This window comes from Pseudoalteromonas sp. GABNS16E, assembly GCF_028598715.1.
Taxonomy (GTDB): Bacteria; Pseudomonadota; Gammaproteobacteria; order Enterobacterales; family Alteromonadaceae; genus Pseudoalteromonas; species Pseudoalteromonas atlantica.
Window position 1 is genome coordinate 1 of sequence record NZ_JAQREZ010000015.1, and the last position, 57671, is coordinate 57671.

Sequence of the window (57671 nt, forward strand, 5' to 3'; positions counted from 1 at the left end):
CGAAACTCGGCCAAGATGAACAGGTTGCGCACCTCTATGTTCTTCAATATAGGCGACTTCATTGAATTCTTTATGTGTATCAAGACCGATAAAAAGTATGCTATGTTTATTCATGTTAGCCTCTGCTGTTTAGTTAATTGACAAACTAATTATGGCTCTGGCTTTGAATTAAGCTAACCCACGAAAAGCGGAGGCTAACACCGTGTGGGAGTCATTATGTCTATATTTCTTAAGAGAGAACTATTTGAATCAATATTTATCCACACTACTTAGTTCCATCGGTATCGATCTCGAACACTTAAAATATAAATATCTTAGTCCCCAGGAACTTACATATATCGATAAGCTGTTGGCATCTAAGAAAGATTTCGAAGGAACTTTTTATACTGATGAACATGGCGATAAATTGGAGGTGTTGCTAATGTTTCTGAATGCCCATAAGGAGGGCATAATCAATATTATGGAAGGCAAAGGGAAAAAAGAGACACTAAACGAGCTATTTACCTCAAGTGTAATATCAGGAAGTTATGATTGTTTTCGCTTTGATTTGTCAAAGTTTCCTCAAAGCTACACGCCTTTGAATCAAGCTTTAACATTATATCGAATAGGTAGGGATGGTGAGTCTAAACAGGATTTAGGTTGCTCGTGGGCAAGCGAAATTGAAGGGCTTAATGCTTTTTACCATGCATCTGGAATGTCCGAATCCATGCTTAAAGCTAGGCCAGTATTCCTTATGGAAATAGATGATTCACAGGTGCTATTCGAAGGTAATGCAAGAGAGCATGAATTAGTATTAAAGCCTAATTTTACACTCAATACATTAAAAAAGCTTGATGAAGAAAGACGAAACCGAATTAGCAGCTAAATGATCCAACGAAATATAACAAGGCATTATGTGCCAGTGCAATATGGAGTAAGCATTGAGTTTTAGTGTTCAATCAAAATTATTAATTAGTGCAGGTGTTATAGCTTCCGCTTCTGCGATCTGGCACCTACTCTGTATTTTTGGCGGTCCTAGTTGGTTTGCATTTGCTCGGGCACCTCAACAAATAATCGACTCTTCGATTCAAGGAACTTTACTTGCTCCAATTGGCACAATAATCGTTGCAAGCTTAATGTTTGCTTGTACTATTTTTGCTTTTTCAGCAGTTGGTTTAATTCGCAAAGTTCCTCTGCTCAAATCAGCTTTAATTACCATTGCAATGATCTGCTTATTGCGGGGATTAATTGCTGTTCCTACATTTGTAACGTCCTCAGGTTTAGATACTTGGCAAATTGTAGCGAGTACTGTTTGGCTTTATGTTGGTATTTGTTTTTCCGCTGGTAGTATAGAACAATATAGTCTTGGTAAATTAGGCACATAGAAAACTTCTTAAACTCTTCGCCCCATTTATTAGGTCTCACTATTATTTCCCTCATACACATTTGCAGGATTTATTTGCATTAGCAGTGCTGGGTTATCTATCGGCTTAAACCCGTATTGCGCATACAGGCCATGCGCATCAGAAGTGGCTAATAAAAAGCGCCTGAGCCCTTGCAGCTCAGGGTGTTCTACAATCGTTTTTATGAGTAACTTGCTCAGACCATTACCTTGTAAATCTGGGGTAATAAATACATCAGCCAAATAGGCAAAGGTGGCGTTGTCGGTTACTACGCGGGCAAAACCAACTTGCTCGTTATCAGCGCTGTAAACACCAAAGCACATTGAGTTATCAATCGCTTTTTGCATCACGCTTTTAGGTATTCCTTTAGCCCAATAGCTATTAACAATAAAGTTATAAATAACGTTAAAGTTAAGCTTGCTTTTATCTGTGCTTATCGTGAAATTGTGGGTATTTACAGTCATAATTTATTGTCTTTTAATCATAAAATTTGAATCAATAATCTTTAACATTTTTTAACTGTTTATCGTGTACTTTTGAAAGCAGCAATATCGAGCAAATAGCCCCAAGTAAGGCAATTCCCATATCAGATTGAGTATCCCATACGTACCCTTGCGTACCTAAAAATGCTTCTGCGTTTTCACCGCTTAACACTGCAACCCACCACTCTATTAGTTCGTAAAAAGCACTAAACGCTAAACATATCGATACAACAAACACATTTAGCCAGCCTTTACCATTGACTACATTTTTACGTAGTAATATTTCACGCGCTAATAATGCAGGCACGAACCCTTGAAAAAAGTGCCCTACTTTGTCGTAGTTGTTACGCTCACTGCCAAATAAATTATCAAACCAAGGGACTTCGGCGTAGGTGTAATGCCCGCCAACCATTAGCACAATACAATGCGCTAATATAAAGCCATATAAAATGGGGGTGAGTTTAAAATGCTTATAGCTGCTTGCCAGAAGCACTAAACCAATGATTGCGGGGATAACTTCAAGCAGCCAAGTAAACTGATCTTTTGGGTTAATTCCGGACCAAATTAATACAATAAAAAACAGGCCAAGCCATAAATACTTCATTTAGAATCCTTGTCTAAATTGATTGAATTTACAGCATTTTATATCTCTAAATCGCCCGATGCTACCGATAGTTTGTTTTAGCGGTTAATCGATTAAATAAGCTAGGAAAAAACCGTTTAATGGTCGGTGCCCAGCCGCTTAAGCCTTTGCCAACAATCACTTCGTCTTTTTTATTATAAATTGCGAGGATCATTTTTTTAGCAGCTAGGCTTACATCCATGCCATTTTCTATTGAGTGCTCTGGCTTGTTTTGCGCTATGCCTTGCTCGTTTAACGAATTATGTGCAATGGCGGTTTTAATAGAGCCGGGGCAAATAGTTAAGCAATGAATGTTATGCTTTGAAAGCTCAGCACGCAGGCAATCCATAAAGCCCACTACTGCATATTTAGAGCCTGAATAGCCCGTTCTAAATTTAGAGCCTACTTTACCCGCAACGCTACTAATTGAGACTATTGAGCCTCTGCGCCTAGCAACCATAGTAGGCGCTACCGCTTTGGTAAGTGCAATGAGGCCAAAATAGTTAACTTCCATCAACTGGCGGTAAACATTAAATTCGTTTTCTAAAAATAAGCTGCGCTGCGATACCCCACCGTTATTAATTAAAATATCGATAGCAGGTAATGTACTCATTAAATCAGTAACTTGAGCTAAAACAGCTTCAGGCGCTGACAAATCAAGAGGCACAATAATGTGGCCATCGCCATGTAAGCTTTGTTTTAGTTCGTTAAGTTTATCAACGCTTCTGGCTGATAAAATAACCTTGGCACCCAGTGCTGCAAACTGTATTGCGAGCTCTTTGCCAATACCTGATGATGCGCCGGTGATCCACACGGTTTTATTGTTGTATTGCATGGGTTATTTGCCTTTATTATTTTATCCGCTGCTAATAGCAATCGTGTTAAGTTTTAAACGTTTATAACAACAGATATATGATTTATAACGTGGTTAACGCTTTATTTAGCACGCTAAAATAACTAAATATTTAAGCCGCTTAGCATTATGCCTTGGTGGGGCCTGCTATGGCGTTAACTTCATGCTCTAGCGATTTATAAAGCCCCATTAAAAATAAAAGCTCAACGGTTACATACAACGGGCCAATAATTAGGCCAATTAAATCATCTACAAACGCAGGCTTTTTACCCTCATAATAATGGCCAATAAACTGCAGTACCCAGCCAAATACAAACACGCCCACACCAATACTTAACCAAGGCCAAAAAGCCATAGCAGCGATTGGCTGCGCTGCTAAAAGCAATAAGGTAAACAGTACACCCATTATTAAACCAAGCGACACGCTCAGCATTAAGTAATACACCACGCTTGCAAAAACAAAAAGCTGCGCGCCATCAATAAGAAGGCTGCCAATGGGTATTTGAATACGCGCTAACAAGCAAAGCACCGCAAATACAATAAGCGGAATACCAAAAAAATGAGTTAAAACATTGCGTTTAGAGCGATGGTACAAACCGTATGTACCAAGCTGTTGCTGTAGAGTTTTCATGTGTGTGCCTTTTATTGTGTTTTTTTACACTATATCAGGCTTTTAAAATATCACTCTGTCGGGGAGCCGACATTTACTGATTACAAAGTAGCTCTAAAGCAGATTGGTTTAAAATGGTCACTTTGTTATAGCCGACCTCAATGAGTTGCTGCTTTGCTAATTTTTTTAGAATTTGATTGGCAGTTTGCCGTGTGAGGTAAGTCATATCAGCCAATTGTTGCTGTGACAAAGTAAACGTATGGCCATTACTATGCGCTAAATGCGCGCACAATATAAGTAAGCGTTTTGCAACGCGCTGCTCGGCACTTAATAGTGCGTGATCTTCCATGCTAGTAAACATAACCCGCAATTTTTGGGCAAGGAGTAACCCAAAGTCTTGCCAATAATGCGGGTATTGTTTTAACAGTTGCTCAAGTGCGCGTTGCCCAATAAAACACAGTGTTACATCGGTTTGCGCATAAACATCGTGCGTGCGCATTCCGCGGTCAAATAAAGTGACTTCGCCAAACCACAGCGAGGCATCAACAAAGCTTAAAACAGCTTCTTTACCATTATTACTTACCCCACTAATACGCACCACACCACTTAATACAGCATAAATACCGTCGTGTTTATCACCTCGTAAAAAAAGAGATTGGTGCGCGCTAAGGCTTAAAGTTTTTGCGTGGCTTAGTAAAAACTGTTTTAAGTGTGCATCACGCTTAGAAAACCACTGCCCTTGTTCAATAATGTTACAATGTGCTTTACTTAATCCATTCATTGCATTGTGTTTATATGTGGTTGAAGCTCTATTGCCAACGACTTAGGCAAGTCTAAATTACTGGCAATAACAAAGTCGTTATACGCCTCATTACCAGAGAAAAACTCCGCAATAAGCGTTTTATTTTTATATACGTTCACTGAAACACCACTGCCCATACCACCAGCATTAATAATGTAGTAATAGTAATTGCCTTTGTTAAAAAACAAAATACTTTCGCCTACTTTCCCTATTTGACGATAGTAGCTACCAAATGGCTGCGCCGCAGTGGCCGTATACTCAAGGCCAATTTTTTGCTCAGTGCCATAACGATAAGTAATAGCTGAGTTATCATTGGCCACACACACAGACAAAATATTATCAGTGGGCTTTAGTGTATAAGTCACTTTTGCAGTTGGGTTGCGTATAACCTTTTGCATTTTTGCATTTATATATGCTGTTTCACCACGTTTACAGTGACTTGGTACAATTCCCTCTATTAGGCCTTCTACAACAAGGTGCTTTTGCTTAATAGCAGTAGCCGGTAAATTAGCGTTTTCGTTTTTAGCCACTGACGGCGTTTTACTGCTACTAAATAAACTCACTTCCTCATCGCAACCATTTAAAAAGAGTACGGGAATACAATAGCAAAAAGAGATCAATTTGAAACTCATACTAATTCCATCTAATACAACTTAACCTTAAAATAGCGGCAAAATTAAGCACTAGCAACCATTAAAAATGGTAAGTTTTATAAATCTTTTTTTTAACCATGTTATGCAAATATTGCTTTACTATTTAGTGACTTATTTAATGTTTATTTACACATTAATTGGTTTATTTACGAACAATTCATAAACCAATTATTACCCGTATGTCTATTTTCAATATAGGGACAATAAGCCCTCTTTTTAAAATACTTAAACACAATAATTGCGAATAAATGTTGGCTTTATTAATACAAATTCGCTTGGTTAGGTAATCTATTTTAGGTAGGAGGCGTGTTGAATTTTAGGCAAAAATTTAATTGTTGAGCTTTCTTAAGCAGAACACTTTAACGTAGCAAGGTTTGCTTTGGGCTCTTTAGTATTAGCTAGAAAAGTTAGCGCATGCCTTTTAAAGGCATGCGCGGTAAATAATAAAGCGTTGTGACGCCTGAGCTAAGGCTAACCTAATCAGATGAAGAATCGTTTTCTTCACGCTTATATATGTAGGTTTGCTGCGTTTTAAAGCCAAAGCCTAATGTATCACTGTCATTTACAAGTTTAACTTTACCATCAACAACAGTTAGCCCTGGTCCGCTAATTTCAGGCGGTTTGATTGGGTTTACTGCGCCTTCACCAGTAAGGCTCGGGCCGATTAAATAAAACTGGCTTACTTGGCTAACAGGTATTGTTTCTTCGTACTCGTAACCACCACCTGGGGTACCGTCATCTGGGTCACCATCATCAGGTGTTGGCACATCACATAATCCATTATTATTAGCATCTATACATGAGTCGCCTTCACCAAAATACAACTGAGCGGTGTCGGGTACATCGTAGCTGGTAGTAAATTTAAGTTGGTCGTACACTTTTGTGCCATAGTGCAAATGAAAAGCGTACATTGCACCACCGCCTCCAGTTAAAGAACACTGATTTTTATCAGACTCTAGTGCAGGTGTAAACGATGTATAATAAGCTACGCCTCCTACTACGGTGGCTGCAGCCAATGATTTTTCACCATTACTTAGCTCATATCGCCACCCTTTAAAGCCTGCTAAATCAGCTTCAAGTTCTACAAACTCATCTACATTATCTAGTGCATTGCCAAATGGGTCGTCATTCATAAGCATTAAATCACTTGGCACTATGGGCTCTGGCGTATTTTGTGAATCGAAGGTTTTAGTTACGGTTTGTTCATCGCGAATCATGTAAAGGTGATCTTGCTCATTGGTTGCAAGCGGATTTGAGCGATTACCACTGCCTATCACGATGGCATCGTAAGGCGTATCTAATCGTGTGGTTATTTCTTCACCGCCATAGCTCGTTTTGCTCACTTTACTAAACATAGTACGTGCCACTAGTGGCTTGTAAAAAAAGCGTCGGTCTTGGGTTGCTAATGAACTGCCAAGCTCTGCTAATTTGTAATGAGAAAAACTATTTTTGTCTGAGCCAGGCATATCCACACGCCAAATATTACCCCCCGTATCGGTGGCATATAAACGGTCAATGTAACCATCATAATCTGAGTCAAGCGTTGCTATATCAGCAGCTATACTGTGCTTACCTTGGAAATTATTATCATCGGGCGTTAACGCCCATACTCTTTCGCCAGTTTTAGCCTTAACAATGTAAATTCCCGTGCCTGATTCATCCTCGCTACGAATCGCGTTGTCTTTGTTTGTATCGTATCCGCCACCAAATACCAGTAAAGGCTCATCTCCAAACGCTTTAATATAGGCTATTTGTGGTTTTGACCAGGTTTGAGCTAGGTATTCAAACCCATCTGAGCCGCCTACAATAGGCTTACTCCAAAGCTGTTTTGGCTTATCTGGTGAGCTAATATCAAGTGCTTAATAGTTTTTACCCCCGCGGCGCATGCCAGCAAATGCCCATACTTCATCACCTTTAGTGGCATCTATTACTCCGTCATTTAAGCCGTCACTGTTTAAACTTTTATTGTTAAAAAACACACTAATAGGCCCATCCATACCATACACTTTAGTATTGGCTTGATTTGTACGAAGCGCAGGTATGTTTTTTAACAGCTCAGCAGGCATAAACGCCCACTCCTCTTCAATGCTGTTACCTTTATCGTTAAACATGTGTAAAAAGCCAGCATTAGTGCCCACTAAAATACGTATGTTGCCATCACCATAATCAATAGATACCGGCTTAGAATGCAAAGGATCACCAAAAATATTGGCACGCTGATCTACTGATGAGCTATCGCTATCTTCGTTATCTACATCCATGCCTCTTGCCCAATTAATATCATTGCGCGAGATAGCAATATCAGTACCCGGTATGATGCCACCTATGGCGTCTGACACTATATTTAAAATTTCTTTAACTCTATCAAAGGTAAAATCAACAATACTACCGTCCGAATCTATATACAGTTTGCGGCTTTGTGAGTCTAAGCTTGAAAGTAAGTAGTTTACGCCGCCTTGTGCGACTAAATTACCATCAGCCGGTTTATTTGAAGGTAGCCAAAACGTGCGAGCGTCTTCTTTAATTAAGCCGTCGTCACCTATTGCCTCACGGCCTGTGGAGTCAACTAAGTTAGAGCCCGACATAACTAATTTTTTTAAATTGCCGCCCCAACGAGCCCCGGTCTCAGGATAGAACATAGCAAAATAGATTGCTTCTCGGCTGCGGGTTTGGTCAACGTTATTACTGGCAACCGTAGGCGATGAAAAGCTATCGTTTACTTCGCGTATTCTAGAAATAGTATTATTTAATGCTTCAGAGAGCTCTGCTGAGGTATCTGCGTGAAGGTACTCGCCACCACCTAGTTCAGCGGTTTTTTCAAGAAGCGTTTTACCTTTGCTACTCATGCCACTACCAAAACCAATAGTAAATACGCGGCCTGTGTCTGCTACTTCCGGTGTGTCTTCGTAAAGATCTATTTCAACGTCTTGTGTACCATGAATTATTTGCGCTAATACCGCTAAATAACTGTTACTTGTTTTACTTGGGTTATAACCAAATTTTTGCTTGTATAAATCTTTAATATCGTCATTACGGTTATTATCCTGAGTAGGGTCGCCGTCGGTCATTAATATTAAATTTATAGAATTATCACAGCGCTCTTGCGAACCATATGCCTGTCTAAACGGCGATATATAATCAGGGGGTGTTAAAAGGTTGTCATTGGTCTCTACACTAAAGTCACGTTGATTGGTATTTTGTCCATACCAAACGGTTTGGCCTGTCATATAAAGGTAGGCTTCCCATAAGGTTTCTGTAACGGGGGTGTTACCGCTAGCAGGTAGCTTTTCAATTTGGCCTAAAATAGTGTCATGTGATGAGCCTAAGCCAGCCATAATATAACCACCGTTGTTACCATTAAAACGCATTAAACCAAAGTCAATGGCGCTATTATCATTAACCAGTTGGGTCATGGCATCTTTAGCTGCATCTATTTTTTTAGGTCCGTTGTAAGGAAGCTTACTTCCCATACTTCCGGAGGTATCAAAAATAATCACAACACGGGGGTTTTCATCGGTTTCTACGTTATGGTTTACGTATAGCTCTATATCTTCGGCGGTTACAGAGAGGCTAACAGTTGCTGCAAAAAAAGATGCAACAATGCGATTGAAGGTAAGTTTCATTTTAAATCCTTTTATCTGCGCTAAAATCACGCAGTTCCATTAAAAGTGCAGTTACTTATTTATTTTTAGTTTTAATTAGAAAAATGCACAAAACAGCTAAATGCCATTAAACATAAACTTATTTACAAAGATTAATATTAACTGAATTTGCTATATTTTAAGTACTTTAATGAAAATAGGCGCAAATATAAAGAAATTTAATACCCTTAGAGCATTTTATATACGCATCGTCATTAGTAAAATATCCCGCTTTTAAAAACAATTGAACCTGTGATACTCGGTTAACCTTACACGCAATGATGTAATTACCATATTTTAAGTTTAAAACCCCCTATTAAAATAGGTATTTAAGTGAGGATACACCTTAAACCCGCTTAAAAAAATTAACAACTCACATTGGTTAATTTAAAAAATAAAAACTAAAAAGCCCCGCGAGTTATAAACTTGCAGGGGCTTTTTAAGTGCTAAGTAATAAATTTATAACGATAAATCTTCTTTAGCACGCGTTAAATTATGAGATACCAGTGAGTTTTTAGAGATTTGATACGCTTCGTATAAATCTGAAAGGCCTGCGGTGTCTTTTTTGGCCATCATGCGGGCTACACCACGGTTACTTAATGCAAACGATGTAAGTTCGCGTACTTTTAAACGTGGGCCACGGCTTTCTTTTAATAAGGCAATTGCTTGTGTACAAATGGCTTCAGCTTCTGTGTAGTTTTTAGATTCTACATTAAGTGCACAGCTATTGAATGGCTGTTCAAACTCTGGTGCGGCTGTTACAGAATCTTCAATAACCATTAATTTGTAGTCACTTTGATCAGCCATTGCAGCAGCTGAGCAAGTTAATAATGAGCCAAGAGCGATGGTTTTTAAAAGTGTACGTTTCATGATTATCTTCCTGTTTGGTTAGTCGTGCTTGTTGCCGACAACTTAACTTTAGATAAATCCTCTTGCCCCGACAAACGATAAAAACAAACCTAATAAGTGAGAAAATCTAACCTATAGACTTTAGTCTAACACCTGCTTTAAATAGCGTTTCTTTCGTTCTCAAAAAATACAGCAAAAACAGGCGAGTTAACTACGTTGGCAGTTAATTTGTAACGGCCCACTTATAAGTAAAACTGAGTTAGTTAGCAGTCAACTTTTTATGTGGGTTTAAAAAAAACATTTTTTTCCACCCTTGGCTTTGTGTTGTAAAAAGCCACGGCATAGGCATAAGCGATAATATAGAATAATGCACATGGGGTTGCTTTCCTGCAGCATTACCGGTATCACCCAGTAAACCAATTTGGCTGTTTATGCTAACTACATCCCCTGCACTTACATTGTAGTCATTTAAATGTGCAAAATAATGCACTCGCCATTTTGCACCTAATACCGCAACCACTTTGCCACCTCGCTTTAGTTCACCTGAAAAAATAACAATACCGCTTGTTGCAGCAACCACAGGCGTGTTTTTAGCGCCAAAAATATCAATTCCTTTATGTACACCCGAGTGCCCCCACGGCTCATACCAAAACGTATTGTGATTCCAATCTTTACTTGTAGCGCCTTGCACAGGAATTACTAGCTTCTCAGGAATGAGTAAACCCACTATTAATAAAATTATAACTGCGCCCAAAGTCCACTTTAGTAGTTTCAATGCATTACCTTTGCTGTGAATAGTCATTAAATTATTAATTACAATACCTGAACGCCTAGTGAGTATTGTTAGAACGAAACACTTTTTTAACGTGAACTAAACTCATTAATTTTAATACAGGTTTTATTATTAATTGCGCACTGCCAGCTATAAAAAGCCAGGTACCGCTTTCAACTAATGACTCATTTAAAAAGAAAAAGCTACCAATTAAAAACCACACCGCAATTAAAAAATCGTTAACTGCGCCTAATGCTTCATAACGGCGTTGGATAGTAATATGCTCTTGTCCTAAGTCTAAATTAAGCTGATTTTTGCTGGAGCCCATTAATACTACTCACTCTTTTTACTGTGTAATTAAAAAAAACTGTTTTCACTAGCATCTAATACCAATTCGCTTAATTAAGTATTATTACGCATTGGTATAGGCTTATCTGCATAATACAATAGCAAAAAACACATAATAAAAAACGCTGGCTGATATATCAGCCAGCGTTTTTATTGGTGTAGAGTCTTTATAGCCAAAAACTCACTATTGCTTGTATATTTAATTGTTTATTTTTGGTCTTTTTCTAAACGTTTTTAAGACCTAAAGCCGCATCTGCCGCTAATAACATTTCCAAAAATAAAGCTTTCTAATACGGGCTTTCTCGCTTTTAAATTTACATGTGAGTTTTATAAAAAATTTTATTACACGCACAAAAAAGCCCCTACCAAATATAAATCGGTAGGGGCTTTTTTGTGACTCTCGCTAATTAAATTGCTTTATAAGGCAAGCTCTTCTTTAGCGCGAGTTAAGTTATGAGACACTAATGTGTTTTCAGAGATTTGTACTGCTTCGTATAAATCAGCTAATGCTGCTGTATCGTTATGCGCTTTTAAACGTGCAACGCCACGGTTGCTTAAAGCGTACGATGTAAGCTGGCGTACTTTAAATTTAGGGCCTTGTGCATCTTTTAATAGTGCAATGGCTTTAGTACAAATTTCTTCAGCTTGAGCGTAATTTTTAGATTTAACGTTAAGTGCACAGCTATTGAATGACTCTTCAAGTGGCAATGGAGCAGTAGCGGTTTTGATAACCATTAGTTTGTAGTCACTTGAATCAGCCATTACAGCTGCTGAGCAAGTTAGTAATGAGCCAAGAGCGATGGTTTTTAAAAGTGTACGTTTCATGGTTTGTCTTTCCTAATTAAGTTAGTCGCGCTTGTTGCCGACAACTGAACTTTAGAGTAATAGCTCAGCGCCGACAAACGAGAAAAACAAACTCAATAAGTGAAGAAAATTAACCTATAGACTTTAGTCTAATATACGTACAAATTTAAATGTTTAACAGCGTGTAAACCAGCGTAATTACTGCTTGTTTTGAAAAAAGGTTTTAAAACGAATCTTATGCAGTAGTTACGCATACAAGCCAGCAAGCTGTACAAAAATCAATCTTTAAAATTTATTTTGTTTTTATGCTTTTGGCGACTTTTCCTACGCTCAAGCCTTGTACTAAAATTGAAAAAACCACCACTGCATAAGTTAAAGCCAATAAAATATTACGCTGCGATCCATCAGGTAGCTGCAACACCAGTGCCACCGAAATACCGCCACGTAGTCCTCCCCAGGTTAACACTTTCCATGCACCGTTGGGCAGCTCGAGCTGTTTATTAAAAATAGTTGTTGTTAGGCCAACCACAATAAGACGTGCGCATAGCGCAATTAAAATGGTTAAAACACCCGCCACCAGCAAATTAGCTGAGTACACAATCATTACCACTTCAAGGCCAATTAGCACAAATAAAATGGCATTTAAAATTTCATCAATTAGCTCCCAAAACAAATCAACATAGTGGCGTGTTTTATCACTCATGGCTAAATTACGGCCATCATTACCCACCATTAATCCCACCATAACCATCGCAAGTGGCCCCGATAAGTGCCAGTGACTCGCCAATGCATAACCGCCTATAACACCCGCTAGCGTAAGTAATACTTCTTCTTGGTAGCTATCTATTGCTTTTAATAAATAATTTAAAGCAGCGCCTAATATTAAACCAAATATTATACCGCCCCCCGCTTCAACAGCGAGTGTATGAGCCACTGAGTATGTAGTTGGCATATCACCACTGGTTAAAATTCCTAATAAAAGCGCAAATACCACCACGCCTATACCATCATTAAATAGCGACTCCCCCGCTATTACGGTTTCAATACTTTTAGGCGCACCAGCAGAGCGTAAAATACCCATCACCGCTATCGGATCGGTTGGCGAAATCAACGCACCAAATAATAAACACCATATAAACGATAAATTAAATCCCAATAAAGGCACTACTACATATAACGCTGCAGCAATAATCACTGTTGAAACTAGCGTACCCACACACGCTAAAATACCTATGGGTAATTTATAACGTCTTAAGTCACTTACATTAACGTGCAGCGCCCCAGCAAAAAGCAGCATTGAGAGCATGCCATCGAGCAATACATGAGTAAAATTGAGTTGATCAAGTAGGCTGACTTCGTAATCAATAAGTTCATCAAACCCTAAAAAGCCCAAAAATATGGCCGCAATAGACACTAAAAGCGAAATAACCATCACCCCAATGGTGGTTGGCAGGCCAATAAACCGATGATTTATATAAGCAAGTAATGCGGTTATAGATAAAAAAATCGCGCTAATTTCAAATATACTCAACGTACTCGTGACATCCATAATCTAGCTCTCTTAAATTTAAAGCCTAATAAGTAGTTTCCACTTTTATGATTTGCACTTTTTAACCGTGCAACGCAAAAAGCCCATGTTAAGAATAAACCTAACATGGGCTTTTTATACACTGGCTTAATTAAAGCATGTTTAGTGCTTTTTTATAGCGCAAGCTCTTCTTTAGCAAGTGTTAAATTATGCGATACCATTTTACTGTTAGACATTTGGTTAGCCTCGTACAAATCAGCAATGGCTGCTGTGTCATTATTTGATTTTAAGCGCGCAACACCACGGTTGCTTAACGCGAATGACGTAAGTTGGCGTACTTTAAATTTAGGGCCGTCTGCATCTTTTAAAAGTGCAATTGCTTTTGTACAAATTGCTTCAGCCTCTGCATAGTTTTTTGACTTAACATTAAGTGCGCAACTATTAAATGACTACTCAATTGGCTGCGGCGCAGTCGCTTGTTCGATAACCATTAATTTGTAGTCACTTGTATCAGCCATTACAGCAGCTGAGCAAGTTAATAAAGAGCCAAGAGCGATGGTTTTGATAAGTGAGCTTTTCATGATTATATTCCTGTTGAGTTAGTCGTGCTTGTTGCCGACAATTTAACTTTAGAGAATTAACACAAAACCGACAAACGATTAAAACAAAACCAATAAGTGAAGAAAATTAACTTATAGACTTTAGTCTAATGCATTGCATAAAGCTGATGCTCGCTTTACGCAACACAATTCAAATATCTATGGTTTAACACCAAAGTTAATTACAATATGAACTATTCTTCGACCTTCCGTACTTTCATCCATCTCAATATAGCTGTACCCTACTTTAAGTACTGACTTATCTGTGTGCATACTACTGTAATCTCGGATATTCTTGAAATTTTGCTGATATTTATCCCAAAAACTATTGGTATTCTTAACCTTTGCATAGGTGATTAAAAAGTCAAATGAATTACCTTGTGTATTATAGTTATTAATAAGCTTGTCATAGTGAGTGTTAATTGTCTCTTTTACTACACTGTTCAAGCACATAGCTTCTATAAGTGTAGCTTGTTGGCCAAATTGATTCATCATGACTAAATCGCGTTCACCTACGCCCACAGCACTACCACTAAAACCACCCCTTGACTGATCTTTTACAGAGTAACCACTAGAAATAAGAGATTCTCTTAGCCTGTCATTTATATCATCTTCTTTTTCATTGATTATTTTAGAGCGAAAGTCAGTAAGTCTTAGAAGAATGTTTACAATGACATCTGTTAAGCCCTTAATATTATATGAAAGCTCAGGTGCCTTATATAATCCGAGAAGTGGAGCTACCTCAATATCAATATCATCGACTTTCCCAGTTTCAGAATACTGAACTTCAACCTCAATTGTCTTTTTGCCCTTTTTTTGAGCACGTTCAACTTTTTCATAATTTACATAACCGATGGGAGTAATATAATTTTCATCATAAATCGTAATTTCTTCTTTATAAGGAAGTACCTCACTCTCATTTGCTTGTATTTGTGAATGTTCTATCTTTTGTAAATTTGATCGCAGCCATTGCAATAATGCTCTAGCATCTTCATCTCTTGTTGATAAATAAACATCGATACATTGATTAGGCTCATCCGAAATAATTACACCTTGACAACCACCGTGGGCCAAAAATAGCCCATGCCTCCAATACTTAGTTGTGTTTTCGTCAACATATGGATGCATGCGAACTATAAGTTGAGGTAGTACGTTTGATTTTAATAAACCAACTCTATGATAATTAAATCTTATATTTAATCCTTGCTGATAACGACTTTTGTCAAATTCAGGCATTACAGAGGGGAGCCTCATAGGTATTAATAAATCAAAATTTGAGACACGAAATCCCAATTCAAACTTAATTAATAAATCAATAAGCCATTGCTGTTGAGGGTGTGAATAATCATCTTTTAAAATTTCACTTATAGCTTCCTCGGTATATAACCCGGGATTTTTAGCGGGGCTTCGGACTATTTTATAAACTGCGTTTGTCACCCATTCAGGCTTCAATATCTGCGTAAGTTTTAACCTAAAATCATTTGGGTAAGCAATAACAGTTCCTATACTGTTTAAAATTTTAAGTAACGCTGTTTACAGAGGTGAACCCAATACACCAGCTTTTTGACACTCATTCTCATAAATATTTTTTTCAATAACGTTATGTGTTTCTTTAAATGTTTCCATTGCACTTTTTACAATGTGCCAACTTTCAGGTATCTGCCTCTCAATACCTGGAAGTTTTGGTAGCTGTCTTGAAATAGACTGATTTAACTTATCTATTGAATCGCCTATTTTATGCTTAACGTCCTCGGATAGAGAGTTTAAATTACAAGCACTTGTATAAATTACATCTACCACTTGAAAAGTATTTTGATACCTTTGAAGATCAAACTGGTAGTTTGAATTTTGGTCAAAATGATTCACAACTACAATTATCGGGGAATTTTCACTATAGCTTTTTATTGTATTAAACCAATGCAAATCTCTGGCTTGGTTATCTTCTTTTTGGGCATCTATTACATAAAGGTATAGACTTCGTTCGGTCAAAAAAAACTGATGAGTTTGGTGAGTAAGTTCTTGACCTGCAAAATCCCAGATATGAGCTTTGTATTCGTTGAAGTCTAAACTCGATATATCGATTCCCTGTGTAGACGTTTGGTTCTCATTATGTGGATTACCAAGCAGCCTATTTATAATTGATGTTTTGCCAACTCTTTCATCACCAACAACTAAAACCTTTGCCTGTTTCAATGGGGAGGATTTACTGTTTTGAATTGCTAATAATGTCAGTATCTTCTCTTTAGGATTAAGCTCATGAAAAGAAAGATCTGGTATAGGTAATAAATTATCCTGAATATCAAAGATAAACAGCTTCTCCAATTTTAATAAACTATCTGGTAACTTTTTAATTCTATTACTTGAAAGTTTTAAAAACTCTAACTCCTCAGAATATCCGATTGCCTCAGGTATAGCATTTATACTGTTATCATTAGCCGCTAAAATAGCTAAGCTTTTTAGTTCGAGAATTTCAGTGGGTAATGCTGATATGCGATTAAAGCTTATATCCAGTATGTAAAGCTTTTTTAGACAACCGATATCAGAAGGAATTAATTCAATACTATTATTACCTAAACTTAAACTCTCCAAGTTAAAAAATTTAAAAATTACTTCAGGAAAAAAAGTAAATTTATTATTTTGTAAAAATAAGCTTTTTAAATTTATTAGATCTGATGTGTTATTTGGCAGTTCACATATTTGGTTATGTGAAATATCTAAATTTTCTAATAAGCCTAAATTGCAAATATTTCCTGAAATCTCTTTGAGTTGGAGATTAATAAGCTTTAAATTGGTTAGTCCTGTTATTGCAAAAACTTCATCTGGAACATGCTCAAGTTTAAAACCCTCTAAATGTAAAACCTCTAAAAATTTACATTTTAATATTAAATCCCAGTCTAAATTAGGTTTTTCAGTAGTCTTTAATATTAAACCTGTAAGGTCACCTTTATTATTAACCGAAAAAGCACCGCCCTTATCGTCAATTGGAAAATTTGTAAACTCATAATTATAATTATAGGCTTTTTCAGAATCACTTAATTGAAGTAAATTTTGCACCAAAGGTAAAAAGTCTTCTTTAATTTTTGGTAAATTTTCCTTAGTACTTGATTTAGCGTTCATATCTTAGCTGTCCCTAGTTTTCGTATTTTAAATATATCAGAATCAGCAAAAATAAACTAATGAGTTCACTTCTTGCCTACGACTTAGCTATATACTGATTTATCCCCCAAACCTATAAACTCTCTCGCCCATATGCCATAATCTAAATAATTCATTATTTTAGTAACTTGGCGCGTATTTAGGCGTTTATAAGTTAACTACTCAGGGTTTTCAGCATGGCATATCAAGAGCAAAATCAAGCAACAATCTACTGGCACGACTACGAGACGTGGGGAGCAAGCCCACAAAAGGATAAGCCGAGCCAGTTTGCGGGAATTCGTACCGATCTTGATTTAAATATAATTGGCGAGCCGCTTATTGAATATTGTAAGCCGCAAGCGGATTACTTGCCTCACCCTGAGGCATGTTTAATTACCGGTATTACGCCACAAGTGGCGATGCAAAAAGGTTTGGTTGAGGCTGAGTTTATAGCCAAAATTCACGCTGAATTTAGTGCGCCAAACACCTGTGTGGCTGGTTATAACAGTATTCGCTTTGATGACGAAGTAAGCCGTTATAGCTTTTATCGTAACTTTTACGACCCGTACGAGCGCGAATATAAAAACAATAACAGCCGCTGGGATATTATTGATTTAGTACGTGCGTGTTATGCGCTGCGCCCTGAGGGGATTGAATGGCCGTTAAAAGAAGACGGCAGCCCGAGCTTTAAGCTTGAACATTTAACGGTAGCTAATGGCATTGAACACGCCGCTGCTCACGATGCGCTAAGCGATGTAACTGCCACTATTGCACTGGCTAAACTTATAAAAGAAAAACAACCAAAGCTTTATAATTTCTTTTTTGGGCTGCGTAATAAAAAAGCGCTTGGTGAGTTAGTTGATGTATTTAACATGACGCCGCTGGTACACACATCATCGCGTATTCCTGCAACGCAGGGCTGTACTACGTGGGTAGCGCCTATGAGCTTTCATCCGGTAAATAAAAACGCCGTTATATGTTTTGATTTAACCCAAAACCCGCAAGTATTGCTTGATTTAAACGTAGAAGAGTTACGTAAACGTTTATACACCAAACGCGTTGATTTAGCCGAGGGCGATTTACCTGTTGGTTTAAAACTGGTGCATTTAAACAAGTGCCCTATTTTAGCGCCTGCTAAAACGTTATTACCTGAAAATGCAGCCCGTTTAGGCATTGACCGCGAGCAATGCCTCGCTAATTTAGCTATTTTAAAAGCCAATACCGAGCTTCGCGATAAAGTAACCGAAGTGTTTAATGAAAAAGGAGATTACAGCGCAACCACTAACGTTGATTACTTACTTTACGATGGCTTTACAAGCCATGCCGACAAAGCTAAATTTGCGATTATTCGCGATGCTAAACCAGACGAGCTAGCGGGCTTAAATTTAGATTTTGAAGATAAAAAGTTCAATACATTACTGTTTAGATACCGCGCGCGAAACTGGCCTGAAACGCTCAACCAGCAAGAGCTTGACCAATGGCGTCAGTATTGCCAAAACAAGTTAATGCACGGAGAAGATCAACCCTCAATTAGCGCACAAGATTTTATGATCACCCTTGAAAACTTGGCCCATGAGCACGACGACAGCGAAAAAAATCTGACCATTTTAAAGGCTTTGTATAACTACGCGCAAAGCATGTAATTTTCTTTCAGTTTATTTGTATAGCGCATATAAAAACGCGACGCTTTAATTACTAAAGCGTCGCGTTTTTGTTTAAATTATTATAGGCTTTGCCCATCACGCAAGTTTGGCGTTTACATTGATATACTCAAAACGTTATTTTTTATGCAGTGCTTCAATGCGTGCTAGTAAGCTTGATGTATCGTATCGGCCGCCACCAAGCGCTTGTACGTCGGCGTAATATTGATCAACCGTTGCAGTCATAGGTAACGTAGCGCCGTTGTTTTTAGCTTCATCAAGCGCGATGCCTAAATCTTTGCGCATCCAATCTACGGCAAAACCAAACTCGTACTCACCTGCCCACATTGTTTTGTAGCGGTTTTCCATTTGCCACGAACCCGCAGCCCCTTTTGAAATGGTTTCAATTACTTTTTCACCGTCAAGCCCTGCTTGTTTGGCAAAGTGTAAGCCTTCGGCTAAGCCTTGCACTACGCCGGCAATACAAATTTGATTAACCATTTTACATAACTGCCCTGCGCCCACATCGCCTAATAACTGGCTAAAACGGCTATATGCTGCCATTACGGGTTGCACTTTAGTGAAAACAGCTTCGTTTCCGCCAGCCATGACTGTAAGCACGCCGTTTTCAGCACCTGCTTGTCCGCCAGATACGGGCGCGTCTATAAAATCTATATTTTGCAGGGCTGCTTTTTCTGCTACTTCACGGGCTACTTCGGCCGATGTCGTTGTATGGTCAACCAAAATGCTATTAACGGCCATCCCCGCTAAAACACCATTTTCGCCGTAAACAACCGCACGTAAGTCATCGTCATTACCTACACACATAAATACAATATCAGCATTATTAGCAGCTTCTCGCGGCGTGGTAGCAAAGCTTCCTGCATACTCATCTACCCAGCTTTGCGCCTTTGCTTGAGTGCGGTTATATACACACATATTAAAGCCCGCTTTTGCTAAATGCCCTGCCATTGGGTAACCCATTACCCCTAAACCTATAAATGCAACATTGATTGACATAAAAGTGCCTTATTTTCCTGCTAACTTAGAAACTATGCCCGATTATGTCAATCGGCTGCTTAAAAAGCGAATTAAGCCTTTATAAATTTCCAACGTAAGGAAATAAGTAGGTAACCATGGATAGTATTTATCAATTTAGTGCCCCTTTGTACAACAGCGAAAGCTTTGCGCTTAGCCAGCTAAAAGGCAAAACAGTACTTATTGTTAATACAGCAAGTAAATGTAATTTTTCGGTGCAATTAAGTTCGCTAGAAAAGCTCTATCAGGAATATAAAAATAGCGGTTTCACTATTTTAGCGTTTCCGTGTCATCAATTTGGCCAAAACGAGCCGCTTGATAACCTCGCGATTAAAGACTTTTATCAAGGGCAATTTGACGTGTCGTTCAAAGTGTTTGGTAAGGTCATGGTAAATGGGCCCGAGGCGCACCCGCTGTTTAATTATTTAAAGTCGCATACCCGTGGTATTTCGCAAAACCGCGCAGTAAAGTGGAACTTCACCAAGTTTTTAATTAACCCCCAAGGTCAGCTCGTTGCACGTTATGCGCCGCGCACCAAGCCCGAAACGCTTAAACAGGTCATTGAGGCAAACTTACCTAGCGCACTAAACGCTAATAATTTAAATAACGCAAAAATAATACCCAACTTTAATGCATTAAAAGGCGCTTAATTATTCTAAATCAATAAACGGGTGGTTACTCAAGCATGCTTTATTAAACTAGGTTAAGGTTACGTATAATACCAATCAGCAATAATACTTAATCATTTTTAGGGGCTAAACGTGTCGCTATCTGCGTTAAAAAACTCTCATTTACGACTGCATGGATGCAGAAGGTAGAGCAATGCAGGAGCAATTGCCGAGAACAACTAAATAGCGAATTTTTTGCCTTACTATCAACGCGTTTTTATATCCTCAAAATAGATCACTTGATTATGCGCATTGGTATAACAGCTAGGCTTTGGAGTAAATAATATGAACATTGCTTTTTTTAGTACGCAAAAATACGAGCAGCCTTTTTTTAAGCGCAGTATTAAAAAACACCTGCAAATAGAGATTTGTTACTTTGAGCAAGCACTGAATGAGCAAACAGCACTGCTTGCTAAAGGGTTTGATGCTGTGTGTGTATTTGTAAACGACACGGTTAACGCCCTCGTTATTGAGCACCTTGCTGAGCAAGGAATTAATACTATTTTACTTCGCTGCGCAGGGTTTAATAATGTTGATTTAGTGGCCGCCAAAGCACACAACATTAAGGTATTACGAGTGCCCGCATACAGCCCAGAAGCCGTAGCTGAGCACTGTGTTGCACTTATGCTTACCCTTAGCCGTAAAACACATAAAGCCTATAACCGCGTACGCGAAGACAACTTTGATTTAAACGGTTTATTAGGCTTTAACTTACACGACAAAACAGTTGGCATTATAGGTTGTGGTAAAATTGGCCTTGCCCTTTGTAATATTTTAAATGGCTTTGGCGCGCATGTTTTAGTGTGCGACCCTTATGCAACACCTGGCAATTACACCATCACCGATTTAGATTCCCTGCTTACTCAAAGCGATATAATTTCACTGCACTGCCCACTGAATGAGCAAACACACCATTTAATAAACGACGATGCATTTAATAAAATGAAACCTGGGGTAATGCTAATTAACACTTCGCGCGGTGCGCTACTTAATAGCAAAGCGTGTATAAATGCGCTTAAAACTAAAAAGCTAGGGTATTTAGGGCTTGATGTGTACGAGCAGGAGTCGGAGCTATTTTTTAAAAACCATAGCGACGAGATAAACCAAGACGATATATTCTCGCGCTTAGTTAGTTTTAAAAACGTATTAATAACTGGCCACCAAGGCTTTTTTACTCAAGAAGCCCTTAACGAAATTGCCAATACCACCATACAAAACGCAATAGAAATTAATGAACATAGACCTTTAACCAATGAGGTTTTATAAAGCCGCGGCCCATTAATTTAGCTTTACCCGTTTTGCTATTTACATAACGGGTAAAGCTTAAAATACTTTAGCCAAACGCAACGTTTGCAAAAACAAGAGTCATTAATACTGGGCACACAAAACGAATGTATTGAGCAAACCAGTAATGCGTGCCGGTGCTGGCTTTATGAAGCTTATTACCGCGTTTCCACATCCAACCTGCGGTTATAAAATAAAACAGCCCCATAAGTGGCAGTTGGTACTGAGTAAATAGCATGATTACTAAACCAAATAACCACTCAAAGTTTAATATTATTGCACTAGCGCATATTAACACCACTAGGCTAACGGCCCACGTTGCTTTAGTACGATCTACGCGGTGGTTTTCTACTAAAAACGCTACCGGTATTTCTGTGGTAGAAATAGTCGATGTAACCGATGCAATCGACATAAGTACAAAAAACAGTAACCCAATTAGTAAGCCAATTTCGCCCATGGTACTAAAAAGCTCAGGCAAAATAGCAAATATAAGCTGCCCTTCACCTATAAGTTTTCCGCCGCTAAACACCTCTACCCCGTTATGCTGCGCTACATAAATTGCAGGCACTATCAGTAAACCTGCTAAAAATGCCACGCTGGTATCAAGCAGTGCAACGCTTGCAGTTAGTTTTGGCAGGTTTGCATCTGGCTGCAGGTACGAGCCATAAATCATCATGCAGCCAACCCCTAATGAGAGCGAGAAAAACGCCTGCCCCATTGCAGCAATGATTAAATTTGGGTCAAGCACTTGGCTAAAATTAGGAATTAAATAAGCAGCAAACCCTTCGCTGGCGCCTTCTAAACTGGCTATATAAAAAATTAAGCCTATTAGTAGCACCAATAACAATGGCATTAAACGGCGTGACCAGGTTTCAATCCCAGATTTAACCCCTTTTAAAATAATACTGGCGGTTAAAATAAGCATAAGCGGCGTAAATATAAAATTACGCACCATAGAGTCGCTGTGTAAAAACTCGCTTACGGCGGTAAAACCAAAGAATGTAGTAATAGGCTCTATGGCGTAAGAGAGCATCCAACCAGCTACAATAGAATAAAAGCTAAGCATAATCACAGCGCCCGCAAGGCCAATATATCCTGCGGCAGCCCCTACTTTTTTGTTGGTATTTTGCCACGCATTACCCAATGCTTTTACTGGGTTTGCTTGCGCTTGGTGGCCTAAATAAAGTTCGGTATAAAGCGCAGGTAGCGCAAGTAAAAATATAACTACAAAGTAAACCAATAAAAATGCACCGCCACCATGGTTGGCCGCCTGCGTAGGAAAACCCCAAATATTACCTAAACCCACTGCTGCGCCTGCAGCGGCTAAAACAAAACCAAAACGGCTTTGAAATCCATCACGCACTTGTGCCATACATCTACAAATTCTGTTATTCTTTGATTATTGTGAATTAAACCATATTTAATGCCAACTGAGTAATAAAATTGCTTTTGGCATAAATAAGCGCTGTTAACCGCTCATAATTACAGCACTCACTTATTTTAAGCGCGTATGACTAACCACTTTTTTAAAAACACCCTAAGTATTGCTCCCTCTTTTTATAGCGATTTATCCCCTAGCAACAATACTATTTTAGTGTTTAATGCCAACACACTTAATTTAGAACACCTTGATTTAACCCAGTACCTAAGCCCATTTGAGCTAAGGGTTATAAATCGTCGTAAACGCATGCAAGCAAAGCAAGAATATCTAGCATCGCGCATATTACTAAAGCAACTTGCAAAGCATACTCAGCCCCAATACGCACACATACCGCTTAATAAAATGAGCACCCACTTTAATGAAGAATGCTCAAAACTGCAGCTCCATATAAACCACACCGTTATAAATACCTGTATTTCGCACTCGCATGGCTTAGTTGGCGTTGCACTTAATGTTACTAAGGCGGAGTTCGGCTTTGATATTGAAAAAATTAACTTAAAACGCCCATTCGAAAAGCTCGCTAAGCATTTTTATCATAAGGCTGAAATTGCCTTAATTACCGCGCCTTTGGCTATAAAAGAGCAAGCCCACCGCTTTTTTAGAATTTGGACCTTAAAAGAGGCACTCGCTAAAGCAACTAGCCGCCCAATAGCGCAATTGCTTAGCCCAAATGTATTTGATGAATTTTCTTTGTTAAACCTTACAGCATCGAGTAACAGCATAACGGTTGCCAATGAGGAGTTTGATATAAGCGTGGCGCATAAAAAAAGCACCGACTGGCGGTGCTTTATACTTAATAACTTGGATACTGAATAACTTGGCTTTAAAAGCTTAAGCAGCGCTTTCTAATAAGCGGCTGTGTATTGCTTGTACCACGGTATCTGATTCGCTTTGCTCTACTAAAAAGCATAAGTTGTGCTTACTTGCACCATGACAAATTAATCGAATATTAAACTCTTTTAATACGTTCATTAAGTTCATTTCGTGCTGGCGTAGCTGTATTTCAGACCCTATAAGCGCCACTAAGGTTAAGTTATTTTCAACCGATACATGACAAAATTCGGCCAATTTATCTAAACACGCTTGCTCAAGCTCAGGTCGCGAGGCATTAGGCGCGTTATCTAGGGTTATGGCAACACTAATTTCTGAGGTAGTAACTAAATCTACCGATATATTAAATTCACTTAAAATAGTAAATACACGGGCCAAAAAGCCACTTGCTAATAACATTTCTGGGCTTTTAAGCGTTAGCAATATTTGGTTTTTACGCTGCGTAACGGCACGAATACCTGGCTGCTGCGATTTTTCACGCTCAATCCACGTTCCTCCGCGCTCTGGCTCGCGGCTAGAGCCTACAAATACATTAATATGGCTACGGCTTGCTGGTAAAATAGTTGCAGGGTGCAATACTTTTGCGCCAAATGTCGCCATTTCTGCGGCTTCATCAAAGCTTAAACGAGCAATTGGCGTTGCCTTAGCGCATAAACGCGGGTCGGTGCTAAAAATACCCACTACATCGGTCCAAATGTGTACACTTTTAGCGTTAATAGCCTCTGCTAATAACGCCGCACTGTAGTCAGAGCCACCACGGCCAAGCGTTGTGGTTTGGCCAAATTCATCACTACCAATAAACCCTTGTGTAACTATTACTTGCTCATCTAATAACGGAATTAACAGGTCTTTAGCAGCTTGTGCAGTGGCCGCAACATCGGGCGTTGCTTTACCAAATTGGCTGTCTGTTTTAAGCACTTTGCGTACATCAAACCTATCTGCATTTAAGCCTTTTAAGCGCAGCACTTGAGCAAATAAATAAGACGATAAACGTTCGCCAAAGCTAAGCAGCTCATCGTGTTGTTGATCAGTGGTGAGTGTTTCAAGGGCTAACGTTTGAAACGCTTTTAACGTCTCGTTAAAACCCACCGCTAAATCGGCATCAAGCGACAGCTCATCTAAAATAGCCTGTTGAATAGCCAATACGCCATCTATGTGTGCTTGGCGCTGCTCTTTACTAAGGTCGGGTTTGCACAGTGCAACTAAGTGGTTAGTTACGCCTGCACTGGCGCTCACAGCTACAATACGTACGCTTTTATCTGCAACAATAATTTCGCTGCAGCGACTCATCGCTTCAAAGTTTGCAACACTGGTTCCGCCAAATTTGGCAACGATGTAATCTGATTTTGCGCCTGATACTGTTTGTGGCACTGATTGGGTAGTCATTTCGTCTCCTTTCGCGGTATCCAAACCGCTAAAAAACAAGAAGAACTTGGCAAAGGAATGCAAATAAGATGTGTCCACTGCCAGAAGCTCTCCACCTAAGTTGGTGACAGTTTTGGGGATTCAGCCCCATAAACCGAAAAACACGGTTGACGTAACCTTGTTTTCCTCGGCGAGTACTTCCCTCTTTAATGGTTATGGGCGTTCGTCACCTACCATTAAATACCTAAGTATCGCACCTCTTCTGAATGTTGTATTAACCTGTGGCTAATAAAACAAAACCCCACTGTGTGGCGGGGCTTTGAAAGTTATCGTTTAGACGTCTAGCTGTCAAGGTGTTTTAGTTAATATAACGCGAATAATTTAGCCCGGGTTTACATTGCTGGCTACTTTTACAGCGCTTAATGTAACTCGCCTGTACGCCAGCTAAAAAAATGTGTAAATTAAGCCAGTTAATAACGAGTACTTTTTATTATAAAAATATAAAAACTACGCTCTGCTTTAAGTGTAGTTAACTCATTACTAGGATGTATCACCGCATTATGATCCCAGCTAAAAAGCTGCTTAATACCCTTAGCGAACACTGGGGTGTTTTAGAGCTATTATTTAAACGTTTTAAAATGGCCGACTTTAGCCTCAAAGACGTGCAAAACGCCATTAAGCAAAAACAGCCCACGTGGACAAACGAGCGCATTTACAAAGAAACAAATCGTTTGCTCAATCAAGATATACTTATTCCATTGGCTAAATCATCCCAGCTTGAAATAAACCGCGCCATTGCCGATTTTGCGACCTTTTTATTACAAGAAGAACACCTAGGTTTAGCACAAGAAATTAGCGTTTTGGTTGATGATTTAGCACGCCTAGGAAACCGTTTAGATAATGCCGGTGAAATAGAAGACTATGACGATTTACGCCGCTATAGCCGCATTATGGATGATCGGGTGCGTAAAATAATGAAGCTTTACGCGCACAACGAAAACGCAATTTTAAACATTGTTGAGCAAGCTAAATCTGATCACGCGGTGCAATCTTTGCAAAAGCGCTACAAAGCGGTAATAGAAGCCTTTGATGAATACATAGAGCCGATGCTTGAAATGGTCGATATTCGCGGTGACTTTCATGCCTGTTTTACACTTATTGAGCAGCAAATAAGTAAGCAAATAGAGCACATTGAACGCTCAGGCAAAGCCTACAACGACAAGCGTATGCTTGAGCAATTGCGTACACGTATACTCGAAATGCATTTAGTTGGCCGAGAAAGCTTACGTAAAAGTGCCGATATGCTTATGCCACTGCGTGAAGAGCTACGCCGTAATAACCTAATTACCCGCCAAGCAGCAAAAGTGCTTGGCCTTGTGCGTAAAAATGGCGTAGACAACATGCTAAGCGCGGTACAACCAAATTTTGTAAGCGATGCGCAGCGCTATTCGCTTGGCCAGCAGCGTCATATAGTTGCCTATATGGCAAGCTTGGTAGAATTTGAACACGAAGAATACCAACTCCCAGAGCAACAAGACGTGCCGGCATTTGTTACGCCAAACATTCCTGATTACCACGATGTTAAAACAAGCTTTGCAAAACGCTTTAATAAAAAACGTAAAAAGCCCCAGCCATTGCTGCAATTTTTAGATGAAAGCTACCCAGAATTAGACGCCGACGAAATGCTATTTTTATATCAAAAACTAGTCAGCGACAGTGAAATTCACATTAGCCAAAGCGATGAGAAAACACGCGTAAAAATTGCCGGCCAGCATTTTTCGTTATACCCATTTAATTCTGCGCCTCAGCCAGATACACAGGCAGACGAGTAACACATGACACATATAAACTTAGACGAGCTTACGCACCTACAAGCCATTAATAAAAAATTAGGTGCGGGTTACCATATTTGCGAACAAGACAACGTAATGTGGCAAGAGCTTGACCAGCACATAGAATCTTATAGCGCCTTATTTAACGCCCTTGGCCACGATTTAAAACACGACAGCCGCGGCTTTTACTACTTTGCCAGCGACGAAAGCACGCCAAACATGGGGAAAATATCCCGTGCTATAGCACTGACTATTTACATTTTAATTGAGCATTTTGCCAATACGGGTAAAGACCCAATGCGTGCCCTATTTGATGAAGTAAACGATTTAGAACTGATGCAAACCTTAGTGCAAATTAATAAACACTTGTTTGATCAACTTGAGATATTTTCGGGCTCAGATTTACGAAAAGACGTATACCTGCGCATGGTACGTTTAGGCCTTGCCCGCGAAGTAGAAGGCGGCTTTATGCTACAAGCACCTATTCACCGCTATATTGATGCACTTATGGAAGTAAACGAAGAAACCTACATTACAGAGGACGAGCAATGAAAAACTTATACGGACTAAGTAAACTCGCCCTACTTAATACCGCAGGTTATGCAAAGTGTGTTATTCCGCTTGATAAAAGCAGCTCTATTTGTGCACCAAACAATACCGGTAAAAGCTCGGTTATTAACGCCCTACAATTTCCGCTAATAAACGATTTGCGCCTAACCGAATGGGACGGGCACGATTTAGATGAAACCCGTAAATTTTATTTTTCATCAGATCAGTCGTACATTTTGCTTGAAGCCAACCTCCCCCATGGCTCGGTGGTTATTGGTGTAGCAGGCCTTGGTAAAATAGCCGGTTACGCGCACCAGTACTTTTGTTATCAAGGCAAACTTGATTTAGCGCAGTACACGCAAGGTAATACCATTATTAAGTTTACCAAGCTGTTTAATCATTTAAAAACGCAAGGTTACAACCCTATAGAGCTTAAAGCACAAGAGCTAAACGCCCTGCTTACCGGCGGCGCAACCCCTTTTGACGGCGACATTAATTTAAAAATGATCCCGCTTAATAACGTGCAAGACTCCGCCATTTATAAAGAAATTTTTAGGCGTATTCTTAACTTACACAAATTGGGTGCAAGCGATGTTAAACGCTTTATGCTACGTGTGTTTGAACGCCATATGTCTAACTCTAAAGTGGACTTTTACGAAGTATGGCGTCGCTCGTTTGATAAAGTAAATCGCGCTAAACGCGAATTAAAAGCGCTTGAATCAATGCAAGAGCCAATAACAGCGCTTGAATCAATGCTTGAAAACCAAACCGTACTTAAAGGTAAGTTAGCAGCCTACGCGCCTAAAATTGATCAAGCATTAATAGACTTTGATACCTACCAAGAAGAGCAACTAAGCGAACTAGCCATTGCCCTTGAAGACATAGAGCACGAAAAACACGAGTTTGAGCAAAAACAAAGCTTATACGTACAGCAATCGCGCGATATAGAACGCAGGCAAACCCAAATTGAGCAATGGTTTTTAGATTACAGCGCTCTTAAAAGCGAGTTTGAACTGGTAAATAAAGCCACCCTTAAAACCAACCTTGGCCAACTTAAGCAAGACTACGAGTCACTTTCGCACTCTATTACCAGCGCACAAGGGCAAAGCCTACACACGCTTGATTACCGCATTAGCGAGACCCAAAAACAAATTAAAAGCTTAAAACTGCAGCTTAAAAACCTTGAGTTTAATTTGTTTACTCGAATGCGCGAAGACCTATCACTTAAAGAAGTCGAAGAAATATCGCGCATTTTAAACCCCGATATTCTCTCGTTTGCCACCACCAGCAATGGCGATATAACCATTGATGATGAAGACGCCTTTGGGGAATTTTTATCGCTATTAAGCGAAAACGTTAAAGGCGGTGTACTAACCCTACCAGGGGCAAGCATTAAACTTAAAAAACTCTCGCCAGTGCAAATGCAAAGCGGCGAAAACAAAGCCCAGCTTAGCGCTCAGCTAGACGCGCTGGAACGCTCGTTAAAAGAGTTTAAACAACAGCGCGAAGTAGCCGCTAACGTGGCCGATAAACAAAAAGAAAAAGATGCACTTTACGATGAGCTAATGAGCGCAGAGAGCTCACTAAAACGCTTAGAGCAATTTGAGGTAATGCAGCAGTCGGTAGAAGCGCAATCCATGCTAAAAGAGCAGTTATTAGCAGAGCGCGAACAAGTTGACGACTACCTGCAAGACATTCAAAAAAATAGTGGCTCAATTGCAGACAGGCGCTCGTTAATTAAATCTAAGCAAGAGCAAATTAATCGCCAAACCGAGCGCCTACGCCAAGTTAAAAGCGAGCGAATTGACCACACGCTTGATTTATACAGCGGTAAAGTAACCCCGTATATGATTGATATAACAGTCGACTTTGATAACTTAAGCGACTTAGTACATCACTTTAATAAAGACTGCCAAGAGCTGCGCAACTTTGACATAAACGTACGTAATACCTATTTGCATGTATATAACGCGGGTATTACTAAGTTCGATAACGAAAACGACGAATTTACTAAATACCAAAAGTTGATTAGCGCGTTTCATAACCTTGATAACGAACGCGATGCCGTTGAGCGCCAAGGTCGCGTAGCCCTAACCGAAGTAGCCGCAACAATTAAAGGCTTGCGTGAAGACTTAGACCGACTTCGCCGCGAAATGAACAGCTTTAATAAAGGGATAAGCCAGCACCGTATTTCTAACCTTCAAGCGTTTAAAATTAACGTAATACCGCGCAAAATGCTGGTTGATAGTATTGATACCATCATCAGCACGTCGCATCAGTTTGAACAAGGCGACACCCTTGACTTATTAAGCCAAGAACCTTACAGCGAAAGCGCGGTAAACGAAGCAAAAGATCACCTAATAAAACTTGCCTCCGACAAAGCAGGCCTTACATTAACTGACTTATTTGATATTCGTTTTGAAGTGGTTAACCGCGCAGGTGAAACCGAGCACTTTGAAAAAATCGATTCAGCTGGCTCAAACGGGACGCGTATTACTATTAAGTTATTATGTGGCATGTTGTTTATTCGTTACTTATTAAGCGATCAGGAACAAAACCTTTACCGTATACCTATTTATATTGATGAAGCGGCCGACATTGACCCGCAAAACCAAAAAGCAATCATAGAAACGGCACTGAGCTTTGGCTTTGTGCCAATTTTTGCCTCGGTTAAACCGCAGGTAAGCTGTGATTACATTGTACCTATTCGTTCAGTAAAAGATGGCGCCCAAAACTGGGTAGACGAAAAAGACTGGATTGAAGTTGAACACAATTAATTGGCCGTTAAGGCAAACCAACTAAACTAAAATATAGGACGTTAAACTAATACACATTTAAACGATGTGTGTTATTTTAAATTAACGCATTTTATTGGAGCAAAGGTAATGAAAAATATACTTATTGTTGCAGCGCTGACATTACTTACAGCCTGTACGCAAACCCCAGACTGGGATTACGACAAATCAGCCAACTTTAGTAATTTTAAAACATTTGCTTGGGTAGAAAACGCGAGCCTAACCAAAGACACCACAAACTACCAAATTAACGGCTTAATGGAAAAACGTGTACGTACTGCCGTTAATAAAGAGCTTAGCCAAACATTAGGTATGAGCTTAGTAGACCCAGCCCAAGCTGACGTACTAATTAACTACCATGCATCGGTAGATAAAGAGCTAGAAGTAGACAGCTTTAACGTAGGCTACGGCGCACGTTGGGGATACTGGGGTACGGGTTTTCAACGCGATATTAGCGCCCGTGAATACGAAGTGGGTACGTTAGTAATTGATATTATTGACCGCGAATCAAACCAGCTTGTATGGCGCGGCGCAAAAGAAGGCCGTTTAAAGAAAAAACAATCGCCTGAGCAACGCGAAGCATCAATTAAAGAAACAGTCGCTAATATTTTAAGCAACTTCCCGCCGCAAAAGCAGCTGTAAGTTTAAAGTTAGTTTTTAAAAAGCTCACAAAATGTGAGCTTTTTTGTTAATAAAGGACTCATACCTTGGCATTTTTAAAATATTTTACAGTCACTCTGTTCGTCTTTTTTGCTTCGCTCCCCGCACATGCGGAAAATTTAAAATTAACTCCAGGTTTGTGGCAAGGCATTTACAAAGATAATTTCGAATACAATGTACTGGAAATAAAAGAAAACGGAGAACACCGTTTAATCATTGCAAATATCGCCAGTGCATTTCATAGAAATAAATCAATTGCGTTTAATGATAACGATATTAAATGCAATCGCATTAATTGCACTATCAAACTCATTAGCCCTAATAAAGAGCATCTGCAATTTACATTAATTTTAAGCCGTTATTTAGATAATTCATTTGAGGTGTTAGAAATTTATTCTAATGCAGACGATGATTTTGTCATGTCAAAAACTTACCGGTTGGAAAAACAAGAAAGGCAATCTACCGTCCATACATTCATAGATAAATACCGCTCTAGAATAGATGAATTAGCAGCTATAGAAAAGTCAGGTTTATATGGTTTTTGGGTAGGATTATTAAATTTAGACGGCAATCAAAAACTCGTAAGTATTGAATTTCACCCAAATAAAGAGTCATATTTCACCTATTTTGCAAGTGGAACCAATGACATAATCAGCACCACTTTTATGCCACAAGATATTCAAGAAATAGACAACGTACTGAAAATCACTACCAGCAATCCACTCTTCGCAAATAAGCTAATTATTCATAAAGACAACCGAGAACTCAAAGGCTATATGTATTCAAACCACAAAGGTACAACTCTTCAAACTGGCTCGTTTAAATTGTATCGCTTTGAAAGGCCTGAGTAACCTGTAATCTAAGTATAACTCTATGACAATTTATACTTATACAATAACTCAAAAGGTATATGGCAATAGTCATCTGGGTGGTTGGTTAAACGGTCTTGATGCTCAGGATCGCTTGGTACGTAATTAGTTAGCGGCTCTACCTGTACTACAATTTTATCGGCATCGCTGCGCTTTTTGATATAGTTGTTTGCTGCCTCTAAATGGCTTTGGTGTTTGCTGTAAATAGCAGTGCGGTATTTAGGGCCTACGTCATCCCCTTGTTTATTAATGCTGTATGGGTCAATAATTTCAAAAAAGTAGTCAAACAGCTTATTTAGGCTAACGGCGTTTAGGTCAAAAATTACCTTTACGCATTCTGCGTAACCATCGTATTCGCCATCTGTAGTTTTACTTAAACCATTAGCGCGCCCTGCCTGTGTGCTAACAACACCTGGCAAATGCTTCATAAACTCTTGTACGCCCCATAGGCACCCACCAGCAAAGTAAATAGTATTATGTTCTTTAGTATTCATTATAAATGTTACCTGATGAGAAAAGTGTGAATGGTTATCAAATGCAGATATTAACAAATTAATGTACAATCGCGCACAAAATGACTGCGGTTATATTTGGCTATTTTATCATGCTCAAATATGAGCTTTGAAATTAATTGTAACCGCAGCTACAAATAAAAAAACGACGAGAAACACATGAACCGCACACCATACATTATATTGCCTGCACTATTATGCAGCGTTACTCCATTTGCTTATGCTAATACGTTATCTGATGAGTCTTCAATCGAGCAAATAACAGTGGAGGCTTCGCCTACTGCGAATAAACTGCCTGTAGGTACATTTGACTCGCCTATTTCTAATTTAGAGTACGACCCACGTGTTGATCTTCAATCACGAAATATGGCTGAGGCACAAGCTGATGTAACTATTCGTGGCGGTATTTTTGAAAACACCGGCTTTAGAGTAGGCAGTGCTACCCTGCTTGACCCGCAATCTGGCCATTATTTTGCTGAAATTCCCATTGCACCGCAAATGCTAAGCGGCCCAGCAGTTTTAACCGGTGCTGATAATGCACTGTACGGTATGAACAGCTCTGTAGGTACAGTTTCGTTTGGTTGGAAACCGATTATTACTGGCGGTAGTGTATCGCTTGGTACTGGTACGAACGACTTTAATCTTCAAAGCATTCATGCTGCTAAAAACACACAACTTGATAGCTTAGCTGACTATACATTAGGTTTTGAAGGTGAATATTCTCACTCGCAAAGTGATGGCACTATTGATAATGGTGACCATGACTTTTCGCGCGCCTCAGCTCGCGTGCAATTGGCAAGTGAGAATAGCCAAACCGATTTATTTTATGGCTCGCAAGATAAGTTTTTTGGCTGGCCCAATTTATACACTCCCTTTGGCGTTAACGAAACTGAAGATTTAGAAACCCGCCTTTGGATGCTTAATCACAAACAAAATTACGCTGAAAACAGTAATGTTGAAGTATCGGCGTATTACCGTACCCATGACGATCACTATATTTACTCGCGCGAAAACCCAAGTGCATTCGAAGCGTTTCATAAAAGCGAGGTTAAATCGCTTGCTCTTTCGGGCCGCCATGCACAAAGCAATGCGTTTGCAATTAATTACTCAGCACAATTTATTGATGACTCGATTGAATCAACAACACTTGAAAACAACTTTACCTCACGAAAATATTACAAGCTGAGTGTATTGCCCCAATATACAATGGCTTTAAAAGAGAATCAGCAGCTTATCTTTCGTTTAGGCGCTGCGTATGATGATACAAATCGCGATGATGCTGAAGTATCAGCTATTGGTGATATAACCTTAAACACCCAAAACAGTGACGGCACAGCGCAAAGTATTTATTTATCATACGCGCAGGCGAGTCAAGTTGCAGGCTACACAGCTATTGGCGGCAGCGATTCTGGCGGGTTATTTAGAAGTAACTACAACCTTGAACGCGAAACGACTTCAAACTTAGAGCTAGGCTTATTACTTGAAGAGCAAAGCTGGCAGTTAAACTCGGCTATTTTTTATAGAAAAGATAATAACTTAACCGATTGGACCTTTAATTTTGACTCTACCTCTGCGCGCTTTGCAAACCCGGTTGATATTGATACTGCTGGGGTTGAATTTTTAGCGACTAAGCACTTTGATACTGCAAAACTTATTGCTAGCTACACCTATTTACATAAATCAGAGAACTACGGCGCTGCCGATATTGATGCCAGTTTTTACGCGTTAAACTTCCCCGATCACCGTTTAACACTTGGCGCTGTGTATAACCCAACTGATATTTTAGAATTTAGAATAGATAACGAATGGCGTACACAACACAAAAACGCGCTTAGAAACGGCGACGACAACGCGCTTTTTACCCAACTCACGCTTAAAATAACCCCGCTTCAGATAAGCAATTTATTTATTACTTTAGCGGCAGATAACGTATGGGATGAGTCGTTTGAAGAAATACCTGGTACACCAGGGCGCGGTGAGCAATATACGCTAAGCGCAACGTACAGTTGGTAAAATTAAAGCGGCGTTTACAAACTCAATTTAAACTTTGGTTTGTAGACGCTGTGTTTATTGATACAAAAGCATAGTTTTTATGCAAAAAAAGTTGCACAAAGAGAAGCGAATAAGCAGTAAATGAGAAAACACAAACCAACGATTGCTTAAAGTTAATCTCTTCCTCTAAAAGCACCGCGCCTCTTCACCTCTTTGTGAGTTATTCACTTTATGGCCTTAAGCCAGTAAAAGCAGCGCGTTTTTATATAAAGCAAAGCTAAAAAGTTGCACAAAGAGAAGCGAATGAGGAGTAAATGAGAAAACACAAACCAACTATTGCTTAAAGTTAATCTCTTCCTCTAAAAGCGCAGCGCCTCTTGCCCTCTTTGTGAGTTACTCACTTTATGGCCTTAAGCCAGTAAAAGCAGCGCGTTTTTATATAAAGCAAAGCTAAAAAGTAGCGCAAAGAGAAGCGAATAAGCAATAATGAGAAAACACAAACCAACTATTATTTAGAGTTAATCTCTTCCTCTAAAAGCGCAGCGCCTCTTGCCCTCTTTGTGAGTTACTCACTTTATGGCCTTAAGCCAGTAAAAGCAGCGCGTTTTTATATAAAGCAAAGCTAAAAAGTTGCACAAAGAGAAGCGAATGAGTAGTAAATGAGAAAACAAAAGCCAACTACTGCTTAAAGTTAATCTCTTCCTCAAAAAGTGCAGCGCCTCTTAATCTCTTTGTAAATAATCCACTTTTACAGGCTTTGCCTGTAACGTTAGCAAGCTTTACGTCTTGTATCTCTCGTTGATAAATGATTAGCTATCATTTATCACATCGAAGTCAGTGAGCTTGCCTGTGCGTCTAGTATTTAATACTGCTCCGTAGATAAAGCCCTGACTTTCTATTCTCACAAACTGAATGGTATCCAAGCACACTTTTATTTAAGTAGATGCTGTATGTACAAGGGGAGTAAGTAGAGATGATGTTTATCGGCATTGATATTAGTAAAGAGAAGATTGATTTATCGTGGTTGAGAGACCAGCTTACAAACAAGATTAAAACAAAAGTCTTTAAAAACAAGCATCGAGACTTTTTAGAAATAGAAAAATGGCTTTTAAATACAACTAAAAGCACTGCTAGTGAACTCGTTATCACACTTGAACCAACGGGTGTTTATCATGAAGCACTGATGTATTTTTTACACGAGCAAGGCTTTAATATTATTTTAGCGAATCCTGGTAAAGCTAAAAAGTATGCTGACGCGTTAAATATAATTCATAAAACAGATAAATCTGATGCAACGATGCTTGCCCATTACGGCTGTGCAAAGCACGCAGTCGTTGATTATTGGCAACCTGAAGCGTTAGAAGTTAGAGAGCTTAAAGCCCTTATTCGTCGTTTAGATGCGCTTGAGAGTAACCGACAACGAGAAGCTAACCGATTAGATGCAAATGAATTTAGCAACGTTTCAGCACGTGTTTGCCAATCGATAAAAGTGACTATCGCGTTTTTAGATGACGAAATTAAACAGCTTAAATCTGATATTGATAACCACATAGATAATGAGCCTGGTTTAAAAAGAAACAGGAAACTACTAGAGTCTATACCTGGCATTGGGCCCGTACTATCGAGAGAGCTGACGTATTTGTTTGCGGCTAAAAAATTTAATAAAGCCAAAGAAGCAGCAGCTTATTGTGGGTTAATTCCACGGCATAATGAATCGGGTAAATTAAAAGGGCGAACATCAATCAGTAAACTTGGGCCAGCCAGAATTCGCTGCAAACTCTATATGGCAGCTATTGTCGCTGGGCAGTGGAATAAAACAATAAAACGACACAAGTTAACATTAATAAATAACGGTAAAACACCGATGCAAACTGTGTGTGCGAATATGAGAAAGCTCATCCATATATGTTTTGGTGTAATAAAAAACCAAGAAGCGTTTAAGCTCCAAGTAAGTTAAGTACGACCTTGAAGCTTAAAATGAGAGATGGTATCTACAAAATAAGCGTATATCTACACATTTGCGGTAGACGCAGAGCTTGCTCGCGTGAAAAGCGCAGCTTTTAATTACTTAAAAAATCACTCAGTAATAGATAAATGTAAATATATGTGTATTAACCCCGTAAGCTAGGTTAACTGCTCAAGTTCGGTAATAAGCGCTAGAGCCTCTGCATTAGTTGACCCACATACATCGCGCGTGGCGCTAAAATCGCTACATACTTTAGGGCGGCTTTCATCGCCAAATAGTTTACATAAATAGTTCTCATCAAGCTGAATACAACGCTCTCCGGCTTTTTTACCGTTTGGCATACCGGGGATTGGCGAGCTAATACTTGGGGCAATGCAACATGCGCCGCAGCCTAAGCGACATGCCATAGGCTCTGTTTTCATAAATACCTCTGTTAGTTAAAGCCAGGCCTTTGTATTTAAATTTACACCCTGCCTAGCCCATTCTTTATTTGTAATACACATATGTAATGCTTTGTTACATCTTAAAACGCCTTGTAAACACTTTATTGCGTATTATTGCCTTGTCACCAAATATATGAAGGAATGCCTTGTGGCTACTAAAAAACAAATTTTATTACCAGTCGCGGTTTTAGCAGCCGGGATTGCACTCGCTTTTGGCCTTTCAGCCATGAAAACGCCACCAGAAGAAAAACCAGAGCAAGACACTCGCCCACTTGTTGCTGCGCAAAACGTAAACATTGATGCAATAACGCTCGATGTTAAATCGTACGGCGTAGTAAAACCTAAAGACCGTACAGAGCTGGTTGCACAAGTAAGCGGGCAAGTTATTTCAGTAGCCGAACAATTTGTTGAAGGCGCGTTTGTAAAGCAAGGCGATATTTTAGCACGAATTGATCCAAATGATTACGAGGCCGATTTAATTGAGGCCGAAGCAGGCCTTGCCCAAGCAAGTTCAGCACTTGAAATAGAACGCGCGCAAGCTCACGTAGCTAAAGCCGAATGGGAACGTATTAAATCAGACTCAAGCGATGCAATTGCATCGGAGCTTTATTTACGTAAACCACAACTTGCAGAAAAAATGGCAAACTTTCGCTCTGCCCAAGCCCGTGTAAAACGCACTAAACGTAATTTAGAACGCACGTACATCAAAGCTCCTTACGACGCTATAATAAACCAACGCACCATTAGCTTAGGCTCAGTGGTTAGTGCGGGTAGCAAGTTTGGCGAGCTAAGCGCTACCTCGGTTGCAGAGGTGCGTTTACCGGTTGCAGATAAAGAGCTGCAATACCTAGATAACGGCGGTATTGGCGCATTGGTTACACTTAATGCTGAATTTGCCGGCAAACAGACAACATGGCAAGCCAAGGTGGCACGAAGCGAAGGTGTGGTAGATCAAACCAGCCGTATGAGCTATTTAGTTGCTCAGTTACCGACTCCGTACGCTGATAACACCAAACCACTGCGTTTTGGCTCTTATATAAATGCCACCATAAAAGGCCGCGCGCTTGATAACGCGATTATAGTGCCGCACCATTTAGTTAAAAATAACAAAATTGCTATTTTAAACGACGATCACACCCTGAGTTTTAAAACGCTTAATATTGTACGTGAACAAAACGGTATGGTGATTGCGGACCAAGGCTTAAACAGTGGCGAGCAACTTATTACCTCTGCCCTTGAATACCCAACAGAAGGCATGGCGGTTAAGCTGGAAGGCACTGAGCCTAAAAGCGATGTGACTCAATTAGCACTTAAAGAGGATACACCATGAGTACCTCAGAAAAAGGCTTAATTGCATGGTTTGCACGTAACCCAGTGGCGGCAAACCTCATCATGATTTTTATACTTATTGGCGGGCTATTAACTGCGCTAACAATTCGTAAACAGGCGTTCCCGCAGTTTGAAAGTAACTGGGTGAGTATTCAAGCGGTATACCCAGGCGCAGCCCCGCAAGAGGTTGAAGAAGGCATAACCATAAAAATTGAAGAAAACCTTGAGGGTACCGAGGGTATAAAACGCTTAATCACTTACTCTAACCGAGGTTATGCGCAAGCGTGGGTAGAAATAGAAGAAAAATACGACCTACAAGAAGCCCTAGACGAAATAAAAGCGCAAGTTGATTCTATCAATACCTTTCCGGCAGGAATGGAACGCCCCGTTATTCAACGTGAAAAATTTCAGCAAGAGGTAATGATCCTCGCACTTTATGGCGACATGAGTTACTACCAGCTTAAAGAGTTAGGTAACGACATAAAAGATGAACTACTCGCCTTACCTGGCGTTAATTTAGTCGACTTTTACAGTGGCCTAGATTACGAAATAGGCATAGAGATAAGCCCTGATAAACTACGTGAATATGGCCTAACTTTTAGAGATGTTTCAAGTGCGGTGCAAAATTTTTCTACCAATATGTCGGCAGGGCAAATTCGCTCTGACACTGGCTATATTTCAATGCGTGTTGAAAAACAAGCCTACCGTGGTGGTGAATTTGCAAAGCTTCCGCTTATAACGCTTGCCGATGGCGCACAGATTAACTTAGGCGATGTAGCGACGATTAATGATGGCTTTGAAGAAGGCTTACTTTACTCTAAATATAACGGTAAAAACTCACTCACGTTTGAAGTAGATGCCTCTAAAGATCAAGACATTACCGATGTAGCTAAAATTCTTAAAGGCTACATGGCAGAAAAACAATCGAAACTTCCACAAGGCGTAAAGCTCTCCCCTATTGTTGATTTAACTTACTACCTTGAAGGTCGACTCGATATGATGATCGACAACATGGTATGGGGCGGTATTTTAGTAATGATAGTGCTGGCACTGTTTTTACCGCTGCGTTTAGCTTTTTGGGTAATGATGGGCTTACCGGTGTCTTTTTTAGGTGCCTTTTTGTTTATGCCAATTGGCTTTTTAGACATCACCATAAACATGGTGTCGTTATTTGCCTTTATTATTGTACTTGGCATTGTGGTCGACGATTCCATAGTCGTGGGCGAATCGGCCAGTGCCGAAATAGAAAAACACGGCCATAGCCTTGATAATGTTATTCGCGGAGTTAAGCGCGTTGCAATGCCTGCCACTTTTGGGGTTTTAACCACTATCGCGGCGTTTTTACCGCAAGCTATGGCATCGGGCCCAGGCGCTGCGTTTTCTAAAGCCATTGGTGTGGTTATTATATTGTGTTTGATTTTCTCGCTGATTGAATCAAAGCTAATATTACCTGCGCATATTGCAGCCATGAACCCACGTAAACCTAACCCTAAAAACCCATTACATAAACTGCGTAATGTGGTTGATAGTGGCTTAAAACACTTTGTACAAAACTATTACACGCCTTTTATAGGTCATTGTATACATTATCGTTATACCGTAATTATTGGCTTTTTATGTATATTAATAGTCAGTGCAGGTATGTTTGCAGGCGGCTTAGTTAAGTTTGTGCCTAACCCTAAAATACCGCATGATTTTCCGCGTATTACGCTTGAAATGAACCTAGCCTCTTCAGAGCAAGCCACCCTTGAAACGGCCCGTAAAATAGAAGATGTATTACTCAAAGTAGATAAAGAGCTTGAAGAGCAATACGGCCAAAGCATGATCCGCGATTTATCGGTAAGCCTACGCGGGCGTACTCAAGCAAACATTATGGCTATTTTAGTAGAGCCACACTTGCGCCCTATCGACACCTTTGCATTAAGCACCCTGTGGCGCGAACAAATGCCCCCGCTTCCAGGTGTTAAAACGCTTAATATTCAAGATAATATTTTTAGCGGCGGACGTGATGACGGCGACGTAAGCTTTAGGCTACAAGGCAAAGATGCCGATGAGCTAAAAGAAGTAGCTGGTAAATTAAAAGCTAAACTACAAAGCATGGAAGGTGTAGGCGATGTAAACGACTCACTGCAAAGTGCCACCGACGAAGTACAGCTAGATTTAAAACCACTGGCCTACAGCATGGGACTTACTCTTGCCGACGTTGCATCGCAAGTAAGCTTTAGTTACTACGGATTAGAAGCACAGCGTATTTTACGCGAAGGCGAAGAAATTAAAGTAATGATACGCTACCCAGAAAGCGAGCGTAACTCAATTAGCAACATTCAAAGTGCGCGTATTATTACCCCAACCGGCGCAGAAGTACCGTTAAGCGAAGTAGCCGAAGTTAGGCTAGTAGATGGTGTAAACCGTATTCGCCGTGAAAACTCAAACCGTACTGTTAATGTGTGGGCAGCAGTAAATACTGACCAAGTTGAACCGTTTGCTATTGCACAAGAAATTCGCGATACCTATTTACCTTCACTGCTTAAAAGCTACCCAGGCGTTAAAAGTAATGTGGCTGGGCGCGTACAAGAAGAAATGGACAGCGCCGATGAGCAGTTACGCGACTTTGCTATATCGCTGATGATTATATTTGCCTTATTGGCCATTCCGCTTCGCTCATACTCGCAGCCGCTTATTATTATGTCGGTTATTCCATTTGGTGTAGTAGGTGCAATGTTTGGTCACGTAATATTAGGTATGACCATGAGCGGGCTGTCTATGTTTGGCATTATTGCGGTAGCGGGCATAGTCGTAAACGACTCCCTCGTAATGGTTGATTTTGTAAATAAAGCACGCGCAGAAGGCATGGCCGTAAAACAGGCCGTTATGCAAGCCGGTGCAAAGCGCTTTAGAGCTATATTGCTCACTTCAATCACTACATTTATTGGGGTAATGCCAATTATTATGGAAACCAGCTTACAGGCTAAAATAGTTATTCCTATGGCGGTATCGCTGGCCTTTGGTGTGCTATTTGCCACGGTAATTACTTTAATACTTATACCTTGCCAATACGTAGCACTAGAAGACGCTAAGCGCCTTACCCGTAAGCTACTTGGTAAATCGCAGCCTATAAGTATTCAACCGGCACCCACTGCCAAATAATTACAGTTTCTCTCCCAACCATTAAAGCTCGGCCTAATACGCCGAGCTTTTTATTGCCTAAATATTGCACTGCATTATTAATAGTTTTTATAAAGTGTTTCAAATAAATTATGGGTAATTATTTTAATTATATCAGCGTATTATGCGCCCTCAATTTAAAGCATCGCTAACGCATTATAATTTTATTGCTTAGCATTAAGCTCACACCGCAATGGTTTTGGGCCGCTTGTCAGTTAAGTGCCTTCCACTTAGCTCTAATAACGTGGGCGTGTTGACCTTTGGCGTTTGAATTTGCAGCAGTATGTTTGGTTTTTAGGCAAGGCAGAGCCTATGAAGTGTGGTTACTCCCCATAAATAGGCGATAACGTAACATAAACGCCAAACATACGCTGCCCTTTGGGTTCTGCCTAGGGGCGATAAACTCTTTGTTGCCTACATGGAGGTAGGTAAGGGGCGTGAGCAGGACGCGGAAGCTTTGCTCGGTTTTTACTTATTCTTACATGGATGTAAGTCATTAGAATAACGCAGGAGCAGTTATCGAGCCCACTAGGTTACAAACCTCGCGCCGCGATTTGATCGCCCCTAGATTGAACAAATCTCAATCCGCAAAGATCAACACGCCCTATACACGTAAATTTAAAACACCTAAACATACTGCTATCCGCTTAAAGCGCTATGGCATCTAGTTTATTTATGCACCCTAAGGAACCCTATGTTTGATTTAATAAGCAAACGCAGCGCTAATTTAAAAAATGATGTATTAGCCGGCTTAACCGCTGTGCTTACGCTCATTCCCGAAGCTGTTGCGTTTACCTTTGTAGCGGGAATTGACCCAATGATGGGGCTTTATGGCTCGTTTTTTGTTGGCTTTATTACCGCCGTGTTTGGCGGCCGCCCAGGTATGATCTCGGGTGCTGCTGGCTCTATGGCTGTAGTCACCACCGCCTTTATTATTATGTTTGGGCTCGAGTACTTGTTGGCCGCCGTGGTATTAACCGGTGTGCTACAAGTAGTGTTTGGCGCTTTTAAAATGGGCAAATTTATTAGGCTGTTACCTCACCCTGTAATGCTTGGCTTTGTAAATGGCTTAGCTATTGTGATTGGTATGGCGCAATTTGGCCAATTTAAAGAAAACGTTCGCGTAGTTTACGATAAGCAACACGATATGTTTACCTACGCAGGCGATTGGATGCAACTAACCAGCCCAGCTATGCTTACCATGATGGGACTAATTGCGTTAACCATGGCAATTGTGTATTTTTTACCGCGCTATACTAAAGCAATTCCTGCCCCTCTTGCTGCAATAGCAGTGTGTACAGCGCTGGTCACCTTTACTCCACTTGAGTCAAAACTTGTTAGCGATGTTGTGCACACGCAGCGTACTTCAATGATTGAAAAAGAGATCATTACTGAAAACTTTGCAGCTATAAAAAATCAAGTACCTCATGGGCAATACAGCGAAGTGGCGCAAAATATTGCGCTTGAGCGCCCAACCGATGCGCAGATTACGGCTAAATGGCAAGAAAACGAAGCGCAAAAAGTAGCTGAGGGCTTAAAAGACACCATCGACCCACTTGATGGCAGTTTAAAAGGTGCATTACCGAGTTTTCACTTTCCGCAAATTAGTTGGGATTTAACCAATAGCGACTCGCTCGATGCACTTATTACCGTGCTCATGCTTGCGCTTATTTTGTCATCTGTAGGGCTAATAGAAACCCTTATGACGCTTTCGCTTATTGATGAAATAACACAAACCCGCGGCCAAGGTAATCGTGAGTCGGTAGCGCAAGGCTCGGGCAATATTTTAAGCGGTTTATTTGGTGGCATGTGTGGCTGCGCCATGATTGGCCAAAGCATGGTGTGTTTAAATTCAGGCGGCCGAGGGCGTGCAGCAGGTATTGCTACCGCTTTATTCATGCTGGTATTTATTTTGTTTTTTCCAAGCTTAATTGAAATGATACCGGTGGCATCTTTAATTGGCGTTATGTTTATGGTGGTTATTGCTACGTTTGAGTGGTCATCTTTGCGCTTATTTGGCCGTGTTCCAAAGTCTGAAATATTTATCATTATTGTGGTATCTACCGTTACCGTATTGCTCGATTTAGCCGTAGCCGTAGGCATAGGTATTGTTATTTCTGCCTTGGTTTATGCATGGAACTCTGCAAAAGAAATCCGTATTAAATGCAGCGATGAATCGCAAAGCAAAAAAACCTACCAAGTAACGGGTAATCTATTTTTTGGCTCTATAACCTCGTTTAAAGAAGGGTTTAATCCATATAACGACCCACAAAAAGTGTGTATAGATTTTGCCAATGCCAGAGTGTGTGACCAATCAGGTATTGAAGCCATACATGGTTTAAGTGAGCGTTATAAAGCATTAGATAAAACGTTGTATTTGCGCCATTTGAGCCCAGAGTCTGCCAAGTTATTACAAAAAGCCGGTGATTTAGTTGAGGTTAACATTGTTGAAGACCCTAAATACCCTGTAGCCAACGACGCTATGGCGTAACACGTCTCTTAGGTAACTCGCTAAAAAAGCTCGGAATTTCCCGAGCTTTTTATTTTTAAGTCAATTGTTTAAATTATTTTAAGCTGGTAAGTTAGGCACGTATATGGACACCCCCACATAAAAGGATGTAACTATGCCACTTGTACAACTTATTCTATTTATTGTTTTTGCTGTGTTAATCACACTTGGTTTAAAAAGAATAACCGTAACTTAATGCTATTTGGCTTCATTGCTATATCGTTCACATTTGTAGGGCTCGACTTTTTGATAGGCGTAGATGAAGGGAAGTCAGGCATTAATTAATCAAAAAATTTTAGCTTGAAAATTAAAGGGACTTTAATGCGCTTATACATACTGATTATTTCTTTAGTTATTTTTTTAAGTGGGTGCCAGAGCTATATTGCTTATCAAATAACTAAGCCTCCGCAGAAAGTTCTCCCTAAAGAATTTGAGAGCTCTATCGCTTTATCTGGAGTACAAACCCATTACTGTAGCAGCGAAGTAGATTGTCTTGATTTTAGGTTTATCTCACCTAAGGATATCGAAAGCTACCTACTCGATGGTAATACACTTTCGCTAAGTTTGATTGTTGAAGGAAGCACTGAAGATGAGGTTTTTGAATACCAACTTACTTCAGATAATTTATCAAACAACCATAATAGTGGGCTTTTAATCATCTTTCCGGGGTATGGCGTAGACAGCTTGATTTACACCATGCAAGCAAGATGGCTTAGCCATGTCACTGGAAAAAATGTGATAGTGATGCCTGCAAGTAATCAATACGAGAAGTTTAGATTTGGCTTAAACTCGCTTGATGTGCTAGTGAATTATGTAAATAAAGAAAACTACACTGATATTTCCTTAATTAGTTACTCAATGGGCGCAATTGCGGGAGTTGAGTTGGCATCTAAGCTGAACATTAGTAAGCATATACTTTATGCCCCAATGATTAATTTTGAGGGCGCACTAACCACAATTGCTAACTTATCACACCCTATTTATAGCAAACTATTAGGCGATGATTATTTAAGCGAAGTCGCGGCTAAGATAATTGAAAAAAGTGAAGTACCTCTTACTAAACTCGATATATTAAATAATCTAAATAAGACCCCGCATGCTAGGCAAACTTACATCTTTTCAAGTAATGCAGACAAAGTGAGTCCATATAATAGGTTGCTTACTCTTAACAACTCAAAAGTGAGCATGTATGAGGTAAAAGATTTAAATCACATTGAAATGGTTTCTTTAATTTCCACACAACAAAGGAATGTGCTCCTTTCCTTGCTTGATGGATAACTTCAACAGTCCTAATAATTTAGAAAAATATTGCTCGTTTTTTATCCCTAATACGTTATGGTATTTAAATAATAAATATACATAATAAAGTTAAGGAGCAGCCATGAATACCCCGCAATCAGATCATATCCCGCAAGAAGCCTTTGATTGGTACGACGAATACGCCCACGGTTTAATGGACCGACGTACATTTATGAAAAAACTAGGTGGGTTAGCTGCACTTGGTTTTTCAATGAGCGTACTAACCAGTGCCCTGTTACCTAATTATGCGTTTGCAGAGCAAGTATCATTTAACGATGATGATATTAAAGCCACCTACGAAGAATTTGATTCGCCAAACGGGCATGGTAAAGGCAAAGGCTACTTAGCTGTACCTAGCAAAATTGAAGGTAAACTGCCGGTTGTATTAGTTATTCACGAAAACCGTGGTTTAAACCCATATATTAAAGATGTAGCCAGGCGCTTAGCCAAAAAAGGCTTTATTGCCTTTGCACCCGACGCACTCTTTGCGCTTGGTGGCTACCCGGGCAATGACGATGAAGGCCGCGCCATGCAAAAAACCATGGACAGAGCTAAAATTCAAAACGATTTTGTAGCTGGGGCTCACTTTTTAAAAAATCATTCGAATAGTAACGGCAAACTGGGAGCTGTGGGCTTTTGTTTTGGTGGTTACATTGTTAATTACTTAGCGGCGGTTGAGAGTGACTTATTGAGCGCGGGCGTGCCTTTTTATGGTACTCCTGCCAGTGAGTCACTGCACAAAAATATAAAAGCGCCTTTAATGATTCAATTAGGTGAGCTTGATAAACGCGTTAACGCTACATGGCCTGATTATGAAAAAAGCTTAAAAGCTAACAATGTTGAGTACACTATGCACATGTACGAAGGCGCTAATCATGGTTTTCATAACGACTCTACTGGGCGTTATGATGAGCAAAAAGCAGAACTTGCTTGGCAGCGTACCTTAGCGTTTTTTAATGAAAAACTAAGTTAATAATAAGGTAATGCCACCAGCTTAAAATGGGTGGCATTTTTTAAGTTAAGTGAGCTCTGTAATGTGTAAAAGCTCACCAGATGGTCCCCATAAGTAAATCACTTTACCCCACGGCTCTTGTTTTATCCCTTCAAAGCGAATATCAAAGTGAGTTAACTTACTAATAGTGTTAAAGGCTTCGTTTATGTTTAATACGCACACTTGCAGCATTAAATTTTCAGCAAATTCTTGGTTGTAGTAACGCTTAATACCAATCGACTTAAATATTTAATCATTCTAGCGTGCTAAATAGAGCGCTAACAGCGTTATAAATTTCTTATGTAGAGCAACTACATGACGATATTTATGCCTTGTTATCACGCTATTTATCTGTTGCTATAAATGCCTAATAACTTAACACGATTGGTATAAAAACAAACTACGTTCACCTGATGTTGCTATGCTTAAATCAGCTGATGCAGGCTCAATAGTAAAGCCAAGCGCCTGATAAAAGTCGCACGATTGCTGATAATTTTTACACGGCACAAACACTCTAATATCATCAACTTGCATTATCAGTCCTTCATTAGCCAAGCACGCTTTTATCAATAATCCCTTTTGCAATAAGGGCTTTTAAAATACCGGCGCTTTTTTCTCTAAAGGCATCGCGAAGTAAGCGCACCGCCGGAGTGATTGACTGCCTACTTGGGCACACCAACCAAAGCTCTGTAGGCGTGGGTTTAAAGTTTGGCATAACACTTATGACATTACCGGCAAGTAATTCATTAGACATATCTAAGCACGATTTAACCGCCAGCCCCTTGCCCGACACACACCAGCGCCTTACTAAATCGCCATCGTTAGCCGCATGGCCACCGTGCAATTTTACTTTAAACTCTTCGCTGGCATCGCTAAATACCCATACATCTTTAATTATATCTTGCAGTTGATAAAACAGCCCTTTATGTTCTGTTAAATCATGTGGATGAGCAGGCGTGCCATGTGTATCAAGGTAGCTTTGTGCTGCGCATAAAATACGCGGTACATCGCAAATTTTAAAACCGTACATGCTGGCATCATTAGGTTTACCATAACGCAGTGCAATGTCGACCGAGTCACGATAAAAGTCGATATTACTGTCGCTTATATTGGCGCGCAAGCTGAGCTGAGTGTGGGTTTGCATGAACTCGTCAAGCCAGGGGATCACAATGTTGCGCCCTAAATCAGAAGAAAGCGCAATACGCAGCTCGCCATCAATTATATCGTCATCGCTTTTAAGTGTATTTTTGGCTTGTTCAAGCATTGCCAATGCTTGCTGGCATTGCGGAATGTAACGCTCGCCGGCTGCAGAAAGCCTTAAATGGCGAGTGGTGCGTATAAATAGTTCAAAACCTAAAGCCTGCTCTACCCTTTTAACAGCAGCACTTGCTGTGGCGGTGCGCATATCTAAATTTGATGCTGCAGCAGTAATACTTTTAAACTCTGCCACTTTTAAAATTACCTGTAAGTCTTCTAAAAGCATTGTGTATTAATCCATTATCAACTTAATAATTTAATTATTATTTTTGGCAAAATTAAGCGCTTTAGGTTTGCTTACAGTGTATTGAGCAATCAAAAAGTGATTTATTGTCTATTTATATTTGACAATGCTTATCTATTGCGCGGTTTATCAATATAAAGGCAAATATTACACTGTACCCAACAGCTAGTCACTAACCACTATTTATTAAATTAGGACAATCTTTAGGGCGTTTATTAGTAAACCTAGCTTTTGGGCATTAATAGTATGTTTAAAAAGCAAATTTGTTTAAAGCAAGCGCTCGCCCTTTTAATTAACCAATATTATTTGATAAAGATTCAATTATTACCCTGTTTATCACATGAAATTCTCACCTATTATTCACCTCAACGCAAGCGAAGTCATTTAGGCTATTTAAATCGCTTTACTCTATTTTTTAGCATAACGGGTATCACAGTATGAAACGATTAAAAACCACTTTAGCAATAGCAACCCTGTCATTAGCCGCAAGTGCTTTTTCAAGCGCCTATGCAGCAGACGTTGGCCCCCTTGAAACGGTGACTACTTTTAATAAATATCGCGGCGCAGGTATAACTATAACACCTGCAGGGCGAATGATTGTAAGCATGCACCCGCTTGATGCACCAAAAACGCGAGTAGTTGAAATTATGGCAAACGGTGATCAACAACCTTTCCCTAACGAAGATTGGGCTGACGGCCCCGAGCTTGGCAAAGTAGGCCTTGCAGCCGTAATTGGCGTGCATAGCGACAGCAAAGGTGTGGTGTGGATTTTAGACATGGGCAGCGAGCAAGTAGCCCCAAAACTTATAGCCTGGGACAGCGTTGCCAACACCTTAGTTAATACCATTGAATTAAATAAAGACGCTGTACTTGATAACTCGTTTTTACAAGACTTTGTTATTGATGAACGTAACGACAAAATTTACATTGCCGATATGTCTTTTGGTAACTTTATGGGCGCCACTAAACCTGCGTTTATTGTTGTTGATTTAAAAACCGGCGAATCAACGCGTGTACTTGAGGGCAATGCTAAGCTAATGCCAGAGGAGCGCGATATTGTCATCGAAGCCTCTCCTGTTGCATCTAAATCAGCAAAAGGTGAAACAACAAACCTACGTTTTGGTTTAAACCCAATTACCATTGATGATAAAAATGAATGGGTATACTTTGGCGCATTTACAGGCACAAGTGTTTACCGTATTCCGGCAAAAACGCTCGCTGATAGCACGTATTCAGATGCTAAAAAAGCAAAAAGCATTGAAGTGTTTGGCCCTAAAAACCCAAGCGATGGCATGACCTACGCGCCAGGTGGCGGTATTTTAGTAACCGACCTTGAAAACAATGCCATTGGCTTAACGACTAAAGGCTACTACGAAATAATTGTTCAAGACAAACGATTATCATGGCCTGATAGCCTAGCAGTGAGCAATGGTTGGATTTATGTAACACAAGATCAGCTCCACCAGCACCCTGCATTTAGCCAAGGCTTTGGTAATGCAAAACCACCTTACGTATTAACGCGTTTTCGCTTTAATCAAAAATAATTAATTATTTTTATAAGCCAGCCATACCCGCTGGCTTTTTAGGAGTTAAGTTATGTTACTCGATACCCCTATTTGTGACTTTGGCTGGCAAGCGCCCAACTTTACGTTAAAAACCCCGCAAGGCGAGCCTTTTACCTTAGCCGACAACCTAGGCGAAAACGCCTTGTTAATCATGTTTATTTGTAACCATTGCCCTTATGTGCAACGTGTTGCAAGGCGCTTAAGCGAAGATACCGCGTTATTAATAAACGAAGGTATAAATGTGTTAGCTATTATGTCGAACGACTATAAAAGCGTTCCTGCTGACTCCCCAGCTAATATGGAAAAATTTGCTAAGCAGCACGGCTTTTTGTTTCCCTCCCTTGTTGATGAAAACCAAGGCGTAGGCAAACAGTATGGCGCGGTTTGCACGCCTGATTTTTTTGGTTTCAATAAGCACGGGGCACTGCAATACCGTGGCCGCTTAGACGATGCAAAAATGAATGACGATGCACATCGCACTCCTGAGTTAGTTAATGCCATGCGCCAAATTGCGGCCACAGGCAAAGGCCCTGCGCAGCAAACACCCAGCATGGGCTGCTCTATAAAATGGAGTAATTCATTATGAGTACAGTACATTTAAAATTGGGCGTAACCGATTTATCGTTTCACCATGTTACGGCCTCTTTAGTGAGCCATGTTTTAACTGATATGGGCTTTAACGTTGAGCGTATTTATGCACCGCATCAAGATAACTTTAAAAACCTTAAATCTGGTGAAGTAGATTTACTCGCCTCAGCATGGCTGCCTTCAAGCCACGGTGTTTATAAAGCCGATGTTGAACAAGTTATGCCACTCGTTGAGCTTGGCTTACATTATGAGCCTTATGCACACTGGGGCGTACCAGATTACGTACCGCAAAGTGCAGTAAACGAAATTAGTGATTTGCTAAAGCCAGATGTGGTTTCAAAAATGCAAAAAACAATTCAGGGCATTAATGCCGGTGCTGGTATTACCCGTTTTTCTATTAATATGATGAAAGAATATGGGCTGACGAGCGCAGGGTATGAGTTTTTAACCGGCACAGAGCATGACTGTTTTAGCGCGTTTGAAAACGCCGTCGCCACCCAAACCTGGTGCGTAGTGCCGTTATGGAAGCCACAATTTTTGCATTACAAGCACACAATACGTGAGCTTAAAGAACCACAAGGGTTACTTGGCGTTGTTGATAGAGCTGTTTTACTCCTACGTGAAGATAAACAAGCGCTGTTTAACCAAGCACAGTTAAACACCCTTGATAAATTACGCTTTTCAAATGAGATCATTGCCGAGCTTGACTATAAAGTATGCAAAAACTTACAACCACTCGATGACGTAACGCGTAATTGGCTTAATAACAATCCAATTAAAAAGTAATTTGTGCTTTGTTTTTTTAAAAAAGGCTCAATATAGACACTACTTGGCTAAAATAGCCACTTAACGGAGATAACCATGACCCATCCAATTATTAATGATTTAGAAAAACGTTATACAACTAAACGCTACACAACCAAGCGTATTCCTCAAGATGATCTAGATGTAATTTACGAAGCTATGCGTCTTTCTCCTTCATCTATTAACTCGCAGCCGTGGAAATTTATTGTTATTGAGTCAGACGAAGCTAAAGAGCGTATGCACTCTACGTTTGCTAATAAATTTCAATTTAATCAGCCGCATATTAAAACTGCATCGCACGTTATTTTATTTGCTTACAACCCTAAATATAAACGTGATGACTACGCACAAGTCATTGATGCAGACATTAAAAATGGCCGTACTCAAAGTGAAAACCGCGAACAAGCGTTTGGCGCATTTGCTTTTGTTGATATGAATACCGATGAGCAAGGCAACAATGCAATGTGGACCAAAGCGCAAACTTACATTGCCCTAGGCAACACAATGCACGCCGCAGCACGCTTAGGCGTTGATTCAACACCTATGGAAGGTGTAGATGCACAGCTTATTGGTGAAGTGTTTGAACAAGAGCTCGATGGCTATATTTGTGATGTAGCGTTAGTACTTGGCTACCACGATGACACTGAAGATTATAACGCTAAGTTACCTAAATCTCGCTTAGCAAAAGAGCAAGTTATACAGGTTTTATAAAAACCTATTAAAAAAGCTTAGCGCTAATGAGTGCTAAGCTTTTATATTCATTTTATTTTTTAGCAATAGCTTGCAGGACCGACGCTAAACCCGTGTGGTATGTGCCTTCAAACACTTCTCGCTTTAGCTCTTCTAAATGTATAAAGCTAAGCTCGGTTAAGTCATCTTGTAAATCGCTTTTTGAGGTTTTAGTATCGACACTTGGGCCGCCTCCGGTATTATAATTTACTTGCTCAGGCGTATAGGCCTCAAGTAAAAACACCCCACCTGGCTTTAAACCTTTAACAGCGCGCTTATATACCGCTGAACGCACGGCACTTGGTAAAAGGCAATAAATAGACACTACTGCATCCCATTTTTCTTTTCCAAAATCAAACTTCGCTAAATCGGCGTGTACTAGCTCAATGTTTACGTTGTGCTCTTTGGCAAGCTTTGCCGCTTTTTCAAGCCCTACTTTTGAGCCATCAACCGCGGTAACGCTGTAACCCATTTTTGCTAAAAATACCGCATTTCGTCCCTCACCTTCAGCTAAGCTAATAACATTGCCTTTAGGTAATTGCTTATAGTGCTCAGCTAAAAAATCGTTTGGCTGTTTGCCATAAGCATATTGCTGAGTGTTATACCTTTCATCCCACATAATAGCTCCTGGTATTATTTTGCGTATTCATAGCGCTCTATACGCCTGCTTAATAATTCCACTAATAATATGTAGTGTAAATAGGTAACTAATTTTTTAATGTTATTAATATACTACGCAGCCATGCTCACGCACACTGCTAAGCACAAGATTAAAAGGGGTGATTTTCAGAGCTAAATAAAAAAGCCAGTGACGAGGTCACCGGCCAAAAGAAGGCAATACGAAGGGAGTCGTACTGGCTGTTAAAACTTTTTCAGTATGCGCTATCTTAATAATGGCACATGAGATTCTAATGCCTGATAGTTCATCCATTGGTTTAATTGCTCTGGCCAGGTAATGGTTGGCTCGCAATATAAACCGCGTAATATAGAAAAATAAATAGCGCTATCAAGCAAGCTTAATGACGTTTTACCATTATTAATATTGAGCTGTTTTTCGGTGCCAATTAAAATTCATTTACTTGTAAAACTATCTCAGGAGTTGATGCTATTAGGTTTACAAAGTTAAGCTCTGTCGATTGCTTGTTATCTTCCCACGCTATGCGGCTAGATTCTGTTTTAAACTCTTTTAAATCAAGTAATGGCCAGCGCGGCAAACCAATTTGCAATAAAGGCGCAAACGAGCCACCTTGCCACTCAATAGCCCCTTGCGTTGGCTTGTTTGATTCGCTAGAACCAGCAAGTTCAATAAACAGGCTAATAATTTCGTTACTTTCACTCATAACAGTGCCGTCATCCATTTCAAGAATAGGTACCATTTTTTTACCAATTAGTTTTGTTGGTGTTTCAGTGTCGTCGTAATCAAGTACAACGTCATCAAGCTTAATGCCTAATTTACCTGCTACATATTTAACACGCGCACAAAAAGGACAATGAGAGTAACTGTATAGTTTCATAATTAATTAAAGCCTAAAGCGGGTTAAGTACCTATGGCCGTAAGATACCGAAATAGTCAGCGCAGAAAAACCGCATTTAGGTTGAAACTTTATCTTGTAAAAATTGATAATCACGCTTTAATGCCAGTCCGCATAATTAAGTGATCTATTTTGAGGATGGATAAACGTGTTGATAGCAAGGCAAAAAATTCGCTATTTAGTCGTTCTAAATGAGAATTTTTAACGCAGATAGCGACACGTTTAGCCCCTGAAAATGATTAAGCATTAATGCGGATTGGTATAAGTAGTAACTAAAATAAAAAACACGCCATAAAGGCGTGCTTATTTTACACATTATAGTTAGCGCCCTATTACGCCCTCAGCTAAAGGTTTAAATCTAAATATATAATAAGGTGCTTTATTTTGAGCATTGCCGTTATTAAGTTGTGCCGAAAGCGGCAATTGCGCAGCGCCGGTGTACATGTAACCCTCTGGTCCAATGCTTACACCATCTGGCCAAATCATGTTTTTATCGTACGTGTAATCACGGTACGTACGTGTTTTGGCATCAATAACGCCCACAGTACGCTCACCCACTATGGTTAAATATAAATTATCATCAGCATCAATACTTAAACCACCGTTTACTGGTTTTTGTGCGTATTGCTCTACACGTTCGCCTAGTTGTTTATCGGTTAATTGCTCGTTAGCAATGTCGGCCATTTTAATACGGTAAACATACTTTTTATTAAGCGGAGCAAAGTAAAGCCATTGCTGCGCGTTATCAAGCACAATGCCATCAGCACCAATAAAGGCATTAAGTTGCTTTTGCTTATCAGTCCCTTCATCAATCATTATTGGCATTGTGTAATCGGGTAATGCACTTTCGTGACCTTGCAATACTCGCCGGCTCTTACCTGTTTTAGTATTAACGATAATAAGGGCGGCTTGCTTGCCATTTCCGCCATCCGCAATACCTTCATCAGCGATCACCAATGTATTGTATTTGCTCGATATAGCTAAATCATTAAGTTGAGATTGAGCAACCGATATAGGGCTAGGTAAATAAATAATTTTATTAAGCTTATTGTTTAGCGCATCCCATGCTATCAGCTTTGGCGTAATACGCGGCTGCGCCTGGCCTGAGTCGAGTATCCAAACGTTACCTCTGTCATCAGCCCTTACCCCTAATACCCAATTTAAATAGTTAGCGGGATTTTTTAAGCTGCCATCACTTTTATAAGGGGTTTGCATTTGTGCATTAGGAAATGGCACCACATCACCACTTTTTAAAAGCTCCCCCACTTTTACTTTTGGGTTATAAAAAGGGTGATAACTAAAAATAAAGCGCTTGTTTTGTGTATACGTAATACCACCCACAGCACCGTCGGTTTGTGCGTAAACCTCAGCGGGTACCGTGTCATTTGCAAAAGCCGAGGCACTTATTAGCAAGGCTATAGCGCTTAGCCCTAATTTAGATTTATTTAAAAACATAATTTGTCCTACTTTTGCTTAATGTAATTAGCTGTGCCGTCTATCCAGTCTTGTCGAGCTGGGGCAAAAAAATCAATATCTACCGTATCTTCGGTAAAGTGAAATTCGTGCGGTACATTGGCCGGTATCACCATCATGTCACCCGCTTTCATAAGGTATTGTTTACCGCCAGAAAACACTTTAGCTTCGCCTGACATGATCCACGTTACTTGTTCATTAGGGTGTTTATGAAGCGGTACTTTTCCGCCTTTTTTAGCCACCCATTTTACAAACGTTGATTGCGTACCATGAAAATATTGGCGTGTTAAATATGGGCCCATTTGCTCTTTGGGTTGGCTGTCGAGATTAAGTAAAAAAGGGGCGTTGGTAATGTGCTGATTATATCTATCCATTATGCCCATTTGGGGTGCAGGCGTTATTTGCTGTTCAAGTTTACTTTGCGCTACCCATACGCCACTGCTTGTTAAAGTAGTTGCTAATAAAAGCGTGTTAATTTTCATAGTTTCACCTAAATAATAAACTGTGTGCGGCTGCACTGACTATTTAGGTAAAGTTTACAGACTGAGGGTTTTTGAAAAAGCCGCCTAGGCAAGAAACATTTTCAAATAAAAACGAGCAATTAATTACTTATTACAAAATAAAAACCCAGCAATAAAGCTGGGTTTTACTTAGGTAATGCTTAAAAAACCTTAACTGACCTTTAATTCTTGCATTTGTATGTACTGTACTAAGTCTTCAATCGTTACCACTGTCATGCTGTGTTTATTAGCATAATCACTTACCTGTGGTAAACGCGCCATGGTGCCATCAGGATTAGTGAGTTCACAAATAACCCCAAACGGTCTTAAACCAGCCAGCTGCATTAAATCAACAGATGCCTCGGTGTGGCCGCGGCGAACTAAAACCCCACCTGTTTGTGCTTTTAAGCCAAATACATGGCCTGGGCGCGATAAATCACTCGGTTTAGCGTTATCGGCAGTGGCGGCTTTAATCGTTGTTACTCGATCAGCGGCCGATACGCCGGTTGTAACACCGTGTTTAGCCTCTATTGTGACTGTGTAGGCTGTATTATTTTGGCTGGTGTTGTGAGTTACCATTTGCGGTAGCTCGAGCTGCTTAATACGCTCATCGCCCATACACAGGCACACAATTCCGCTGCCTTCGCGGATCATTTCCGCCATTTGTTGGGTGGTTAAATACTCGGCAGAAAAAACAAAATCACCTTCGTTTTCGCGGTTCTCGTCATCAACAACAAGTACGCCTTGGCCTTGCTGCAAAGCAGCAATGGCGTTTTCTACGCGGGTGTGGCTTTCACCAAATTGGCTAAGTAAAGACTGAATCATTATTATATTCCACATAAAAATAAATAGATTCAGGACACTGAAAGGCATGGCAAAACACACAAACTAAATTGCGCACTTTTTGCCACTAAACAGCTTATACCAATCCGCTTAATTAAGTGATTTATTTTGAGGTTGGAAAAACGTGTCGCTCAAAATGATTAAGTATTATTGCGAATTGGTATTAAACACGCAGCCACAGGCCACATGTTTGTATACGCTACAAGCTATATTCTCTTTCATCCGGACTATAACCGTCGGCTCTGGCATCTCACCAGATCTGCTTGACCTTTATTTAATACATTAAAAAACGATTATTAAATAAAGCGCTCGCGGGCTCGTTTTATTCAAAAACTAATGAGTAAAACATACCGCCGGTGGGGAATTTCACCCCGCCCTGAGAATGTACCGTGAACTTATCTGTTCACGGCCTGCGCATTATACGCGTGTATTTATACGTTATTCAAAAATAAACGTTAAATAAGCTCAGTATTTAGTGAGGCATTGAGTACTTTACCTTGGTTAATATCGGCCGTGAGTGAGCATTTTGCGCCATTAACTAAGTTTAAATTTGGCTGCACATGGCCAATATCAGCATCTATTATTACCGGGAATAAGCAACCACCCAATGCCACGTCTAGCGCATGGCGGTAATCAAATGCATCGTGATGACTTTGTGTTATTTCGCTGCGTCCTAAAATAAGGCCGTTAATATCATCAAATACACCGGCAAGTTTGAGCGACAGTAAAAATCGTGCCACGGTGGTAGGGGTAAGCTCTGAATTTTCTAAGTATAAAATAAGCCCTTCGTTCGCACTGTGTTTTTTAAAGTCATGCAATGCTAAAAATGGCGAATCCAGCAATAATCCTACCGTATCAAGGCAGCCGCCAAATAAGCGCCCAGACATCTCTATTGTGCGCTCATCGGTGTAATTTAGGCACTGCCACTGGGTAGGCTCGCTTGGCGCTAGCAGCTCATCGGGGTTTTGTGCGTAATTGGGTTTATTTTTTTGATAATAAGCAGAAGGTCCTTGCTCAAATTTACTTCCCGACTCGTAGGTAATGGTTTCAAAAATTTGTAAGCTGTAGGGGTTTGTTTCATCAGGGTGGAGCTGCATTAGGTTGGCACTATGAAGTGTTGCCCATTGGCACTTAGCCGTAAGTGCACAGGCAATTGTGCTCACATCAGAAAAACCCACCAGCCATTTAGGTTTGGCCTCTTTTATGGCGTTAAAATCCAGTAGTGGCAAAATTTCCATTGCCAGCTCTCCACCCATTGGTGGCATAATGGCGGCAACCTCATCGTCTAGCAAAAAGCCCATTAATTGCTTGGCATGCGCTTTTGCATCTAATTCATCGCGGGGTTTATTTTGGCGTAAAAACTCCCCTTCTACTACCTCGTAACCACGGTGTTTTAAACCGTCTATCACTCTATCTAATCGTGCATGGTATTTTTCTTTTAAGCCCGACGAAAGCGAGCAAATAGCAATTTTAGAGCCCACTTTTAAAGGCGCTGGATAAAGTATATTAGCCATGAATGTTCCTTTTAATAAAGTGATTCCACTGTGTAAAAGCCGTTATGCATTTACACATTACCTATATGAATGTACCTATATCAACACGCACACTCTTTATGCAATATGAATAAGCGTAGAGTGTGTTTAGCATTTATGCAGTCACCATTTTATTTATAAATTTTTTTAACGGGTAATGGCACGCGCTTTTTTTTTAGCAATCGACTAATGCCAATCCGTTTAACTCAGCTCTTTATTTTGAGGGGTGGTGTTATATATGGTGTGTAAGAGGGTAAGTTGCTATTAGCTAGTTTTTAAGTATAAAAAAACCGATGCAATTGCATCGGTTTTTGCTTGTACATTACTGTGAGCTAAATATTAAAGA

Annotated in this window: 50 protein-coding genes, 2 pseudogenes and 2 riboswitches (1 of these 54 running past the window's edge); of the genes and pseudogenes, 22 read left to right on the forward strand and 30 right to left on the reverse strand. The window is 39.9% G+C overall.

The window, feature by feature from the left end; all coding sequences use genetic code 11:
- Positions 1-244 precede the first annotated feature (244 nt).
- Together PSI06_RS08275 and PSI06_RS08280 are read left to right on the forward strand one after the other, a co-directional pair.
- On the forward strand, positions 245-865 hold the full coding sequence (locus tag PSI06_RS08275; RefSeq protein WP_273604280.1) for a hypothetical protein: 621 nt from the start codon (positions 245-247) through the stop codon (positions 863-865).
- A gap of 55 nt (positions 866-920) precedes the next feature.
- Positions 921-1364: a hypothetical protein gene (locus PSI06_RS08280; protein ID WP_167381744.1), complete on the forward strand. Its 444-nt coding sequence runs from the start codon at positions 921-923 to the stop codon at positions 1362-1364.
- A gap of 29 nt (positions 1365-1393) precedes the next feature.
- Here the strand turns inward: PSI06_RS08280 and PSI06_RS08285 are convergent, their stop codons facing one another.
- From PSI06_RS08285 to PSI06_RS08355, 15 genes and pseudogenes are all read right to left on the reverse strand, one after another.
- Positions 1394-1846, reverse strand: a complete 453-nt coding sequence (locus PSI06_RS08285; protein WP_273604281.1) for a GNAT family N-acetyltransferase — start codon at positions 1844-1846, stop codon at positions 1394-1396.
- Between the two features lie 31 nt (positions 1847-1877).
- Positions 1878-2468 (reverse strand): DUF2238 domain-containing protein, encoded by a 591-nt coding sequence (locus PSI06_RS08290; RefSeq protein ID WP_054983966.1) that lies wholly within the window; start codon positions 2466-2468, stop codon positions 1878-1880.
- Between the two features lie 61 nt (positions 2469-2529).
- Complete coding sequence (locus PSI06_RS08295) at positions 2530-3321, reverse strand: SDR family oxidoreductase (RefSeq protein ID WP_273604282.1); 792 nt, start codon at positions 3319-3321, stop codon at positions 2530-2532.
- Between the two features lie 145 nt (positions 3322-3466).
- Positions 3467-3970 (reverse strand): Mpo1 family 2-hydroxy fatty acid dioxygenase, encoded by a 504-nt coding sequence (locus PSI06_RS08300; protein WP_029772246.1) that lies wholly within the window; start codon positions 3968-3970, stop codon positions 3467-3469.
- Between the two features lie 73 nt (positions 3971-4043).
- On the reverse strand, positions 4044-4730 hold the full coding sequence (locus PSI06_RS08305; protein ID WP_024033419.1) for a Crp/Fnr family transcriptional regulator: 687 nt from the start codon (positions 4728-4730) through the stop codon (positions 4044-4046).
- Positions 4727-5383, reverse strand: coding sequence for a hypothetical protein (locus tag PSI06_RS08310; RefSeq protein ID WP_024033418.1), 657 nt, complete (start codon positions 5381-5383; stop codon positions 4727-4729). Before PSI06_RS08310 ends, PSI06_RS08305 begins: the two co-directional genes overlap by 4 nt.
- Positions 5384-5880: 497 nt before the next feature.
- Positions 5881-9027, reverse strand: a pseudogene (locus PSI06_RS08315) (PilC/PilY family type IV pilus protein).
- Between the two features lie 477 nt (positions 9028-9504).
- Entirely contained in the window at positions 9505-9915 is a 411-nt protein-coding gene (locus PSI06_RS08320; protein ID WP_004587208.1) for a hypothetical protein, read from the reverse strand.
- Between the two features lie 238 nt (positions 9916-10153).
- Positions 10154-10669 carry a M23 family metallopeptidase gene (locus tag PSI06_RS08325; RefSeq protein WP_407073067.1) on the reverse strand — a complete coding sequence of 172 codons (516 nt, stop codon included), beginning with the start codon at positions 10667-10669 and terminating at the stop codon, positions 10154-10156.
- A gap of 55 nt (positions 10670-10724) precedes the next feature.
- The gene (locus PSI06_RS08330) at positions 10725-10994 is read right to left on the reverse strand and encodes a YrhK family protein (RefSeq protein WP_004587206.1); all 270 of its coding nucleotides are present in this window, start codon (positions 10992-10994) and stop codon (positions 10725-10727) included.
- Between the two features lie 437 nt (positions 10995-11431).
- A complete protein-coding gene (locus tag PSI06_RS08335) occupies positions 11432-11839 on the reverse strand; it encodes a hypothetical protein (protein ID WP_004587203.1) in 408 nt (135 codons plus the stop codon).
- 271 nt (positions 11840-12110) lie between these two features.
- Positions 12111-13367: a cation:proton antiporter gene (locus PSI06_RS08340; RefSeq protein ID WP_273604284.1), complete on the reverse strand. Its 1257-nt coding sequence runs from the start codon at positions 13365-13367 to the stop codon at positions 12111-12113.
- Positions 13368-13519: 152 nt separating this feature from the next.
- Positions 13520-13927, reverse strand: a pseudogene (locus PSI06_RS08345) (hypothetical protein).
- Between the two features lie 177 nt (positions 13928-14104).
- Positions 14105-15463, reverse strand: coding sequence for a COR domain-containing protein (locus PSI06_RS08350; protein ID WP_273604293.1), 1359 nt, complete (start codon positions 15461-15463; stop codon positions 14105-14107).
- 15 nt (positions 15464-15478) lie between these two features.
- A complete protein-coding gene (locus tag PSI06_RS08355; protein ID WP_273604285.1) occupies positions 15479-17062 on the reverse strand; it encodes a GTP-binding protein in 1584 nt (527 codons plus the stop codon).
- 215 nt (positions 17063-17277) lie between these two features.
- On the opposite strand from PSI06_RS08355, the gene sbcB reads away from it, so the two are divergent.
- A complete protein-coding gene (gene sbcB, locus PSI06_RS08360; RefSeq protein ID WP_096041538.1) occupies positions 17278-18723 on the forward strand; it encodes an exodeoxyribonuclease I in 1446 nt (481 codons plus the stop codon).
- Positions 18724-18858: 135 nt separating this feature from the next.
- On the opposite strand, the gene PSI06_RS08365 is transcribed toward sbcB, so the two are convergent.
- Positions 18859-19740, reverse strand: a complete 882-nt coding sequence (locus tag PSI06_RS08365; protein ID WP_273604286.1) for an NAD(P)-dependent oxidoreductase — start codon at positions 19738-19740, stop codon at positions 18859-18861.
- A 116-nt stretch (positions 19741-19856) separates the two neighbouring features.
- On the opposite strand from PSI06_RS08365, the gene PSI06_RS08370 reads away from it, so the two are divergent.
- Together PSI06_RS08370 and PSI06_RS08375 are read left to right on the forward strand one after the other, a co-directional pair.
- Entirely contained in the window at positions 19857-20408 is a 552-nt protein-coding gene (locus PSI06_RS08370) for a glutathione peroxidase (protein ID WP_004587708.1), read from the forward strand.
- 303 nt (positions 20409-20711) lie between these two features.
- Positions 20712-21692 (forward strand): 2-hydroxyacid dehydrogenase, encoded by a 981-nt coding sequence (locus tag PSI06_RS08375; protein ID WP_273604287.1) that lies wholly within the window; start codon positions 20712-20714, stop codon positions 21690-21692.
- A 67-nt stretch (positions 21693-21759) separates the two neighbouring features.
- On the opposite strand, the gene PSI06_RS08380 is transcribed toward PSI06_RS08375, so the two are convergent.
- Positions 21760-23082, reverse strand: a complete 1323-nt coding sequence (locus tag PSI06_RS08380; protein ID WP_273604288.1) for a sodium-dependent transporter — start codon at positions 23080-23082, stop codon at positions 21760-21762.
- Between the two features lie 138 nt (positions 23083-23220).
- Here PSI06_RS08380 and PSI06_RS08385 point away from each other — a divergent pair, with 138 nt between their 5' ends.
- Complete coding sequence (locus PSI06_RS08385) at positions 23221-23967, forward strand: 4'-phosphopantetheinyl transferase family protein (RefSeq protein ID WP_273604289.1); 747 nt, start codon at positions 23221-23223, stop codon at positions 23965-23967.
- A 15-nt stretch (positions 23968-23982) separates the two neighbouring features.
- On the opposite strand, the gene lysC is transcribed toward PSI06_RS08385, so the two are convergent.
- Positions 23983-25368 carry a lysine-sensitive aspartokinase 3 gene (gene lysC, locus PSI06_RS08390; RefSeq protein WP_138684990.1) on the reverse strand — a complete coding sequence of 462 codons (1386 nt, stop codon included), beginning with the start codon at positions 25366-25368 and terminating at the stop codon, positions 23983-23985.
- Between the two features lie 76 nt (positions 25369-25444).
- Positions 25445-25617: riboswitch (Lysine riboswitch) on the reverse strand.
- Positions 25618-25907: 290 nt separating this feature from the next.
- Between lysC and PSI06_RS08395 the strand changes: the two genes are divergently transcribed.
- The 5 genes from PSI06_RS08395 to PSI06_RS08415 all read left to right on the forward strand — a co-directional run bounded on the left by PSI06_RS08395 (position 25908) and on the right by PSI06_RS08415 (position 32034).
- Complete coding sequence (locus PSI06_RS08395; protein ID WP_054983136.1) at positions 25908-27179, forward strand: hypothetical protein; 1272 nt, start codon at positions 25908-25910, stop codon at positions 27177-27179.
- 3 nt (positions 27180-27182) lie between these two features.
- Entirely contained in the window at positions 27183-27731 is a 549-nt protein-coding gene (locus tag PSI06_RS08400) for a condensin complex protein MksE (RefSeq protein WP_054983135.1), read from the forward strand.
- A complete protein-coding gene (locus tag PSI06_RS08405; protein WP_273604290.1) occupies positions 27728-30505 on the forward strand; it encodes an ATPase in 2778 nt (925 codons plus the stop codon). Before PSI06_RS08400 ends, PSI06_RS08405 begins: the two co-directional genes overlap by 4 nt.
- Before the next feature lie 108 nt (positions 30506-30613).
- A complete protein-coding gene (locus PSI06_RS08410; protein ID WP_273604291.1) occupies positions 30614-31165 on the forward strand; it encodes a DUF4136 domain-containing protein in 552 nt (183 codons plus the stop codon).
- A gap of 65 nt (positions 31166-31230) precedes the next feature.
- Complete coding sequence (locus PSI06_RS08415; RefSeq protein ID WP_054983132.1) at positions 31231-32034, forward strand: hypothetical protein; 804 nt, start codon at positions 31231-31233, stop codon at positions 32032-32034.
- A 20-nt stretch (positions 32035-32054) separates the two neighbouring features.
- On the opposite strand, the gene PSI06_RS08420 is transcribed toward PSI06_RS08415, so the two are convergent.
- Positions 32055-32546 (reverse strand): peptide-methionine (S)-S-oxide reductase, encoded by a 492-nt coding sequence (locus PSI06_RS08420; RefSeq protein WP_138576950.1) that lies wholly within the window; start codon positions 32544-32546, stop codon positions 32055-32057.
- Between the two features lie 177 nt (positions 32547-32723).
- Here PSI06_RS08420 and PSI06_RS08425 point away from each other — a divergent pair, with 177 nt between their 5' ends.
- Complete coding sequence (locus tag PSI06_RS08425) at positions 32724-34577, forward strand: TonB-dependent receptor plug domain-containing protein (RefSeq protein ID WP_273604292.1); 1854 nt, start codon at positions 32724-32726, stop codon at positions 34575-34577.
- A gap of 952 nt (positions 34578-35529) precedes the next feature.
- Positions 35530-36513 (forward strand): IS110 family transposase, encoded by a 984-nt coding sequence (locus tag PSI06_RS08430; RefSeq protein WP_273605007.1) that lies wholly within the window; start codon positions 35530-35532, stop codon positions 36511-36513.
- A 167-nt stretch (positions 36514-36680) separates the two neighbouring features.
- Here the strand turns inward: PSI06_RS08430 and PSI06_RS08435 are convergent, their stop codons facing one another.
- Positions 36681-36944 carry a YkgJ family cysteine cluster protein gene (locus PSI06_RS08435; protein ID WP_273604156.1) on the reverse strand — a complete coding sequence of 88 codons (264 nt, stop codon included), beginning with the start codon at positions 36942-36944 and terminating at the stop codon, positions 36681-36683.
- Positions 36945-37113: 169 nt separating this feature from the next.
- On the opposite strand from PSI06_RS08435, the gene PSI06_RS08440 reads away from it, so the two are divergent.
- The 5 genes from PSI06_RS08440 (at position 37114) to PSI06_RS08460 (ending at position 46240) form a co-directional block, all read left to right on the forward strand.
- The gene (locus tag PSI06_RS08440) at positions 37114-38295 is read left to right on the forward strand and encodes an efflux RND transporter periplasmic adaptor subunit (protein WP_273604155.1); all 1182 of its coding nucleotides are present in this window, start codon (positions 37114-37116) and stop codon (positions 38293-38295) included.
- A complete protein-coding gene (locus tag PSI06_RS08445) occupies positions 38292-41441 on the forward strand; it encodes an efflux RND transporter permease subunit (protein WP_273604154.1) in 3150 nt (1049 codons plus the stop codon). Before PSI06_RS08440 ends, PSI06_RS08445 begins: the two co-directional genes overlap by 4 nt.
- Before the next feature lie 712 nt (positions 41442-42153).
- Complete coding sequence (locus PSI06_RS08450; protein WP_273604153.1) at positions 42154-43950, forward strand: SulP family inorganic anion transporter; 1797 nt, start codon at positions 42154-42156, stop codon at positions 43948-43950.
- 339 nt (positions 43951-44289) lie between these two features.
- Positions 44290-45246 carry an alpha/beta hydrolase gene (locus PSI06_RS08455; RefSeq protein WP_273604152.1) on the forward strand — a complete coding sequence of 319 codons (957 nt, stop codon included), beginning with the start codon at positions 44290-44292 and terminating at the stop codon, positions 45244-45246.
- Between the two features lie 103 nt (positions 45247-45349).
- On the forward strand, positions 45350-46240 hold the full coding sequence (locus PSI06_RS08460) for a dienelactone hydrolase family protein (RefSeq protein WP_273604151.1): 891 nt from the start codon (positions 45350-45352) through the stop codon (positions 46238-46240).
- Positions 46241-46285: 45 nt separating this feature from the next.
- Here PSI06_RS08460 and PSI06_RS08465 read toward each other — a convergent pair whose 3' ends face one another.
- The 3 genes from PSI06_RS08465 to PSI06_RS08475 form a co-directional block, all read right to left on the reverse strand.
- Positions 46286-46450, reverse strand: coding sequence for a hypothetical protein (locus PSI06_RS08465; protein ID WP_273604150.1), 165 nt, complete (start codon positions 46448-46450; stop codon positions 46286-46288).
- 183 nt (positions 46451-46633) lie between these two features.
- Positions 46634-46792, reverse strand: coding sequence for a hypothetical protein (locus tag PSI06_RS08470; RefSeq protein ID WP_273604149.1), 159 nt, complete (start codon positions 46790-46792; stop codon positions 46634-46636).
- Positions 46793-46805: 13 nt separating this feature from the next.
- Positions 46806-47741, reverse strand: coding sequence for a LysR family transcriptional regulator (locus PSI06_RS08475; protein ID WP_055255044.1), 936 nt, complete (start codon positions 47739-47741; stop codon positions 46806-46808).
- A 455-nt stretch (positions 47742-48196) separates the two neighbouring features.
- Here PSI06_RS08475 and PSI06_RS08480 point away from each other — a divergent pair, with 455 nt between their 5' ends.
- The 4 genes from PSI06_RS08480 to PSI06_RS08495 all read left to right on the forward strand — a co-directional run bounded on the left by PSI06_RS08480 (position 48197) and on the right by PSI06_RS08495 (position 51427).
- The gene (locus tag PSI06_RS08480) at positions 48197-49303 is read left to right on the forward strand and encodes an L-dopachrome tautomerase-related protein (RefSeq protein WP_273604148.1); all 1107 of its coding nucleotides are present in this window, start codon (positions 48197-48199) and stop codon (positions 49301-49303) included.
- Positions 49304-49355: 52 nt separating this feature from the next.
- Positions 49356-49910 carry a thioredoxin family protein gene (locus PSI06_RS08485; RefSeq protein ID WP_273604147.1) on the forward strand — a complete coding sequence of 185 codons (555 nt, stop codon included), beginning with the start codon at positions 49356-49358 and terminating at the stop codon, positions 49908-49910.
- The gene (locus PSI06_RS08490; protein ID WP_154946021.1) at positions 49907-50698 is read left to right on the forward strand and encodes a glycine betaine ABC transporter substrate-binding protein; all 792 of its coding nucleotides are present in this window, start codon (positions 49907-49909) and stop codon (positions 50696-50698) included. Before PSI06_RS08485 ends, PSI06_RS08490 begins: the two co-directional genes overlap by 4 nt.
- A gap of 75 nt (positions 50699-50773) precedes the next feature.
- Positions 50774-51427 carry a nitroreductase family protein gene (locus PSI06_RS08495; RefSeq protein ID WP_054983121.1) on the forward strand — a complete coding sequence of 218 codons (654 nt, stop codon included), beginning with the start codon at positions 50774-50776 and terminating at the stop codon, positions 51425-51427.
- A gap of 52 nt (positions 51428-51479) precedes the next feature.
- On the opposite strand, the gene PSI06_RS08500 is transcribed toward PSI06_RS08495, so the two are convergent.
- The 7 genes from PSI06_RS08500 to greA all read right to left on the reverse strand — a co-directional run.
- Positions 51480-52064 carry a class I SAM-dependent methyltransferase gene (locus PSI06_RS08500; protein ID WP_273604146.1) on the reverse strand — a complete coding sequence of 195 codons (585 nt, stop codon included), beginning with the start codon at positions 52062-52064 and terminating at the stop codon, positions 51480-51482.
- 445 nt (positions 52065-52509) lie between these two features.
- Positions 52510-52959, reverse strand: a complete 450-nt coding sequence (grxB, locus tag PSI06_RS08505; RefSeq protein WP_273604145.1) for a glutaredoxin 2 — start codon at positions 52957-52959, stop codon at positions 52510-52512.
- Between the two features lie 339 nt (positions 52960-53298).
- Positions 53299-54432 (reverse strand): L-dopachrome tautomerase-related protein, encoded by a 1134-nt coding sequence (locus PSI06_RS08510; protein ID WP_273604144.1) that lies wholly within the window; start codon positions 54430-54432, stop codon positions 53299-53301.
- Between the two features lie 8 nt (positions 54433-54440).
- Positions 54441-54932 carry a cupin domain-containing protein gene (locus PSI06_RS08515; RefSeq protein ID WP_273604143.1) on the reverse strand — a complete coding sequence of 164 codons (492 nt, stop codon included), beginning with the start codon at positions 54930-54932 and terminating at the stop codon, positions 54441-54443.
- Between the two features lie 189 nt (positions 54933-55121).
- Entirely contained in the window at positions 55122-55775 is a 654-nt protein-coding gene (ribB, locus tag PSI06_RS08520) for a 3,4-dihydroxy-2-butanone-4-phosphate synthase (protein WP_273604142.1), read from the reverse strand.
- Positions 55776-55999: 224 nt separating this feature from the next.
- A riboswitch (FMN riboswitch) is annotated at positions 56000-56181 on the reverse strand.
- A 67-nt stretch (positions 56182-56248) separates the two neighbouring features.
- The gene (locus PSI06_RS08525) at positions 56249-57307 is read right to left on the reverse strand and encodes a S66 family peptidase (protein ID WP_024033385.1); all 1059 of its coding nucleotides are present in this window, start codon (positions 57305-57307) and stop codon (positions 56249-56251) included.
- Positions 57308-57664: 357 nt separating this feature from the next.
- Positions 57665-57671, reverse strand: partial view of a transcription elongation factor GreA gene (gene greA / locus PSI06_RS08530; protein ID WP_273604141.1) — the 3' portion only. The gene runs 470 nt beyond the window's last position; the window shows 7 of its 477 coding nt (coding positions 471-477); the start codon falls outside the window, past its right edge; it ends in the stop codon at positions 57665-57667.

Excerpts from the sequence above, each read along its gene's own strand:
- PSI06_RS08400 (WP_054983135.1), top strand. The coding sequence starts at position 27,183 with ATGACACATATAAACTTAGACGAGCTTACGCACCTACAAGCCATTAAT.
- PSI06_RS08480 (WP_273604148.1), top strand. The coding sequence starts at position 48,197 with ATGAAACGATTAAAAACCACTTTAGCAATAGCAACCCTGTCATTAGCC.
- PSI06_RS08375 (WP_273604287.1), top strand. The coding sequence starts at position 20,712 with ATGAACATTGCTTTTTTTAGTACGCAAAAATACGAGCAGCCTTTTTTT.
- PSI06_RS08395 (WP_054983136.1), top strand. The coding sequence starts at position 25,908 with ATGATCCCAGCTAAAAAGCTGCTTAATACCCTTAGCGAACACTGGGGT.
- PSI06_RS08310 (WP_024033418.1), bottom strand. The coding sequence starts at position 5,383 with ATGAGTTTCAAATTGATCTCTTTTTGCTATTGTATTCCCGTACTCTTT.
- PSI06_RS08475 (WP_055255044.1), bottom strand. The coding sequence starts at position 47,741 with ATGCTTTTAGAAGACTTACAGGTAATTTTAAAAGTGGCAGAGTTTAAA.
- PSI06_RS08470 (WP_273604149.1), bottom strand. The coding sequence starts at position 46,792 with ATGCAAGTTGATGATATTAGAGTGTTTGTGCCGTGTAAAAATTATCAG.
- PSI06_RS08500 (WP_273604146.1), bottom strand. The coding sequence starts at position 52,064 with ATGTGGGATGAAAGGTATAACACTCAGCAATATGCTTATGGCAAACAG.
- PSI06_RS08465 (WP_273604150.1), bottom strand. The coding sequence starts at position 46,450 with ATGCTGCAAGTGTGCGTATTAAACATAAACGAAGCCTTTAACACTATT.
- PSI06_RS08320 (WP_004587208.1), bottom strand. The coding sequence starts at position 9,915 with ATGAAACGTACACTTTTAAAAACCATCGCTCTTGGCTCATTATTAACT.
- lysC (WP_138684990.1), bottom strand. The coding sequence starts at position 25,368 with ATGACTACCCAATCAGTGCCACAAACAGTATCAGGCGCAAAATCAGAT.
- PSI06_RS08430 (WP_273605007.1), top strand. The coding sequence starts at position 35,530 with ATGATGTTTATCGGCATTGATATTAGTAAAGAGAAGATTGATTTATCG.
- PSI06_RS08335 (WP_004587203.1), bottom strand. The coding sequence starts at position 11,839 with ATGAAACGTACACTTTTAAAAACCATCGCTCTTGGCTCATTACTAACT.
- PSI06_RS08510 (WP_273604144.1), bottom strand. The coding sequence starts at position 54,432 with ATGTTTTTAAATAAATCTAAATTAGGGCTAAGCGCTATAGCCTTGCTA.
- PSI06_RS08405 (WP_273604290.1), top strand. The coding sequence starts at position 27,728 with ATGAAAAACTTATACGGACTAAGTAAACTCGCCCTACTTAATACCGCA.
- PSI06_RS08305 (WP_024033419.1), bottom strand. The coding sequence starts at position 4,730 with ATGAATGGATTAAGTAAAGCACATTGTAACATTATTGAACAAGGGCAG.
- PSI06_RS08365 (WP_273604286.1), bottom strand. The coding sequence starts at position 19,740 with ATGTCAATCAATGTTGCATTTATAGGTTTAGGGGTAATGGGTTACCCA.
- PSI06_RS08455 (WP_273604152.1), top strand. The coding sequence starts at position 44,290 with ATGCGCTTATACATACTGATTATTTCTTTAGTTATTTTTTTAAGTGGG.
- PSI06_RS08515 (WP_273604143.1), bottom strand. The coding sequence starts at position 54,932 with ATGAAAATTAACACGCTTTTATTAGCAACTACTTTAACAAGCAGTGGC.
- PSI06_RS08285 (WP_273604281.1), bottom strand. The coding sequence starts at position 1,846 with ATGACTGTAAATACCCACAATTTCACGATAAGCACAGATAAAAGCAAG.
- PSI06_RS08380 (WP_273604288.1), bottom strand. The coding sequence starts at position 23,082 with ATGGCACAAGTGCGTGATGGATTTCAAAGCCGTTTTGGTTTTGTTTTA.
- PSI06_RS08495 (WP_054983121.1), top strand. The coding sequence starts at position 50,774 with ATGACCCATCCAATTATTAATGATTTAGAAAAACGTTATACAACTAAA.
- PSI06_RS08355 (WP_273604285.1), bottom strand. The coding sequence starts at position 17,062 with ATGAACGCTAAATCAAGTACTAAGGAAAATTTACCAAAAATTAAAGAA.
- PSI06_RS08485 (WP_273604147.1), top strand. The coding sequence starts at position 49,356 with ATGTTACTCGATACCCCTATTTGTGACTTTGGCTGGCAAGCGCCCAAC.
- ribB (WP_273604142.1), bottom strand. The coding sequence starts at position 55,775 with ATGATTCAGTCTTTACTTAGCCAATTTGGTGAAAGCCACACCCGCGTA.
- PSI06_RS08370 (WP_004587708.1), top strand. The coding sequence starts at position 19,857 with ATGGATAGTATTTATCAATTTAGTGCCCCTTTGTACAACAGCGAAAGC.
- PSI06_RS08420 (WP_138576950.1), bottom strand. The coding sequence starts at position 32,546 with ATGAATACTAAAGAACATAATACTATTTACTTTGCTGGTGGGTGCCTA.
- PSI06_RS08290 (WP_054983966.1), bottom strand. The coding sequence starts at position 2,468 with ATGAAGTATTTATGGCTTGGCCTGTTTTTTATTGTATTAATTTGGTCC.
- PSI06_RS08340 (WP_273604284.1), bottom strand. The coding sequence starts at position 13,367 with ATGGATGTCACGAGTACGTTGAGTATATTTGAAATTAGCGCGATTTTT.
- PSI06_RS08425 (WP_273604292.1), top strand. The coding sequence starts at position 32,724 with ATGAACCGCACACCATACATTATATTGCCTGCACTATTATGCAGCGTT.
- PSI06_RS08460 (WP_273604151.1), top strand. The coding sequence starts at position 45,350 with ATGAATACCCCGCAATCAGATCATATCCCGCAAGAAGCCTTTGATTGG.
- PSI06_RS08450 (WP_273604153.1), top strand. The coding sequence starts at position 42,154 with ATGTTTGATTTAATAAGCAAACGCAGCGCTAATTTAAAAAATGATGTA.
- PSI06_RS08330 (WP_004587206.1), bottom strand. The coding sequence starts at position 10,994 with ATGGGCTCCAGCAAAAATCAGCTTAATTTAGACTTAGGACAAGAGCAT.
- PSI06_RS08410 (WP_273604291.1), top strand. The coding sequence starts at position 30,614 with ATGAAAAATATACTTATTGTTGCAGCGCTGACATTACTTACAGCCTGT.
- PSI06_RS08490 (WP_154946021.1), top strand. The coding sequence starts at position 49,907 with ATGAGTACAGTACATTTAAAATTGGGCGTAACCGATTTATCGTTTCAC.
- PSI06_RS08435 (WP_273604156.1), bottom strand. The coding sequence starts at position 36,944 with ATGAAAACAGAGCCTATGGCATGTCGCTTAGGCTGCGGCGCATGTTGC.
- PSI06_RS08445 (WP_273604154.1), top strand. The coding sequence starts at position 38,292 with ATGAGTACCTCAGAAAAAGGCTTAATTGCATGGTTTGCACGTAACCCA.
- grxB (WP_273604145.1), bottom strand. The coding sequence starts at position 52,959 with ATGAAACTATACAGTTACTCTCATTGTCCTTTTTGTGCGCGTGTTAAA.
- PSI06_RS08385 (WP_273604289.1), top strand. The coding sequence starts at position 23,221 with ATGACTAACCACTTTTTTAAAAACACCCTAAGTATTGCTCCCTCTTTT.
- PSI06_RS08300 (WP_029772246.1), bottom strand. The coding sequence starts at position 3,970 with ATGAAAACTCTACAGCAACAGCTTGGTACATACGGTTTGTACCATCGC.
- PSI06_RS08295 (WP_273604282.1), bottom strand. The coding sequence starts at position 3,321 with ATGCAATACAACAATAAAACCGTGTGGATCACCGGCGCATCATCAGGT.
- PSI06_RS08525 (WP_024033385.1), bottom strand. The coding sequence starts at position 57,307 with ATGGCTAATATACTTTATCCAGCGCCTTTAAAAGTGGGCTCTAAAATT.
- sbcB (WP_096041538.1), top strand. The coding sequence starts at position 17,278 with ATGGCATATCAAGAGCAAAATCAAGCAACAATCTACTGGCACGACTAC.